This window comes from Blautia sp. 210820-DFI.6.14, from assembly GCF_020558815.1.
Taxonomy (GTDB): domain Bacteria; phylum Bacillota; class Clostridia; order Lachnospirales; family Lachnospiraceae; genus Blautia_A; species Blautia_A obeum.
In genome coordinates this window covers 1-57,671 of record NZ_JAJCKS010000014.1, presented here as the reverse complement: position 1 = coordinate 57,671, position 57,671 = coordinate 1, and the positions used below count along the sequence as shown (strand labels likewise).

The window sequence follows — 57,671 nt, the reverse complement described above, 5'->3', positions numbered from 1 at the left end:
TCCGATGAGATCCTGGAATTTGATGCCACATACCAGGGCCAGGACGTAAAAACGATCAAATTAAAATCCGTGAAGAAAAACCAGCCGACAACGGTAGAAGTAACAAAAGCAGATATCACGACCGGAACAGAACTTGACGGGGCTTCCATGAGTGTACTGGATAAGGACGGCAACGTGATCGATTCCTGGACATCCGTAAAGGATTCCTCACATGTGATCAAGCGACTTCAGGTTGGAAAAACTTACATTCTGCGTGAAGAGCTTGCACCATATGGCTACTTACGTGCAACAGACGTAGAGTTTACGATCTCTGATACTGCAGAAGTACAGAAAGTCAAAATGGAAGATGAAGTCCCGGTAGCAAGACTTCTGGTAAACAAGAAAGGGGAATTCTTAGACAGCGTATCCCTTCTTGACAATGCAAAAGGCATGATCGAGCACCTGTTCAACTATGTGACTGGAAACCTGACTGATGTAACCTTCAATGTTTACGCGGCAGAAGCCATCCGTGCAGCAGACGGGGTAAGTGCAGATTATTATGCGGCAGATGAACTGGTCGGCTCCATTACAACAGATGGAAATGGCATCGCCCAGATGGATAACCTCCCGCTTGGACGCTATTACATCGTGGAAAAAGAGACCTCACATGGCTACGTTCTGGATAATGAACCAAGATATGTGGATCTTACATACCGTGACCAGGATACACCTCTGGTTACTTATAGTGCCGATTGGCAGAATGCGCGCCAGAGGATACAGGTGGAAGTCCTGAAAAAAGAAAAGGACAGTGACAAAGTACTTTCCGGGGCAATCTTTGGCCTCTATGCAGCAGACGACATCGTATCTTCAAAAGGAAAAGTACTCCTTGCGAAAGACACCCTGATCGAACTGAAGACCACAGATGAGGATGGAAAGATCCAGTTTGTTGCAGATCTCCCGGTTGATAGCAGGTACTACATTAAGGAACTTGCCGCCCCGGATGGCTATGTGACAGACCAGGAACCGCAGGAATTCACTTTTGAGTACCAGGGCAGTGGAACCAGTGTTGCAGAGTATGCGTTCACCTTTGAAGATGAACAGACTACGGTAGAACTTTCCAAAGCAGACCTGACGGACAAAAAAGAACTTCCGGGAGCATCCTTAAAGGTAACAGATGAGGATGGAAATACGGTGGATGAATGGGTATCCAAAGAGGAAGCACATATCATCAAGGGTCTTATCGTAGGAAAGAAATACAAGATGACAGAAACAAAGCCGGCAGATGGTTATGTGACTGCGGAAAGTATTGAATTTACCGTCGAAAACACAAAAGAAGTACAGAAACACCAGATGCTTGATGATGTGACCAAAGTGGAAATCAGCAAGAAAGACATTACGGATTCCAGTGAGGTACCGGGAGCAAAACTGATCATCCTGGATAAAGATGGAAAGAAAGTTGAAAGCTGGACGTCCACGGATAAACCGCATATGGTCGAAAAACTTCCGGTAGGCGAATATACCCTTCGTGAAGAGCAGGCCCCGGATGGATACCTCATTGCGGAAGATGTGAAATTTACGGTAAAAGATACCGGAAAAGTCCAGAAAGTCAAAATGAAGGACGCACATCCGTATGGAAAACTGGTCATCAAAAAGACCGATTCCACCAGTAAGGCAGCCCTTTCAGGAGCAGAATTTGAACTGCGGGAAAAGGAAAGCGGAAAAGTCGTAGAAAAACTGGTAACGGATAAGACCGGAACAGCGACAAGCGGCAAACTTCCGATTGCTACTTATAAAAATGGAAAAGTAGAGAAAACCGTGGAATATATCCTGGTAGAGACCAAAGCACCAAATGGTTATGAACTTGGCAGCAAAAAAGAAGAGATCCGCTTTGAATACAAAGACGGAAAAACCAAGGTGATCGAGATCGTAAAAGAGATCAAAAACACCAAATCCCCTTCCGGCAGCACACCGACAGGAAACAGCCCGAAAACAGGGGACAGCACCAACATCTGGCTTCCGATCCTTCTGGCAGTCCTTTCTGCCTGCGGCATTGGCGGCGTGATCTGGTATAAGAAGAAAAAAGGAAATTAAGGAATACGGTTCAGGGCTGCTCGATTTACCGGCAGCCCTTTTTCCAGGAAGAATAATCGGAGGTTTGTATGAGACACATAAAAGAAATCATGATCGTGGCAGTCTGCCTGATGGTACTCAGCTTTTGCGTATGTACTGGTTTTGGCATTTACTTTATGTACCGGGAAGGTGTGCAGGAATATGAAGACCTGCGTACATACGTCAAGGAAACAGATGAGGATGACCCCACAGAAGGAACAGACGGAAGCGATGGGAAACAGACCGTGGTTGATTTTAAGGCATTAAAAAAGATCAATCCGGATATCGTTGCATGGATCCGGATCCCGGATACCAGCATTGATTACCCGGTAGTCCAGGGAAACGATGACTCCTATTACCTGACACATACTTTTAAGAAGACAGAACATGTGGCAGGGGCCATTTTCCTGGATTCCGATAACAATGCCGATTTTTCCGATGACAAGAACATCATTTATGGTCACAATATGAAAGATGGAAGCATGTTCCGTGGACTCCGGAATTTTCTTGACGATGAATTTTTAAAAGAGCACCAGATCCTCTATCTTTATCTTCCGGATGAAGGTGTGTGGATTTTTGTGATCGTAAAATGCGAGTATACACCGGCAGATGGAGATGCTTTCTTACTTGGAACGCAGGAGGAAGTTCCAACGCTTCTGCTTTCTACCTGTGGAACAGATGCCTCCAAACGTCTGGTCATATGGTGTGAAAAACAGGAGGAAAAAGCAGAACAGATTTTTGAAGGGTAAAGCAATTTGAATTTCAGGTCTTTCTAAGACAGAACACTGTCCTGGAAAGGCCTTTTTTTGTTGCAAAAAATGGCATAAAATGGTATTTTTAACGGAATATGACCGCAGAAAAAGAAAAAGATGTTAGTTTGTGCTATCTTTAGAATAGAGTAAAAATGTCGATTTTTCTCGAAACTTGTCTGTAAAAATAAATGACGTTTTGTATTATTTCAAGACAAAATGATTGACAAAATATGGAAAAAAAGTTATTCTATAAGAAAGGTAATATTGTAGGAATTTTATATATGAGTGGTTCGTCAAAGACTCATATATAGGAAGTTCGGTGAGAATCCGACACAGGAACGCTACTGTGATGAGCAAAAGCTACAAGTCAGGTCTATTTCTATAATGTTGTGCATAAGCCCTCGGTTTCAGGGTGGCACGGGTATTTTGTGACTGGGTCGTGCCATGCGTAGGGTACGGCTTATTTTTTTGCAAGAAAAACTGCACGTTACCATCACATCCCAGAACACCAGGATATTCCAAATACGGGAGAGGAGGAGAAAGGCAGGTCCAGACTCGTGATCTGTACGGGACAGAAACCGCTGTCCTAAGGAGAAACTACGAAAAATGAGCATCTGAAAAGAAAAGGAGAGAAAAAGGTATGAGCAAAAAATTCAAAAGATTATCAGCAGTCATTTTAGCAGTTGTTATGATGCTTGGTTCAACAGTAATGGCTTCTGCAGCGACAATGCATGTTTACATCAGAGAATGGGAGCAGGGAACAAGTAGCAACACTTATTTAGGAACTCCGAAACCGATTCCTGGAATCACTAATCCGGTAGTCACTGTAACAGGTGTGGATTCAAATGGAACTTATAAAGATGCACTTTTGTTAGCACAATCTAAAGGACTGTTGGAAACTTCTTGGAACACAAAATATCCAGAATATTTAACGGCATTTGCTGTCGAGGGATATGCTAGAGCTAATGGTGGAGAAAATAAAAACCCACAGTATGATAGTGCAGGAAACATGATTCATGCTACATGGGAAGGCACTTCTTGGATGTGGTATCCGGGTAATGATGTTACATTGAAAAATACTTCTTCCTATCCAGAGACCACTTTAGGTGGAACAAAAGTACCGTCAACAAATGAGTTTTCTATCGTATTAAGTTACGATACTACACGTTTTGATTGGTAATTGTAGATCTTGGAGGAATAAAATCTGTAATGAAAAAAAAATATTTAGTATATTGTTTGTCTTTGTCTATGGTTTTAAGTGTGCCAACTCCTATTTTGGCAGCAGAACAAATAGATATTATTGAAGATACCAATGCTGATTTTGAAAACAGTGATGAATCTGAAAATTTAATAGTTACATCTGATGGTGAAAATTTTGAAATTGTAGATGAATCAGCAGAGCTTGATCTACCTATGGAGAATACTGAGAACTTAAACAGTACGGAAGATGATTCTATAGAACTGTTTGATGACGGTAATAATATTTCGGAATTCGTTGGAAACGAATCGGAAACGAATGACTGGATACAATCCGAACAAGTAGAGGGGTTATCTTTTAAATATGATGTGAATAATCAAACATTATATTTAAAAAGTGAAAAACCTGTGGTATTGCCAGATTATAAGCAATCAGGATGGACCAGTGAGTGGCGCAATAAATATGGATCACAGCTTAATGATGTAAAAACAATAGAGATTCAAGGGGAAATCACTCAAATTGGTGAATTCAATTTTAATAATGGCCGTGCGGGTGCATATGATAATTTGGAAACGGTAAAATTATCTCCTAGTGTCACAAAAATAGCTGCTTCCGCATTTGGAGAAGTTGCGACATTAAAAAATATTAATTTAAATAATGTTAAGGAGATTGGTACTGCTGCCTTTTGGAAAACTGGAGTGGAAAATATTACATTGGATGATGCGGGAACTATAATAGCAGACAATGCTTTTTCAGAATGTACATCATTAACTTCAGTAACTGTAAAAGGTATTAAATCATTAGGCATGAATGCATTCGATGGTTGCACATCATTAATCACATTTAATTGTGAAGGCAATATTGAAAACATTCCGATGAAATGTTTTCAAAAGACAGCAATAAAGGCTTTTGACTTTAAAAATGTATCTAGTGTTGGAAGAAATGCATTTAATAAGTCAAATCTGAAATCAGCTTGTTATACTGGAACAAAAGAACAATGGGATTCTATGATTCCGGCTGCAAATTGGTCAGGATCGACAATTCCAGCGGGAACTATTGTTCATTGCAAAGCAGATGCTATAGAATCAAAAGATGCAACTTGCACAGAAAACGGCTGGAAAGAAGTTGGTGTCTGCGAAGTATGCGGAGAACACTATTCTTATCCGACAGAGGAAAATGCGATTCCTGCTACTGGTCATACATGGTCCGAGGATTATGTGGTAGATAAAGCAGCAACCTGCACAGAAGCTGGTGAAAAGAGCAAACACTGTACAGCCTGTGATGCCAAAGAGGATGTACAGGAGATTCCGGCACTTGGACATGATTTTGTTTCCAAAGTAACCAAGAAAGCAACCTGTACAGCAGATGGTACTCTTACTTATACCTGCAGCAGATGCAACGAAACAAAGACCGAAACTATTAAAGCGACAGGACATAAGTGGAGCAACTGGAAAAGAACAACAGCAGCTACAGTATTTAAACCAGAAGTTCAGACCAGAAAATGCTCTGCATGCAATAAGAGTGAAACCAGAAATATAGGCAAAAAGCTTGCACCGAAAGCAACTCTTAATGCCTCTACTGTAACCTTAAAAGTAAAACAGTCTACTTCCAGACTTAAAGTTACCAGACTTGCAAAAGGTGATTCTGTAAAATCCTGGAAATCCTCCAATAGCAAGATCTTCACAGTAAGAGGCAAGTCTAACGGAACCTGCAAGATTACTGGCAAAAAGAGTGGAACTGCGAAACTGCAGATTACCCTTGCCAGTGGACTGAAGAAGACCGTTAAGGTAAGAGTTCAGACAGCAGCAGTAAAAACCTCAAAAATCACAGTATCCAAAAATGTAACTGTTCGGAAAGGAAAGAGAGTGACACTGAAGCCAGTCGTAACTCCATTCACATCCCGTCAGAAGGTTACTTATACAAGTTCCAACAAAAAGATTGCAACCGTTTCTTCCAAGGGCGTTGTAACTGGAAAGAAAAAAGGTACTGTAAAAATAACAGTAAAATCCGGATCTAAATCCGTTAAAGTGACTGTCAAGGTAAAATAATTAAGAGTTGAAGAGCTCTTCTTCCGTGAGGAAGAGGAGCTTTTTTTTAAGGAGGGACAAAATGAAAAAAACAAAGTTGTGGAAAAGGATAGCTGGATGGCTACTTGTTTTTCTTCTTGCATTACAGCTCCCTGTAAATGCCTTTGCGGGAGAATGGGTGGATAATACGCCATATTTATCTGAAGAAAATTTTACAGATGAGCAGGATATTTCAGAAGAAAGTGATTCATCAGGTGATCAAACCGATGTAGAAGAAGCATCAGATTCGAAAGACCAGATTGATATCGAGGAAGAGATTCCAACGGAAGATTCGTTTGACGTAGGAGAGGAAACTGATACCAGTTCTGATCTTGATATGGAAGAATCTGGCGTAAGTGAATTTACAGATGAAGATGAATTCACGGATGGAAGTACTGCACTTTTCAGTGATGGAACAGACCAGTCCGAAGATGGTACTGCAAAAGAAGAAATACAGGTAACTGTCAGTATCAGCAAAGATGGAAAATTTCTTAATGATAAAGACGGAAATCCAATGGCAGGACGCACCGTGACCTTAACTGGTCAGTCTTCTTATACCATGGACGATGCTTTGAAAGCAGCACATGACTTGTATTACCCAGGTGGAGCAGAAACTGGGTATGATTACCACGCGGATGACGCAGGTATATTTGATGGCGTGATTTATCGGTTATGGGGATATGACAAAAAGAATGTACCATATATTAAGTCTTCGTTAAATCGTAACAGTGCCAATTATGGTTCTGCGCTTGGAAGAACTGTAGAAAATGGTGACGAAATGCATTTTTTTATCCAACAGAAAAATGGCCAGGATAAACTTGCATTTTTTACAGAAGAAGAACAGACAGTTACAGAAGGACAGCCGATCGTTCTCAGACTCAGACAGGAAGATGATGCCGGACGTGCATATTCAAACTGCGAGGGAGCGTCTATCTATATAGATGGAAAAAAGCAGGAAAACATTATAACAGATGCAGAGGGAAAAGTAACACTTCCAGTGCTGGAAGCAAGAGAAACTCCCTACTTTATTACAGCAGAAAAACAAATCAATAATAATGGGACAGAGAGTACTGCGATTTCAGCAGCATATGCAAACGTCACAGTTGTTCCTGATGAGGGTGATAAAGGCGATTATATCAACGGCGTTGAACTTTGCATTAAAAAAAGTGAAACTGAGGTAAAAGAGGAATCAGTCAACACTTTTGATGGGACACAAGCATTTAACTTTCCAACAGGATTCAGTCATGGCGAGTTTTATGTAAATGTAAGTACAATGGAAAGCATTCCAGAGGGTTGTACTTTATATGCAGTTTACACCAGTCCATTGGATGATACAGTAAAAAGAGTGAAATTGTCACAGGATTCCTCAACTCTATTAAAAAATACGAGTGTGAAATATTCTTCAAAAGCAATTCTTTCTATTGGCTTTGAAGTAAGAAAGAATGGAAATATTTTACAATCTGTTGAAGTTCCGATACATTATAAAGCACGTTTAAATGAGCTGACAGTCAGTGATTCCTGGGGACACGAACTTTCTACAGGATTGCAGGATACTACAGAAAGTCAAAACCTCGAGGTGACTGTACCGAAAAATACGGAATATATTGACATTGCCGGAAGTGACAATGACTGCTATGGCTCAATTGCGGAAAATCCGGAATTGATTGCGATGGATGGTGTTGAACTTACTCAAAGACCACTTGGTGGGGCTTTGCGGTTCACGCCTGATTGGAATAGTCATTCGGAGTATACAGCTGTCATAACATTAAAAAAAGATGATGCAAAGTATGTTTCAGAAGATACAGTATATACGCTTACCATAAAGTCGGGGGAAATTGACTATACTCCAATACTTACTGATAACAGGGAGCCAAATGGAGTAGGGATTATGCAAGGCGAGAAAGCTGAGCCGTTTATAGTGCAAGCTTCTGTTTTACAGGAAAATGAAGGAAAACTTTCTTATCAATGGTATGTAAGTTCAAGTGCAAGTTCGGATATTAAAGATTATGATAAAATAGAGAATGCAGTTGAAAATTCATACACAATAAATACAACTCAGCCACAGTATTCTAGATACTATAGATGCCTTGTTTCTTATGAAATAAATACACATCTTTATACTGCGACAAGTAACGTTTTTTCAGCAAGAGTATACCCACATGTAGCAGATAAGCCTGTAATACTCCAACAGCCTAAAGACACAACCTATGTCAAGGGAATCCCTATTACAGAAAAATTGGAAATAGTTGTACAAAAATCTAACGAGTTTGGCGTTAAAACAGAGTATCAGTGGTATCAAAATAGAGTAAATTCAACGCAAGATGGAATATTAATATCTGGAGCGACTGAAAATACATATAGTCCAGAAATAAAAGAAACAGGAATAACTTACTATTACTGTAAAGTAAAAACAAATATTCTAGCATATATAAATGGTGATGGTGTAAAGATATCGAGTGAAGAGATCTGTTCGGATATTGCCTGTGTCACCGTCACAGAAGCTCCTCTCCCATGGGAGGGAAACGGAAGTGAAAGCTCTCCATATCTCCTTAAGACAGCTTCAGATGTAGAAGCACTGCGGGACAAAGTAAATACAGAGGGATTTTCCTTTGAAAATACATACTTCCAGCTTACGGAAGACATCACCCTGCCAACTGGATGGAAGCCTATCGGTGTGACTAAGGATGGAAGGAAAGACCTGAAAAATGGCGAGAACCTTAATGCATTCAGCGGTATTTTTGATGGAAATAACCATACTGTAACAGTACCGGAGGGCGGGCTGCCTCTCTTTGGTTATGTCCGTAATACAAGGATCCGTAACCTGAACATCTATGGAAAGAAGATTGCCGGTTATGGCCTTGTCAATAACTTTGAAGGTGTGGGACTTTCCGGAATGGCAGTTGAGATCGACAATGTTACCCTGAAAAGTGGTTCCAGTACCCTGAAATCCGGCCTTCTGGGTGCGAATAAGACGATGAGCCCTTATGCCGGATGTTCTTCAGCCTTTGAGGCAACGGTACGGAACTGTACGATTGAGAAAGATGTTGTCATCGGATATGACAGAAATGAGAATGAGATCGGGGCCATTGCCGGACGTATGCAGGGTACAGTAGAAAACTGTGTAAGTTATGCGATCGTTTACGGAACCAGTTATGTAGGCGGTATTATCGGAACCAGGGACAATGCCATGGGCAACTGCTCTGTGATCGGCTGTAAATTTTATGGCACCGTAGAGGCTTCCAGTGAAGTGGCTGGTGGTATTGCAGGTGGCGGTTATGACAATTCTACAGCCCCGAACGGATGCAAGATAACTATCAACAGCTGCAGTTCAGAGGGAAGCATCACCGGTTCTGACAAGGTGGGAGGAATCCTTGGTGGAGACCTCTATGTGGCACAGACCTGGAACAACTGCACTTATACCTTTAAGAACAATTCCTTTACAGGAAAGGTACAGGCAACAAAGGCAGACGCAGCATATGTAGGAGGTATCATTGGTTTTTATGACAGCCTGAACCGGATCGATGACATCACCAACAATTATTATGCAAAAGACTGCGGGGCAGATAAAGGGATCGGTTTTGTAAGATACATTGATACCAACTGTCTGACCCATGAGACGGCAAGCGGAGCCACTTATGTCAATACAGAAAAAGAAACCACCAGCTGCCCGAAGGTGGAAGGCTGCGGATGGCAGACCGGATATAACCGGACGGATGATCCACTGGGGGCAGACCAGGAAAAACTGGTCTCTACAGAAGGCCTGCGTGTTTATGTGGATTCCCTGGAGCTGACTGGTGATTACCGGACAGAGTTTTACCTTGGGGAGGACCTGGATCTCAGTGGAATGAAAGTGGTTGCTGTGATCAGCGATGGAACCAGACAGGAACTTTCGCTGACAGATCTTACCATAGAGGGATATAACAAGGATAAACGCGGGGAACAGAAACTGAAAATTTCCTATAAGGAAGCATTCGTGGAACTGACCGTCAGGGTATTGAAAAAAGATGCCGGTACGATCACGGTAAGCTTTACGCTTCTCGGAGACTCTGTTCATGGCAGTGCAAAGGAGAATCAGGAACACACCCTGCGAAAAGGAAATCTGGAGACCTGGATTGCAGCAAAAGATTACACAATCGACGGAAATGCCAATGTCCTGGAACTCTTAAAAGAAGTGCTTGCCAAGAATGGAATGAGCTGCCGTACATTAAGGGATGAAACCTACATTGCGGGAATCACGAAGGATGGTCAGGAGCTTGCAGAATTTTCCAATGGACAGAACTCCGGCTGGATGTATACTTTAAATGGAATCCACCCAGATCTTGGAGTAAAAGAGCAGTACCTGGAAGACGGGGATGAGATCGTATTCCATTATACCGATGATTATACCCTGGAACATGACCATGTATGGGACAGCAAATGGAATTTTGATAAGGATGCCCACTGGCATGAGTGTGTTGCCATGTACGGAAAATGTGACATCACGGATAATACGAAAAAGGGTGGCTACCAGAAACATTCCTATGGAAAAGGAAAGCAGATCAAGGCTGCTACTTATAAGACAACCGGACTGATGAGATATACCTGCCAGGTCTGCGGATACGAAAAGACGGAAACGATTCCTGTAATTGCACATACGCATAAATACACCTGGAAAACTACGGCAAGAGCTACGGTATTCCGTCCGGCGAAGCAGGAAGGAACCTGTTCCCTCTGCGGTAAAAAACAGACACGGAATTATGGAAGCAAATTAAAGGCGGCCATAAAACTGAACGTATCTTCCCTTACCCTGCAGCGGAAACAGACCACTACGAAAGTGAAAGTTTCCATGGCATATGGAGATTCCATAAAGTCCTGGGCTTCCAGCAACAAAAAGATCGTGACCGTTTATAAGAACGGAAAGATCAAAGCCGGAACCAAAACAGGAACGGCAAAGATCACCGTTACCTTAAAGAGTGGAAAGAAAGCGACTCTGAAAGTAAAAGTCCAGACTGCAAAGGTAAAGACTACGAAGATCAGCGGCCTCAAGAAAAAACTGACCATCAAGAAAGGAAAGAGTGTTACTTTAAAACCAGTGGTCAGCCCGATCACTTCCCAGGAGAAAGTGACCTACCGTTCTTCCAACAAGAAGATTGCAACAGTCAGCTCGAAGGGCGTGGTTAAAGGCCGGAGAAAAGGAACCGTTACCATCACAGTTAAATCTGGAAAGGTGACAAAAAAGATAAAAATTACAGTTAAGTAAACAGAGTAAGGGTGTAAAAGGTATCAAAAAGCAAATAGTGTTTTTGGTACCTTTTCATCCGATAGAGGATAATTATGAAGCAACTGAAAAAAATATATTGGAAACGGATCGGGGTAATAGGAATCAGCTGTTTTATGCTTTTGTGGAGCTGTCTCCTTACGGGCTGTGGATTCGGAAAAGGGGATTCCGGAAAACCTGCTGCCTGTACCATTTCGATAGACTGCCAGACGATCCTTGACAATATCGGTGATCTAAAAGAAACCAAAAAAGAATTTGTCCCGGAAGACGGCTGGATACTTCCGGAAGTGGAAGTTAAGTTTACTACGGGCGATACCGTATTTGACATCTTAAAAAAAATCTGTGGGGAAAAGAACATCCAGCTCTCTTCCAAATACACCCCGTTATATAAAAGCTATTATGTGGAAGGCATCAATCAGCTTTATGAATTTGACTGCGGAAAAAATTCTGGCTGGATGTACAGTGTAAATGGAGAGTTCCCGAATTATGGGGCTTCCAGTTATAAGCCCAAAGATGGGGATAAGATTGAATGGAAGTATACCTGCAATCTTGGAAGTGATGTTGGAAACCCATACAAAGATAAGAAGTAAAGAAATTGTGAAAAATAGTTAAACTGGTATGAGATAAAGACCAGAAACATTGGCGAACATTGACAGAAATAAGGCGTATCGTTATAATTAGAATAACAAAAAAATCGAGCGTGGTTCGGCTGATGGCAGCCGATTTAAGGAAATCCGGTGCGATTCCGGAGCTGCTTTTCCCTGTGTGAAATGTATCGAATGAAAAACGCCTTATGAAAACATTTTGAGCCAGTATATCCAACACGTCAGGCAAAGAATACAAACATGTAAAAGATATACAGTTTGTATGATCCGAACGTTGGAAAGGAGATCATATGCGCTCACAAAATGATAAAGCAACATGGAGTATACTACGATTTGATCATCGTACATTTACGGCACAGCTTGCCAGTATGCAAAGAAACAAACAGGTAGCAGCAATTCCTGAAAAATATATTTATATTGATGATTGCTGTTATAAGGGCAACGGGAAAATAAAAGAGATAATCCTGCCATCCGGCTGCAGAATCATAGGAAAGGAAGCTTTTGCAAGCTGCCAGCTCCGTAAGCCCGTTGTATTCCCACAGACCGTTAAAGAAATCAAAGAGAGTGCTTTTTCGGAAAATCATTCTCTCAGAGAAGTAACATTTCCGGCATCTTTGGAAATTTTAGGAGATTATAGTTATAAAGGATGCACAGCCCTTAAAAAGGTAGCATTTGAAACCAGTTCAGAATGCCGCAGGATTCCGGAGTGCTGTTTCCATTCCTGCACGCAGTTAAGTAAAGTGGTATTCCCGGAGCATTTAAAGAGTATAGGAAGAAGAGCTTTTTACCGCTGTAAGGAATTAAAGGAGATCACGCTGCCGGATACACTGGAAGAAATTGGTCTGGAAGCCTTTTACTTCTGTGGCTTTGAAACCATAGTCTTACCAAAAGAAATTAAAAAATTAGATCAGAGGGCCTTTTTCGGATGTAAGAAATTGAAAGAGGTATATATTCCGGAAAATATCATGTATCTTGGAGAGGAAGTCTTTCATGGATGCAACCGGCTGGAATATCTGGAGATACATCATGATCCTGAGCATATTGGCTCAAAGATCGTGAACAAAAACTGCACGATACGTTGCAAAAAGGGAAGCAAAGTGGATTTGTACTGTGAAGAGCAGGGATTAAAGAGGGAGTACATTTAAACGTGTTATCAACAAATAAGACCGAGAAAAGAAACAGACAGCCTGCGGATCAATCCATCATTGATGCTTTTTCCACATGCCATCCATTTTTGAATTTTTTTTATTTTGCTGTAGTACTGTTATTTACTATGTTTAATCAGCATCCCGTCTTTATCTGCATTTCTTATGCGGGTGCTTTGTCTTATTCCGTCTTTCTGCTTGGAGGAAAAAGGACACTTAGGCAAAGCTTTCTCTTTACCCTTCCCAGTCTTTTGATCGTGGCTCTTCTGAATCCACTTTTCAATCATTATGGGGTCACGATGCTATATTATGTAGAAAGCAGTGGAAACTGGATCACTTTGGAGGCCTTAGTCTATGGAGTAGTCCTTGGAGCGGTCATGTTCGTAGTGATCCAGTGGTTTTCCTGTTATAATAAAGTTATGACAAGTGACAAATTTATTTACCTGTTTGGAAGGCTGATACCGGCCCTTTCTCTGATCCTTTCCATGGCACTTCGCTTTGTCCCCAGATTTACGGGGCAGCTTAAAGTGATCCGGAACGGTCAGAAATCTATGGGAAGGGATGTTTCAGAGGGCAGTCTTTTTAACCGTATCCGTGCGGGCTTTAACATGCTGTCGATACTGGTCACATGGGCTTTGGAGAATGCCATAGAAACTTCGGATTCCATGCGGAGCAGGGGATATGGATTAAAAGGCAGGACTGCTTTTTCCATTTACAAATTTACGAAGAAGGATAAAAGCCTTCTGGCAGTGATGGCAGCTTTATTCCTTGTATTTGCCACTGGCTGTATGAATGGGGCTTCTTATGCAAGTTATGATCCCCGTATTTTACTTGCTGGTTTTACCATTCAGGGGCATCAGGCTCCGGTATCTGTTTCTGCATTTGAAGCAATGCTTACATATATCTGTTTCGCATGTTTTTGTTTCCTCCCAGTGATCCTGGATGTGACGGAGACTATCCGTTTTGCCAGAAGCCGGAAACGCTGTGAAACAGATCTGGAAATGACTTACAAAAAAATCTACGAAACACTGGAACAGGAAGGATAACGATCATGAATCTTGTAGAAGTGAAGGAGTTTAGTTTTGCATATCCGGAATGTTCCGGGAAGGTTCTGGAACATGCGAATCTACAAATAGAAGAAGGAACATTAAATGTGATCTGCGGGAGGAGCGGGTGTGGCAAAAGTACACTGCTGCGCCAGTTAAAAACCGTGCTGGCCCCGGTTGGAAAGTCAGAGGGAGAAATCTTTTACCGGGGGATGCCGCTTTCGGGGATTGACCACCGGACACAGAGCCAGGAGATCGGTTTTGTCATGCAGAACCCGGATAATCAGATCGTAACGGATAAAGTCTGGCATGAGCTTTCCTTTGGACTGGAAAGCCTGGGATATGACAATGCGACTATCCGGCTGCGGGTTGCGGAGATGGCCAGCTATTTTGGTATCCATCAGTGGTTTTATAAAAATGTCTCAGAGCTGTCAGGAGGGCAGAAGCAGATCTTAAACCTGGCTGCGATCATGGCAATGCATCCATCCCTTTTAATACTGGATGAGCCTACATCTCAGCTGGACCCCATCGCTGCTTCTGATTTTCTGGAAACCGTAAAAAAGATTAACCGTGATATTGGAACAACGGTGCTCCTTACGGAACACCGGCTTCAGGATATCATCCCTTATGCGGATAGGGTATTTGTCATGGATAAGGGGAATGTTTATCTGGAAGGAACTCCCAGGGAAATCGGGGTAAAATTAAAGGAACAAAAACATGGCATGTTTCTTTCCATGCCGATTCCTATGCAGATCTATGGTGAGACAGACAGTCAGGCAACCTGTCCGCTGACAGTCAGTGAGGGAAGACAGTGGCTCTCCCGTTACTGTAACGAAAAAGGAATTGCTTCGGATAGTCAGCGAAAGAGCGAAATTACTGAAAAAGTCAGATACACAAAAACAGATAGTTCGAAGAAAGAATTGTCCATTCAGGCGAAAGATGTCTGGTTCCGGTATGAAAAGGACACTCCGGATGTTGTCCGGGATCTTTCCCTGGAGGTAAAAAAGGGAGAGTTCTATGCACTGGTAGGTGGAAACGGTACGGGAAAGAGCACTACGCTGTCTCTTTTAAGCCGGGTGCGATGTCCATACCGTGGGAAGATACTTCTGGAAGGGCGGGATATCCGTTCGTATAAAGACCGGGATCTGTATTGTGGGCTTTTGGGAGTCATGCCGCAGAACCCACAGAGCATTTTCTTAAAGAAAACAGTCCTGGAAGATTTGTATTCTGTGATCGGGGGCAGGAGAGAAAAAATGTCTTCGGAATATCAGATTCATATGAAAAAAGAAAAGGCTATAGAAGGGATCGTAAGCCTTACCAGGCTGGAAGGGCTTCTGGAAAGACATCCTTATGATCTGAGTGGCGGGGAACAGCAGAGGCTGGCACTTGCCAAAGTCCTTTTGCTTCGTCCGAGGATTCTCCTGATGGATGAACCTACGAAGGGAATGGATGCAGAATATAAAGAAGAGATCGGAAAGATCTTAACCCGGCTGAAACAGCATGGCCTGACGATCTTTATGATCTCCCATGACGTGGAATTTGTTGCAGAGTATGCGGACAGGGTAGGCCTGTTTTTTGAGGGAAACATCGTTACCAGCCAGAATACCCGGGAGTTTTTTGCCGGAAATAATTTCTATACAACTGCAGCAAACCGGATGGCAAGACATTTGTTTCCGGAAGCTGTGACTGGAAAGGATGTGATTGCATGCTTACGGAACAGCAACTAGACCAGTTTATAGATGAATTCTGGGAAGACATCCCAAATGAAAAGGCAGAAGATGGGCCGGCAGAAGATCTGGAAGAATACACCCTTCCTTCTGATGGGATGATCATCCGGCAGATGGAAAAGAAAGGAAAAGTCAGCCGGAGGACCTGGTTTGCCCTTATCTTGATGCTGTTAGTGGTTCCGCTGCTTTTGTATCTGTCGGTCAGGTTTTTTCATGGAAGGAAATACCTGATATGCAGCCTGATCGTGATCGTGGCTGCGATGCTCCCGTTTTTTATGATGTTTGAAGGGCGCAAACCAAAAGCACGTGAGATCATGGTGATCTCTGTCCTTGCTGCAATCGGTGTTGCAGGCAGGGCTGCCTTTTTTATGGTCCCCAGTTTCAAACCGGTGGCGGCTATTGTGATCCTTACCGGTGTTTCTTTTGGGGGAGAGGCGGGGTTTCTCGTTGGCTGTCTTATCATGATGTTATCCAACATGTTTATGGGACAGGGTCCCTGGACACCATGGCAGATGTTCTCTTTTGGCATCATCGGGTTCCTGGCAGGGATCCTTTACCAGAAAGGAATCTTAAAAGCAAGGAAGAGGGATCTTTGTATCTATGGATTTTTAAGTGTGGTGCTCATCTATGGCGGGATCATGAATCCGGCAAGCATCTTAATGTCTTACGGATACATCACACCGGCCAGCTTGGTTGCCTTTTACATTTCAGGGATTCCGGTGGATTTGGTGCATGCACTGTCAACCGTGATCTTTTTATGGTTTTTGAGCAGGCCGCTTCTTGAAAAACTGGAACGCATTAAGAAAAAATATGGGCTTATTGAGTCCGGGAAAGAGGAAATGCTTTGATCTATGTCAGCCATTTGCTTTGCGATGAAGATATGAAAGAGCTCTGCTGCCAGTATGGGACCGGGGTGGAGAGCATTGAGTTTTCCATTTCCGACAATCTGGACCAGCTGGAAAGAAAAATAGAACTATATCAAAAAAGGCTGGAGCAGATGGGGAATCCACCGCTTACCCTGCATGGGCCTTTCCTGGATTTAAACCCGGCATCTTTTGACAGCCAGATAAGGAAAGTGACCATGGAGCGGTTTGAACAGTGTTACCAGGCAGGGATCCGCCTGGGGGCAGAAAAGATCGTATACCATTCCGGGATGATCCCGATGGTATATTTCCGGGAAGGCTGGGCAGAGCAGACGGGCCGGTTTTTCCGGGAGTTTTTGAAAGACAGGGAAGGTCCCCAGGTCGTCATGGAAAATGTCCTGGATGAAGACTGGCGGCTTCTTTTGGATGTATACAACTTCGTGAATCATCCAAACTTTAAGCTGTGTCTGGATATTGGGCACGCACACTGCTATTCAGAAATCTCTGTCCTCGAATGGGCGAAGGAACTTGCTCCATATGTCGGACATGTCCATATCCATGACAATGCAGGGGACAGGGATTCCCATTTGGGTTTAGGAAAGGGCACGCTTCCCTGGGAAAAAGTATTAGAAGTCCTTCCCCGAACGGAGGAACGGACCTGGACGATAGAATGTTCCAATAAAGAAGACGTGCTTCTCAGCGTAAAACAGATAAACGAAAAAATGAGGGGGAAATTATGAACAGATTAAAAAAACGGACATGCCAGTTTCTGGTGTTAGTTACCACAGTAGGGTTTTTGACAGGCTGTGGGGGCGGGACTCCAAAACTGGAAGATGCACTGAAAAAAACAGCTGCTTATGAACAGAAAACCGTAACATCACCGGCATCAGATACCCTGGGTGGGGAATGGACGGTGATCGCACTTGCCCGTTCGGGAGAAACGGTGGATGAGAACTATTTCGAAAAATATCGTGCCAATCTTGAAAAACGGGTCAAAGACCAGGAAGGCGTGCTCAGTGATAACCGTTATACGGAGTATTCCAGGGCAGTCATGGCATTGAAATCCATAGGAAAGAATCCGACAGATATTGGCGGCTATGATATCGAAAAGCCACTGGAAGATTTTGATGCAGTGGTCTCCCAGGGATTAAACGGTGCCATTTATGCACTGATCGCCTTAAATGCCGATGACCCGGATGCCAATAAAGACGGGGAACTGGAACAGAAATATCTGGATTACATATTGGAACGGGAAAAAGCAGATGGCGGATTTTCCCTGGATGATAACGCCAAAGACGGGGATGTGGATCTGACCGCCATGACACTGCAGAGCCTGGAACCATACCAGGATGAAGAAGATGTAAAGGAAGTCATTGACAAGGGTGTGGAATTTCTGGCAGATATACAGGACGATGATGGCGGTTATACCGCATTTGGTGCAAAGAGCTCAGAATCTATTTCCCAGACCGTGATCGCCCTCAGTGCGGTAGGCGTAGACTGCAATGAGGATGAACGTTTCCAGAAAGATGGAAAAGGCCTGTATGATACCCTGATGACTTTTTATCAGAAGGATGGAAGTTTTAAACATACCCTGGACGGGGAAAGCAACCCCATGGCAACAGACCAGGGATTCTGTGCACTGGTGGCTTACCAGCGCTACCAGGATAAGGAAAACAGCTTTTTTGATATGACAGACCACAGATAAGGATGGAGGAAAGAAAATGCCGCAGAAGATAAAAGAACTCCAGGATCAGCTGGAGCGGATCATTAAAGGAAAAAAAGATATCACAGATAAGATCCTCATGGCAGTGCTCGCAAAGGGGCATGTACTTCTGGAAGATGTGCCTGGTGTTGGTAAGACCACAACCGCACTGGCACTGAGCCGTCTTATGGGAATGGAATTCAACCGTATCCAGTTTACACCGGATGTTGTCCCTTCCGATGTGACCGGATTTACCATGTATGACAAACAGAACGGACAGTTCTCATATCATGAGGGAGCGGTCATGTGCAACCTTTTACTGGCAGATGAGATCAACCGTACTTCCAGTAAGACCCAGTCTGCCCTTCTGGAAGTAATGGAAGAAGGAAAGGTGACGGTAGACGGGGAAACCCATTGTGTGCCATCCCCGTTTGTAGTCATTGCCACAGAAAACCCGGTGGGCTCTTCCGGTACACAGCTCCTTCCGGAATCACAGCTTGACCGTTTTATGATCAGTGTCAGCATGGGATATCCGGATCACCAGAGCCTGGTGGAACTGTTACGGGACAGACAGAAGGAAAATCCCCTGGAAAATGCAAAGACCGTAGTCACCCGGGAGGAGGTGCTGGAACTCCAGAAAGAGGTACAGGAGATCTATGTAGCAGACCAGGTGCTCGACTATGTGGCAGACCTTGCGGAAGCTACAAGGAAACATGTGCTGATTACGCTGGGATTAAGCCCGCGTGGAACCCTGGCACTGGTAAGGATGGCAAAAGCAGCTGCTTACATGAAAGAAAGGGATTATGTCATTCCAAAGGATGTGCAGGAGGTATTCAAGGACGTTGCGGCACACAGGATGATTCTGGATTCCAAGGCGCGGTATCAGGAAAAATCTGCCCGTGAGATCCTTTCTGAGATTCTGGCAGACGTGGCGGAACCGAAGGTGGAAGGATGATAAAGGACAGGATCCTGTGGCTCTTGTGGCTGGTCTGCATGGCAGGAGCAGCAGTAATTACAGGCACATGGCTCTTTGCAGCGGTTCTTTTGCTCACCGTTCTTATTTTGATCTTTTCTGCAGGGAGTGTGGTTTTATCCGGAAAAAAAGCCGTTATCAAACTGCATCTCCCAAAGGCATCAGAGAGAATGGAGTGTTTCCATGGAAAAATGTATTTGGAAAATCAGTCTGCATGGCCGGTATTTGGCGGGGCAGGAGTGCTCAGATGGGAAAATCTTTTTACCGGGGAAAAAGGGGTGATCCCGATTTCTTTTTCCCTGGGAGGAAAGGAAAAGCAGGTCATCGGGTTTGAGGCTGGAAGCAATTGGTGCGGCTGTATCAGATTTTGTTTTTCTGACTGGAAATGCCAGGATTTTTTCCGTGTCTTTTCTTTAAAAAGGAAGGCTGATACATGCGCTTATACCGTTGTAATGCCGGAAAGACAAAAAGGTGAGCTTTCCCTTTTTACAAGGGAAGGATTCGACATGGAAAGTTTCCGCTATTCCGGAAGCCGCCCGGGGGATGATCCGGGAGAAACTTATGACATCCGGGAATATCGTTCCGGTGACAGTATCCGGCAAATCCACTGGAAGTTGTCCGGAAAGCTGGATGACATTATGATCCGGGAAAAAAGCTTCCCGGTGGATGATACGGTACTGATTCTGGCAGAAGCATTTCAGGCAGACCGGGATCCGCAGCGTGCGGAAACGGTGGCAGAAGTCTTTTCAGCAGTCCTTCAGAGCTTTATGGAAAAGAAGATCTCCTGCCAGGCCGGAGTCTATGACCACAGCACTGGGAAGTTTCGGCTGGAGAAGATCCGTACAGAAGAGGACCGCGAAAACATCCTGTACCGCTTCCTGCGTTATGGAAGTGATGCAAAAACACCGGTCACAGTACGGGAATATCTGAAAGATCCGGGGACACAGAATTTTGCTAACTATGTATATATAACCGGCGACCCGCAGGACAAAGAAGCAGAACTCCTGGCAGCAAAAGGAGAAGTGACGATCGTAGGATGCGGCACAGGCGGCAGAGACAGTGGAGGAGAACAGGTATTATGGAAATACGGATCACAGAATCCAAAAGACAGTCAGAAACAGCATATGGAAAACAACTGTCCGGTATCCTGCTGGAAACTGCACTGATCTGGCTGAGTGCAGGCGGAGGGCTCCTGCTCTTTTTAAGAGCTCTTACCGAGCAGGAACGCATGGCACCGATTTTGGGAAGCGTGCTTCTTATGGCAGTGTTCTGTACTGCAACAGAAAGAATGGGAAAATATGGGCTTTATGGACGGCTGGGACTGGGAATGGTTTCCATCGCAGGGATCTTCCTGTTCCATGGACAGCTCTTAGACGGCATGGCATTATACTGGAATGATATGGCAGACATCCTGGGAAGCCGGGCAGGAATTTACCTCAAAAGGTTTGAGACTGCCGGGATACAGGGAGGGGATGCCGCCCGCATGGTATTCCTTATTTATCTTGGAATGGCAGCGGCAGTCTGCGGATTCCTTATCCTGAAATTGAAGTTTTATCTACTGGTGCTTGCCTGGGCTCTGGTACTTCCTGTCCTTTCGGGAATCCTTGGTATGGAGCCGGATGCAGGCACAGGAGTTATTTTTTACATGGGGATCCTTTTGGAACTGAATCTTATCCTTTCCCGTTCTGGAAGGAAACGCCATCGGGCAGAGAGCAGCCGGGCATTTTTGACAGGAAGCATCCTGGCATGTGCGGTAATGCTGGCAGCCGGGATCCTTCTGGAACAGTTTATGCCGTCCGAAGACTATGGTTCCTCGACACTTGTCACAGAAGCTAAAAAAGAGGCCCTGGACGGGATCAGCAGCCTGCGGTACAAAAAAGGAAAGATCAATACCCTTCCGGATGGAAAGCTGAAAGAATGCGGTGCTTGGAGTGCCTCAGACGATACGGCACTTTCCGTTACCATGGAAAATCCGGATTCTCTCTACCTGAGAGGATTTGTGGGAAGCGTGTATGACGGTTCTTCCTGGGAAAGCCTGGATACGGAGGATGCCTATAAACAGAGGACGCTCTTTTACTGGCTCCATCAGGATGGATTTTATGGGGAGACCCAGCTAAGCCGTGCAAGGGCACTTGCAGATGATGATACCCTTTCTGACAAAGTATCCGAAGTGGACATAAAAAATGAAAAGGCAGACAGCCGTTATCTCTATACACCTTATGAGATTACAGAACTGCCTGTCGGATACAGGAAAGAGACACCGTTTGCTGACAGTATGTTAAAAGCAAAAGGACTCTTTGGAGCAAGAAACTATCACTATCAGGCAAATGGAAATCTGGTAAAAGATTTTACGGTGCTGGGGGCAAGGGTCTATCAGGCACTTGCCAGGGATGAAGGGGATTCCTACCGTGATGATGAGAGTTATTACAACGCATTTGTGTACAGCCAGGATACGAAGCTGTCCGGTGCACTGGAAACCCTGTTCCGCAAAGAACTGGGGGACGGTGGAAACCGGGAACAGGGGCATACCGATTACTATACAGCGATCAGCAGGATCCGTTCATATCTGGAAAAGAACCTGACTTACAGCACGGCAACCGATCCGTATACCGGACAGGGGGATTTTGCAGAGGACTTCCTGACAAACACCAGGATCGGCCACAGTGTCCATTATGCCACGGCGGCGGCACTGATGTTCCGCTATTACGGGATCCCATCCCGTTATGTGGAAGGATATCTGGTCACACCGGAAGATATCAAAGATAAAAACCCGGGGGATACGATAGAGATTCCGGGAAAAAACGGACATGCCTGGACCGAGATCTATATGGACGGCCTTGGATGGGTTCCGGTAGAAATGACACCGGAATACTATAATGTCATGGAGGAAGCAGACCTCACGGCAGGCCTGGAGGCAAAAGGAGCCAAAGCAGCCGCCATCCCGGAAGCACAGGACGAACCGCCTGCACAGGAGAACATCCAGACACACTGGAACTTAAAACTGGCACTGTTCGGAATCGAAAAGCTTCTGATCCTCCTGCTTGCGGTATTTGACCTCTTCTGCCTGATATTTATCTTTACGGTCTGTGTGCTCCGCATCCACGCAAACAGAAGACGGAGAAAACTGTTTGAAAGTGAAGATGACCGCCAGGCGGTTCGCGCCATGGCCGGATATGCGCGGCTTCTTTATTATCATGGCCCTGAGCTTTATTCGGAAGATGCTATGAAGTGTTACCGAAAAACAAGCGTTATCGGGGAAAAGGCTGCGTTCAGTCCCCATGCTGTATCAAAAGAAGAACGAAAGGATACCGCTCTGTGCGTGCAGAAGATGAAAAAAGAACTGAAAAAAGCCAGAAGCTGGTATGGAAACTGGATCATGAAATATATAGAAAGGCTGTATTAAGGAGGAAATGACCATGAAAAAGAGAAAAAAGAATAACCGGCTTTCCTTTCTGACAGCTATTGTCTGTCTCCTGCTTTTTGCTGGAGTATTATTTCTGGGAATGAAAAACTATGAACCGGAGAAAAGTGAAAATCCGGTACAGGGGGTGAACAGTGAAAGCTCTTTAAAGGGATATCTTGGAAAGGGATATGCTTATGCCGGAAGCCAGGAAGATGCTTCCACGGGTGAAGAATCTTCCTTTGAAGAACAGGCACAGATCCTGGAAGATGAACCGGAGGAAGAACCGGAAAAGAAAAAGGAAGAGGCACAGGCGACTGTCACCCCGGAGCCGACATCAGAGCCGGAAGCTTCCCAGACACCGGAACCGGACAGCCAGAAGGAAGATACCCAAAAAGGAGATGCCGATCCGGAAGACGGCTCTACAGGAGAGGATAATGACAGCTCCAAAGACAATACCATCCATTATGACAAAAATGGTGACCAGGATGATGACAGCCGGAAAGAAACACCGGACCAGGACGATGACCGGAACCAGGATGGGGCGCAGGTACCGCTCAGTGCAACGCCGACGCCATCTCCGGAGCCGGAACCGACACAGGAACCGGAGGAAGACCATTATCCAACGATCGCCACAGACCTGACTGACGGGGAAACGGTAAATGCCGCGTACCGTACATTTTATGTACAGGCGGTAGACTGGTACGGGAACAGCTTATCCTCTACGGCACTGGAAGTATATGGAAATGGTGAAAGACTTTCTTCAAAAGGGGAGCCTTCGCCGGGTATCCTGGCTTACCGCCTGGATCTGAATGAGGGCAGCAACACTGTGGATATCAAGGCAACGGATGATGAGGGATGGAGTACCACGCTTCCAACGTTTACCATCTATAAAGGGGATGAGAGCCAGGAAGAACCTGCCGGCTCCATCACGGTCAGCATTGAGGCGGGGACTGTCGGACTTGGGACAATCCTGCCGGCAACATCCATCGACTTTTATCAGGGCGAACAGCTTTCCTCCGTGGTCTTAAGGCTTCTGCAGAACAGCGGGTTTGACTGGAGGAATGATGGAAGTGCAACAGGAGGTTTTTACCTGAAAGCTATCGGACGCGGCGGCATCACTTCCGGAGCTTCGATCCCGGATGACCTGATGGCGCATCTGACAGAAGTAAACTGCCAGCTGTCCGGGCATGATGCCAACTGGCTGGGAGAATTTGATTTTACCATGAATTCCGGCTGGATGTATTTTGTAAACGGTGAATATATGAACATTGGAATGTCGGGCTATTTCCCGGCAGACGGTGACGAAGTAAGGCTTCGCTTTACCCTGTATTCCGGAGCAGATCTGGGTGTCGGGGATAACGGCGAAGTATGGGGGGACTGGTAATGAAAAAAAACAATTTAAAGAGACCGATCATTAACAAATTTATTATCGGGACCCTTTCTGCAGGACTTCTGGCAGGAGGGGCTGCACCAGAAACAGATGCGATCTTTGTCAGGGAAGTTTATGCAGCAGACAGCACAGAGGGGGCGGAAGTGGAAACGCCGGCAGAACCATCGGTACCGGCAGAACCTACCGCCGTTCCGGAGCCGACTGCAGAACCGGAGCCGACCCAGATACCGGAACCAACCGCTGTGCCGGAACCGACTGCTGCACCAGAGCCAACTGCCACTCCGGAACCAACCGCTGCGCCGGAACCGACGGCAGCTCCAGAGCCTTCCGTTACGCCGGAGCCTTCTGTTACACCGGAACCGACCATCACTCCGGAAGTTAAAAGCAGCAATGCGGATCTGAAAGAATTATATATATCCAGCTCCGATACCTGGGGAAAAGGGATCTTAAAACTAGATCCCGCATTAAACAAGGACCGTGACAGATACAAGGCGGTTTATGACGGGGAACGCCAGAGCCTGAACATCTGGCTGACAGCGGAAGAAGAACATGCCACGGTCAAGATCTATGCGCTGAGCGGAGTGAAGCATTCTACCGTGGAAAAAGATGAGACCATCAAAGAAAGCAACGATGGAAAGGGGCATGTTTACTGGAAGATCCATTTCGGAGACCAGGAAAAGGAAGCTATGGTCCGGGTGCAGGTAACCGCACAGGACGGCACCCGGAGGGATTATTACCTGACACTTGGGATCACGGACCAGACACCGCCGGAACTGAAAAAGATCAGTGCCAGCAGGATATCCGTGGACCAGGCCTCAGTAGTATATAAGACCAGTGAAAGGGGACAATGCTATTACCGTGTTATAGAGGCCGGTGCGAAAGTACAGACCCCGGATACCTCAAAAGAGGGAAGAGAAGTACTGAAAGGAAGCGATACCCTGACCATTACAGGCCTGTCAGAAGGTGAAAAAGATGTGGTGATCGTGGTGAAAGACCTTGTGGGCAATGTAAGCAGTCCGATGGTGATCCGGATCCCTGATGTCAGAAAGAAGAATAACGGGACAGCGGGAAATGGGGGCAATGGAAATTCCGGTTCGATCGCCCAGAGACCCGGATATGGTGGAAATAAAAGTGAAGCCGGAGTCCCGGGCAAAGGCAATAATGGGGAAGGATCCCTTACAAATCTGAAAACGGTTGGCGGAAAAGGTACGGCATCCGGAAAGAACGGATTGGATAGCACAGACGAAAACAAGGAAAAGAAACTGACGGCTTATGCCGGTACGAAGAAAAAAGGCTCCGGTTCCGGTACATCAGGTGAAAAGAAAAGCAGCAAAAAAGCGGATGCCGTAAAAGACAAAACAAAAGAGAAAACAGAAGAGTCATCCACAGAAGAACTGACTGAAAGCAAAGACAGGGAGACCACATCCGGGACAGCATCCGCTTCCTCCAAAAACGAAGGAAAAAGTATCCCGGAACTGGTAGGAAGTAAAGTAACAGACACCTGGACGCATATGAAACTCTTTACCAGGATTCTATCCTTATTTGCACTGGCAGGAGTTTTGTATCTGCTCTTATGGACAGGAGCGAGACGCAGTTTCAGAAAAATAAAAAACAGGAATCCACTGCTTCAGCAGTAAAAAATCCAAAAGGGAGGTAAACATCAGATGAAAGGAAGACTAGGAAAATGGCTGGCAGTCCTTCTGTCGGTGAGCATGCTGGCAGGGACAGCTCCGGTCTATGGAGCCGACATATCCATGGAAAGTGATTTTTCTTCCGGGGCAACAGAGATGGAAGCACAGCCGGATGTCCAGGAAGGGACCGAGATCACAGAAGAGCCGGGAGACAGTGACGTGGAGATCACAGAAGAACCGGAAACAGAGCAACCAGAAGATGCGGAATTCTCAAAGGGGGAATTTAACGGCGAGGATCAGGAGGAACTGGTCATGGACGGCTCTGACGATGAAGATTCTGCAGAACTTACCTTTGAGGATGCTCCATTTGCCGGGGAGAACAGTACGAAAGAATATCTCAAGGATCTCAGTGTGTATTCCGGCTATGGCGTTAAGGATCCTCTGGAGATCAGCCGCAGGGAAGATTTGGATGAAACTTATGGCGGGAAAACCTATACCGTTGAGATCGGATCCAGTTATAATTCTACCGGATTTTATGTAACGGCAGATCTGGGGGCCGATGCGCCGGAGGGATCAACGATCCGGTTATCTGCCTGCGATCTTGATGGAAAGACGGTTGAGAGTGAGATCATTGCAACCGGATATACCGATGGAAAACGTTATAATTTTTCAAATGTTTTTACAAAGGATAATGGAAAAAGGGCTGTTTACACAGTAACAGCCGGTACAGCCACAGACAGCCAGACTTACAAGATCGTAGTGCTCCGGAGGCTGGATCTTTCCATGATCGGCTGTTACCTTCCCTCGGACACGGACATGGCCAAAAACCTGATCTCAGAATTTGACAGTGCCGGTATCACCAGGGATTATGATGTGACAGTGGGTGAGAATACAGAATCTGTAAAAGTTTCTGCAAAAGCCTTTAATGACAAGTGGTATGGCCTTACCGTAAACGGACAGGTAGTATCCGGCAGCAATGCCATTGAGATTCCTCTTGACGGTTCTGAGACCAGGATCACTTTCCAGATGAAAGAAGACGGGACTTATCAGGATCCGGCTTATCAGGATATCACTTATACTTCCACAGGAACCTATACGATCACCGTACATAAAAAAGCAAAGTCCTCGATCACTTTTGTAACAGATCCATCGGATGCAGTGGTCAGTGTATATGATTCTAAAGGGGAGCGTGTGGAACCTTCCAAAGATGCTTCTGTGTATGATTCTCTTTATTACGGGGATGAGTATACCTGGAATGTGTCACGACATGGATATATCTCCAGAAGAGAGAAGTTTACGGTAGGTGAGGAAACAGAGATCCAGGTAAAACTGGAACAGCAGACGGCAACGCAGCCAGAGATCACGGATAATGACTGGAGCAGTTACCGGAACAGTGAAACAAACAACGGGATCACCAATACCTCCACGCCGACCAGCAAGGATACAACGGTGCAGAAATGGTCCCTGCATCTGGATGCAAAGGGATGGGATGCAGCACTTACCCCTCCACTGATCCTGGGCGGCTATCTTTACGTGGCATCCGGACAGTTCATCTATAAAATAGATAAAAATACCGGGGATATCGTGCAGACCAGTGAACAGATGCACGGAAATATGCAGTATGCCATGATCCCGCTTGCTTATGCGGAAGGAATGCTTTTTGCACAGATCGGCGGCGGACAGATCCAGGCACTGAGTGCCACTTCTTTAAAATCCCTCTGGATCAGTGAGAGCCTGGGAGGCCAGACACTTTCCCCGATCACCTATAAGGATGGATATATTTATACCGGAACCTGGACTTCGGATACAACCCCTGGTTCTTACTTCTGCCTTTCTGTTACAGATGAAGACCCGTCAAAAGGTGATGAGATAAAATACTGTACCTGGAAATATAACCATAAGGGCGGTTTTTACTGGACAGGTGCTTATGCGTCCGAAAATTATCTGGTGTTTGGTTCTGATGACGGGGCCGGTGATGCCTATACTTCTATCCTGTATTCAGTTAATACGCACACCGGACAGCTGATCGACAAGCGCACGGACATGATCGGCGATATCCGATCCACCATTGTTTATAACAACGGATATGTTTATTTTACGACCAAAGGCGGCTATCTCTACCGGGTTGCCATGAATGCAGATGGTACTTTCGGTGCAGTGGCAAGCTATAACCTGGGCGGTGCGGCAACATCCACACCGGTCGTCTATAAAGGAAGAATCTATGTAGGTGTCTGCGGAAACGGCGGACAGTACAATGCGGATGGGGGACACCATTTTGATGTCCTGACAGAATCTGCTTCCGGTCTTTCTCTTGCATATAAAGTTTCTATCCCGGGATATCCACAGGCAGCACCGCTTCTTTCGACCGCTTATGAAAACCAGGACTTTAATGGAGATGGCAAAGCGGATGGACGTGTTTATCTGTATTTTACCTACAATGCAAAACCTGGCGGTATCTATATGCTGACAGATGAGCCGGGCCAGACTTCCGGAAAACCGAAAGAACTCTTCCGTCCGGTACTCGCACAGCAGGAGTACTGCATCAGTCCGATCTGCGTAGACAGGGATGGGACACTTTATTATAAGAATGACTCCTGTTATCTGATGGCACTGGAAACAAATGGAGCTTACCTTGACAGTGTATCAGCAGAAGCAGATACTGGCCGGGTCAGCTGGGAAAAAGCATTCCAGCGTTCGGAAAAAGAGCATACCTTAAGGGTTGCTGAAAATGCTACAAAAGTGACCCTGACATTTAAAGCACCTGCCGGATGTACCCTGACTGTCAACGGAAAAGCTTCCAATGGAACTTATGTGGCAGATGTAAGATCCGGACAGGCAGATGTTACGGTTAAAACAACACTGAACGGAAAGAGCAGGGATTATATCTTCCACCTTACCAGCGGGCTTGGAAATTCCTCCCTGGCAAACCTGGTGGTAAGTACCAGCAATACTTTTACAGATACTTCAAAATATCTTACATTATCACCGGTATTTGACAGCACCAAAACCAGCTATACCGTTTCGTATCTTGCAGACAAAGAGGAAAATAAGGAAAAGTTCCTCCGCCTTTATGTGGAACCTTCAGATGGGGATGCCACGGTAACGGTACAGAAAGTAAAAGGTGTTGAGAAAGTATCCATGCCGGTTGTGGCAAACGGAAAAACGAAACGTGTAAATGTATACTGGGAAACAGATGCAAGCGAAGCACAGGTGAAGATCACGGTAACAGCTGCCGGAAGCGGAAAAACAGACTATCTTCTTACCATACAGCGGAAAGAAAACGTTCCGACACCAACACCTACAGAAGTACCGGAGGTGTTCGGACCATGGAAAACGATCTCTGCAGCCACGGTATTTTCACCGGCTGTACAGATGCGTACCAGCAACAAGGGCCGCAAGGAAAAGAGGACCGTCGGCAAAAAACTGACACCTACGATCAAGGTAACGGCTACCCGCATTAAGCTGAAAGTAAAACAGTCTACTTCCAAAATAAAGGTTTCTAGACTTGCAAAGGGTGATTCCGTTAAAAGCTGGACTTCCAGCAATAAGAAAATCGTTTCTGTAAACAGAAAGGGAACGATGAAAGGCTTGAAAGCCGGAAAAGCCAAAGTGACCATTACACTGGCCAGCGGCAAGAAACAGGTCATTTCCATTACTGTGCAAAAAACAACAGTAAGAACAACAAAGATCACCGGACTGAAATCAAGAGTGACCGTTGCAAGAAATAAAAAACTTACGCTGAAACCGGTCATCAGCCCGATCACTTCCCAGGAGAAAGTTACCTACAGTTCTTCGAATAAGAAGATCGTGACGGTAAATTCCAAGGGTGTGATCACCGGAAAGAAAAAGGGAACAGCCTATATCACAGTGAAATCTGGAAAGATCCGCAAAAAAGTAAAAGTAGTAGTTAAACAAAAATGATTTAAGCAGGGGGCTGCCTTTCATGAATACACATGGAATGGCAGCTCCTTTTTTCATTTTTTGCATGTAGTTTTATTTGCAGAAGTAGATTACGATATTAATAGTTGACCAAGAGAGAAGAATGTTTAGATAATATGTTATAGTGATAATGGAAGCATGGTAACAAAAAAAATTATAAAAATAGAAAAAAAGTGCAACCAAACAGAAAAAAATACGTTCTATATAACAGAAAATATTAATATGGCACACTGCAAATAACCTATCTGCATAAAAACACTAATATACGGGGGAGAAATGTGATATGGAAGATACAAAATATAGAAAAAAGTGCGATTGACGCCAACAATATCTTGTGTTAATATGATTGTGAGATTTGTATTTGTATCTGTAAACACAGATAAGAAACGCTGGTTCCGGATCTGACCGGAAGTAAAACATTAAGGAGCCAAAAGCCTCCTGCCTTTGTAATAAATAAGGTCATTTAGAATGAAAATTTCTAAATGGCCTTTTTTTGTTGCAAAAATATGGCAGACAACAAGTACAGATCAGCAAATAAGGAAAGGAGGATCACAAAAAAACACAAGGAAACTCAGAATGCAAGGAGGGCGTTATGAAACGAAAAAAGATGGAAAAGGAGGTCGTGCACCTTCTTGAATGGATTATCGAATATCCAGGAGTATGGCAGATTGTATGTAATCCAGATGGAAAGGAAACTTCGCCTGAATCTTTTAAGATGGCATATGATATGCTGGTCAAAAAATCTCTGTTTTATCTGATACCGGTATTGTTTGCAACACATCCGGGAGAAGAATCACTGGAGATGGCAAAAAATTTATGTACGGCTGACTCTGCTGCCCGCGAGATCCGAAAAAATGGTATGGGAGCATTAGTCAAATGTATGCGGGAACATCTGGAATGAAACTGGAAAACTTTATAAGGTTATGGGAGGACAATTATGAACAAATCAATCATGATGGGACGAGTAGTAAATGAGCCTGATTTACGCTACACACAGACAGAGAATGGAGAACTTGCCATCGCAAACTTTCGCTTGGCGGTAAACCGGAAATTTGTACGAAGAGGAGATCCGGAAGCAGATTTCTTCAGCTGTACGGCTTTTGGCAGAAAAGCAGAGTTCGCGGAAAAATATCTGTTTAAGGGTATCAAGATTCTGGTAGAAGGTCGTATGCAGAATGACAACTACAAGAATCGGGCTGGTGAAAATGTCTACGGCATGCGGCTTATGATTGAAGAGATTTCTTTTGCAGAAAGTAAGAAAGCTTTAGAATCTGGAAATGACGAGCGGGAAGAGCCGGAAAGAGAAACAAGGGCATCTTCTAATCGAAACCGTTCTGACCGTGCAGAAAACCAGCGTTCAGCTTCCAGAAGCACCAGAAGTGAAAGAGCAGCAGAAATGGATGACCGCGACTATGACAGAGAACGTGAAGGTGGAAGATACAGAAGCAACACCAGGGCAGGTGAATCAGATGACAGACGGAGATCAAATTCTGGCGGGACAAGATCCAGAGGAACTTCGGCAAGAAGCCGGGAGCGTAGTCAGGATATTGATGACCGGTACATGGAAACAGATGATGAAAAACTGGATTTTGACTGAGCAAATCATAGGAGGAAATGCTTATGATGGAGAAAATGAACAAATGGTTGTCTGCACATAAACAGCTGTGCGTGATAACTGGAATTTTTGGTCTGTTAGTATCACCATTTTTATGGCCGGTATTTCTGGCAGTGATCATACAGTCCCTTTCACTGGTCATTCCGGTTGCAGCAGGACTGTTTTTCTATGAAAAATTTATTATGAAAAAGGACAAGGAGGAAACGAATGAGAATGATGATGACAACAAACAGCAAAAGAACCATGCAGATGCCCGTAAAGTACATGCAGATGCTGAAAAGACCGAGGATTTACCGAAAAATCATGAGAAGGGATCGGAAACGGTAAATTTCGATAATCAGGAGAAGCAGGCAAGATGCAGGGCACAGGCTGCCATATGGTACGAAAATGAAGGCTTTGAGCGGATCCAGGCGATTCGGAAAACTCTGGAATCTGAAAATCGAAACCGTTTTTCAGTAAACAGGGAAGGAATCTGCAGTATTTCCATTGGAAAAAGGAAATATCGAAGGGTTGGAATTTTAAAAGGATATCCTTTTGGACAGACAGAGGTGATCCGGGAAAAACTAAAGAAGGATGGTTTCATCACCAGTATGGGATGCAATAATTATCTCTGGATCTCATGGTAGAGAGGAGCTGGAACATGAGCATTTGCTGTAAAGCCATCCGGCAGATCTATTATAATGCAGGAAGTGGATATACGGTAGCTTCCTACATGACCAATGAAGATTTACCGGAGGAAGTAAAAAAACAAAAGAATGGAAATTATGGAATATTTCAGGCATTTGGAACCGAACTTCCGGCGAACGAAGGCCTGGATGTGGAACTGACGGGAGACTGGAAACCCACAAAATATGGAATGCAGTATAGTGTGAGCAATTTTTCAGTAACCATGCCAACCACAAAAGAAGGTATTCGGACTTATTTGTCGTCATCCCTGATCAAAGGGATCGGACCGGCAATGGCAGCCCGCATCGTAGAAACGTTTGGGGAAGATACACTGAATGTTTTTAATGACAGCCCGGAGAAACTTCTTCGGGTAAAAGGAATTACGCAGAAACGCTTAGATGATATTCTGGAAGGATATCAAAAAAGCAGTTCCATCCGGGAACTGATGATGTATTTGTCCCCTTTTGGGGTGACTCCTGCAAAAGTTTCAAAAATACAGGAGAAATTTGGCCCTGCTGCAGTTATGATTGTGAAGGAGGAGCCTTTCCGGCTCTGTGAGGTTCATGGATTTGGATTTCTGACTGTTGACCAGATTGCAGTAAAGGCAAAACATTTCCGTGCAGATGATCCCCTTCGTATTAAGGCTGCTATTTTGCATATTATGTCAGAAGCAGAAGGCGAAGGACATTTGTATTTAAAAAGAGAGGACATTATAGAACGTGTCGAAAAACTTTTAAATCACAACAAAGATGTTTCACCGGTCTCTGAACGGGCAATCCGGGATACAGGCAATGATATGATCCATATAGATGGAAGCCTGGTCTGCCACGATGGAGGGTTTTATACACGCAAAAGCTTCCAAGCCGAACTGGGAGCTGCTGCCGCATTAGTCAGACTCCATATGCAGACGGGAATGGCTGTAAATGTTGACCGTATTTTAAGAAAGATCCAGAAAGAACAGGATATTATTTTGAATGCGAAACAGCAGGTGGCAGTAAAAAATGTCTTTGAAAACCCGGTATCCATCATTACAGGAGGACCCGGCAGAGGAAAGACTACGGTGATCCGTTTCATCATTGCTGTACAGGAAGCATTGGATAAAAATGCGGTGATCCTTTTATGTGCACCTACAGGCATCGCCAGAAGGCGAATGCGGGAATGTACAGAGTATCCAGCACTGACAATCCATAAATCCATAGGGCTTACCGGAGAAGCTGGAGAGGAAGAATGGAAGAACGAGCAGCCAATTCCAGATGACCTGATCATAGCAGATGAGTTCAGCATGGTCGATATGTATCTGGCGGACAAACTGTTTGCCAGTATTAAATCCGGTGCCAGACTGGTTCTGGTGGGTGATAAAGATCAGATCGAATCCGTAGGGCCTGGAAAAGTATTTCAGGAGATCATTGATTCCGGCGTATTTCCGGTAACTGTCTTAGATGAATGTTTCCGACAGGAAGGGAATTCCACCATCAGCCAGAATGCCATTAAGATCAATAAGAATCAGCTGGATCTGGTGTTTGATGATACCTTTCAGTTTATTCCGGCTTCCACACCGGAAGAGGCTTCGCAAAAGATACAGAAGATCTATCGGAAAGAAGTACTGCAGAGAAACGGTTCTCTGGAAGAAGTGCAGGTGATGTCACCGCTACGAAAAGATACGGAAGCGGGTACGGATGCATTGAATCTGGTATTGCGTGACATTGCGAATCCAAAGCGTTTCGGTTATCCGGAAATCACAAATGGCAGGAATACTTACCGGGAAGGTGACCGGGTCATGCAGACAAAAAACAACGATGAAGTAGCAAATGGCGACATTGGAGAAGTCATAGGGATTTTTCGGAAAGATCAAAAAATGGTCATGCGTGTAGATTTTGGGGATGGCCGGGTCATGGAATATCAGGAGGAAGACTATTGGCCGCTGACACTGGCATATGCGATTACGGTACATAAGGCTCAGGGCAGTGAATATCCGATGGCAATCCTTCCAATGCTTCCATGTTTCCGGTGGATGCTTCGCAGAAACATTTTCTATACGGCAGTAACAAGAGCCAGAGAAAGGTTTATAATTGTGGGAAGCAAACGTGCAATCGCACAGGCTATCCGGACGGATTACATCAGCCGGCGAAACACCATGTTTGGGTACCGTATCCGAAAAATATATGAAGCAATCCTGGAACAGGAAAAGAGCGCATAAAGAATGAATGACAGGCAGACGTTGGAAAAACCCAATGCTCTGCCTGTTTCTTTCCTTCGTATGCAGAAAATCACATAATGAAAGAGGAGGGAACAAAATGCCAGATCTTTGTTTTTATGCACCATGGATTATGAAAGAACCCATTCCGGACCCATTTCGGATGATGTTGGAAAAAGCAGGGAAAAAACGGATCAGCTATGATGAAGCGGATTGTTCCATGCGAAATATCAGGAAGCAGGGAAAAGTCTCCCGCCTTCATGGGCCTACGTTACATGCTCTTCTGACACTGATTCAGATCCGGAAAGAAAAAGACTCTGGTGCTGCCGGTATACAAAGGGGCAGGGATGCCATAAATTATTTCTGCATGGAATATCCTGGAAATCAGGGAAAGTATGTAATGACTTATAATTCGAAAAACGGACGTTTCAGTGGGATTTTAAAGACAGAAGAAAAAAACGAGAAGCTTCCGGGAATCCGGGAGGGCAAAAACACAGGCGAGCAGTACCTGGCCCTTTTGGCTTATGCCAATCTGGTCCCGGATAATCCTTTATTTAACGAAGAGTTCCAAAAAAATTTCTACATACTGGAAGAACAGGAAAAAAAGGAATGGGAAGACATGGAAGCTGCACTGAGGGCGGCATTTATCTGTTGCGATGCCATGTACTGCGAAGTAATAGCAAATCCGCAGCAGGCGGTCCCGCTGGAAAAGAGCCAGTTCCGTGCAGAGGAACTGGAGGATGTGCTTCCGGAATATAAAATTGCGGCCGGGGTATATGCACCAAACGATGAAATCTATGGAAAGTTTCATGTGCTTTTGCCTGTAAATGAGAAGACAAAAAGAACACTTTTTGAATTAAAACAGATCTACTCTGGCAGATGGGATGTAAATGAAAGGACAAAAGAAAGGATCCCTTCGCTTCCAGAAGACTATCTGGTAAGTAAGGAAGCTGAAGAAATCCTGCAGATGGTGGATAAGACACCGGCAAGGCTGTTTATGATGACAGGCGATGCCGGTACTGGAAAGACAACGGATGCCAGAATGATCGCCCAGATCTTAGGGCTTCCATATTATGTGTTCACCTGTGGACCCGGAACGGATGAACTGGAACTTTTAGCGACCACCGTACCAAATATGGGAGGAACAGCGCATCTGGAAATGGAATTGCCACGTCTGGAAGACATTGAAATGGATCCGGCTTCAGCTCTTGCAACGGTAAATGGCATTTATGAAGAGGGGATCAGCCGGGAAAAAGCTTTTCAGGAGATCCTGAAAGCAGTTTATGAAAAAGGCTATGAAAAGTCGAAAAATGAAAAAGACTTCCTATTAAAAGAGTCAGAAATCGTAAAGGCATGCAGGGAACCATCTGTGATTGAAATTCAGGAGCCGGCCATGATTGAAAAACCTGGGACACTTACGAGATTAAACTCCCTGTTTGACGATGGAGCTGTAACCGATCTGGTAAATGGAGAACAGATACGGAGAAATCCGGATACGATTGTGATCATGACCACTAATCTGGATTATGTTGGCTGTCAGAACTTCAACCAGTCAGTTCTTTCCCGAATGAACCTGATTCAGCCAAAGGAAGCCCTGACAGAAGAGGAAATGGCAAAAAGGGCAATGAAAAGAACCGGGTTTAAAAACAAAGAACTTCTGTCCTTTATGGCTGCCACGGTCTGCAAGATCCATGAATATTTGATTGAACAGGACATTACGGATGGCGTATGCGGATACCGGGAATTGGAAAACTGGGTGTTAAGTTACATGGTTTCCAATGATCTCAGGAGGTCAGCATGGACAGCACTGCTCAGCAAAGCATCCATGGACAGGGAAGAACAGGGAACTATGGAACGCATCTTTCTTCTTCCTCATTGTGATGTGGATTAAAAACGGATGGAGGAAACGAATGAAAAAGGCTTTATACCGGAAACGGATATGTGCAGAGAAAGAAAAACTGACACCGGAAAAAGTATTTCATACGCCGCAGTATCGTGATCTTTTGACCTCGATCGGGCATGAAATCACGGGTGGAAAGTTGACTACATTACGGTTATACGATGATAAAAATTCGGGGATTGCAGGATGGAATCAGGGAGAAACAGTTGCCGTAAATCTTGGAAACCAGATTACGTCAAGTTTTCTGACACTGGAATTAAAAAGTGACAGCCTGATCGGGATTCTGGGACATGAATGCGGACATTACCGGTATACGGATTCTGCACTTAGAAAAAGGTATGCCGAGCATATGTTAAATGGTAGCTGGTATCCAAAGGAGCCAGTACCGGAAAATGCACAGGAAAAAGAGGCATTGGATGCGATGAATGTCTACTTTGAAAGAAAAGATAAAGCAATCCTTTCTATCTTTCTGCAGACAGCATCTTATCTCAGCAATCTTTTGAATGATATGTACATAGAAGAGAAGATGTGCGCCCTTTTTCCGGGAAGCATCCGCAGGGGAATCCTTATGAATCGTGACCGAAATGTGGAATGGCTTCCAACACTTAGGGAAATGCTGGAAACGGAGAAAGACAGGTTATCTATTCTTATGAACCTGTGTGCACAGTATGCCTTGTCTTCAAGGGTCAATGCCTGGGATGGTGCGGATTACGAGCTTATTGATACACTAAAACTGCTTATGCCGGTCATTGATGAAGCGGGAAAGGCAGCAGATGACATGGAGAGATATCTTGCCACCAACCATATCCTTCTGATGATCTGGAAATATTTTGCGGAAATCATAGATGAAATAGAGAAGAACAGTACAGAAAATGAAGAGCAAAAGCCAGAACAGGAAGAGCGTGAAGGGCAAGAGGAAAACCCGAATGAATCCGAAGAAGAACCGGAGGAAGAAAAGCAGGGTAACACAGGGTCACAGACTGAGCAAAATGAAGATAAGATCAGAAAAGAGGATACGGAACAGGAGTCGGAAACAGAAGACAAAACAGAAAGAAACGGAAAGGATCAGGAAACGGAAGACCCTGAAAACGGGCGCACTGCAGAGCTTCAGAAATTTCTGCAGCAGCTGTGTGAAAATCTTCCGAAATGTGTCAGGGAGTCTGGTGGCTTCGAAGACAAACAGAATGAATGTGGCATCCCTGCCTCAGAAACGGAAGCATCCAGTGATAATGCCTTACAAAAAATCCTTTATGAAATGGCGAAAGAGACGCTTGATGAAAAGATACAGAAAGAAATTTTCGAACATCTTCAAAAGGAATTGATGGAGATACCGTTTGAAGAAGGCCATGACCTGGTACAGAAAAAACTTTGCCGTAAGACCGAGATATCAGATTTTTTAAAATTACTGACAGAAAAGTATGAGGGGCAGCTTGAACAGGTAAAAAAGAGACTTCGCCTGAAACTGCTTCCTATATTGAAAAATCAGAAAGAACGCACGGAACATAAGCTTTTTCTTGGACGTCGGGTAGATCTTCGAAACATAGCTGCACCGTCTGGGGCAGTATTTAAGAAACAACAGCCAGGAAAAAAGATGGATATCTGTGTGGCTGTGCTGGTCGATAATTCTTTTTCCATGTGTGGGGAACGGATGGATCATGCCATTCTTGCAGCACTTTGCCTGTATGATTTTTGTATGGAAGCAGAAATACCGGTTTTGGTGTGCGGACATCATACAGATGGATACCGGCATGAGAACCTGAAAGACGAAACGGTGTATCTGCATTGCTGCGCAGATTTTGAAACGGATGAAAAGGATCGGTTCCGGATCGCTGGTATGCAGCCTTATGGAAGCAACCGGGATGGAACTGCATTGTGGTATGCTGGCAGCCGGCTTTTAGAACGACCGGAAAAGCAGAAACTGCTGTTTGTGATCAGTGATGGTGCACCTAATGCAAACCAGTATGGAGGCACAGGGGCAAAAAGGGACCTTCAGAAGATTCGGAAAAAGCTGCTGCAGCAGGGAGTATTCTTTCAGGCGGCTGCAATCGGAAGCGACAAGGAAGCAATTCAGGAAATTTATGAGGAATCTTTTCTGGATATTACGGATCTTGAACAGCTTCCAGCTCTTCTGACAAAGAAATTGCTGCGTTTTATCAGGAGGTAAGGATGAACAGGAAAAACAGGAAAGAAAAAGAACAGAATACGGATGTATCAAAACAGATCTGTGTTCATAAGACACAGAATACGTTACTGGAATTTAATAGCTTTTTGCGGATGGCAGAGCCAAAGGATTTCTGGCATTTTCACGAAGACTTTGCCAGCGATTATTCCAGGATCCGCGCTGTCATGGTTGACTACAGCAAAGAAGACAGCATCAGCGTTTATGCAAATCTGAGCCCGGAAATCATAAAATACCTGTATTCCCGTATATGGAATAATGTGCAGGAATTTAAATTCTTCCAGCAAAAGATCTTTTGCGAGGATAAAAATTCCAACATGGGAAGAGTTACAGTATTTTCCATACAGAGGAAGGTTCGCAACAACAAAGGAGAAGTTTTAAATTATCCGTGGGTTGTCAGGATACAGAATGGCACCGGTGTAGCGATGCATAATGCCAATGGCGGGCAGTATTGTAAAAAAGACAGCTACCGGAAAGAAAAAGAGGTTACCATACAGCTGAAAGATGAGGAAATCTTCACACTGTTTGCAAGAACTTCTGCTGTGATCCAGTCATTTGAACAGGATTGCATGACACGCCGCAGACAGGCTGGAAATTTCCGGAATTTGTACAGAATGATAGAAAAACTCATTGTGGAAACTGAGGAGGAAAAAGATAATGCTGCGTAAAAGAATAAAGAAGAACACATTGAAATGGAAAAAAATCTATGCGGAACAGTTTCTTGATATGATGGACGAGGAAGAAAATGCTTTACAGAAGATTTATCTGACAGGGTATGTACTTGAACTGAAAAAGAACCGGTATTTTGCCGGATGGTACAAAGACCGGATCGTTTGCCGTTCCCTAGAGTATGCACGTTATTTTCCGAGTGCCGAGGCAGCGGAAGAGTATGTACATAAGTATCTGGGATTTGCAGGCATGACCTGTTATATCTGCCATGTAAACTGGACGCTGGCTTCCTGCGGGAGTGAAAATATGGAAGATAACGAAGAGAACTTGTTAGAGGAAAATGGTAAGATCCTTTCGTTTGCAAATTATGCAGATGTAAAGCAATACCAGAAACAGCGAGGCATGGAACATTCTACAATGGCGATCACTTATGCAAGCCGGAAAAAGAAGATTATCCTGGCAGCATAAGAACAATTTTGGGGGACTGGCGAACAGTCCCCTTTTTATATGGGAAAACAGGAGGAAATTGGATGGAATGGAAGAGTTATGAAGAATGGCTTGATATTACCCTGTACCGGCAGATGACGAACCTGATCTATAAGCTGTCATCTAATGAGGAAAAATATAAAATTTATATGCAATTAAAAGAAAATGACATGTTTCTGGAAAAGCCGAAGGTAGACATGGAAACTGCTTATGGACTGCACTATCCGGGAGAAGTCCTGGAGCGCATTGGAGAACATCTGACCTTGACAAAGCAGACATACCGTGCCCTCGGACTTGCCCTGGCAAGGATGATGCCTTTACAGGAGACCTGTATGTTCAATGGAACTCAAAAGGATCTGTTTTGGAAAAAGATGAAACAGATTCTTGGAGAGAAAGACCTGTTTTTGATCAGTATCAATTATATCTGTGAGGAAAAGGAAAAGAATCGGTGGAAACAGGCCATGCATGCGTATCCATTTGAGCGAGCAGAAGAAATGCTGTTTGCCATGTCCATCCTTCCGGATGATGAAACACTGTGGGAAGGCATAAAACAGAGACTTGCTGACAGCTTTTCAAAGAACCGGAAGATATCCGTATTTACTGAATGGAATCTTTTCGTGTGGATGGTAGGCAAAGTAATGACAAAGCTTAAAGGGTATCGCAAAAAGGATCTGGATATCCTGAAACTGCTGGTAAAGTTAACAGGCACAAATGCTAAAAATGCGGATGCCGTTTTGGAAAAACGTATGCGTATGTTTGGATATTCCGACAAAGAGACCGCTTTTTTAAATTTTGTACTGATGTATTTTGTAGAGAGACCCGATCGGATAAGCCTTTCCGGGTTGACAGCAGAAAAAATTGGTCTGAATGTATTAGAGGCATTTTTGCCCGGAAAAGAGACATATCCAGAAGAAGCTTATGTACTTTGTTCACGGATTTTAAGAACATATGGGAAACTTTCTGTCCGTATAGACGGTAAAGAACGGCTGGAAAAATGTATGAATGAAACGTTCAGGGTGGAAAATGTAAAAACGTTTCTTACGTTGTTTCCATTTAGAAGTAATGAACCGGAAGAGTGGCACTACATTGATCTGACAGAAGAAAAATGGGATCCTCTGGTAAAAGAGCTCTCTTCGGAAGAATTTGAAGCGTGTGTTACAGATACTCTGAAAGGCAAAACATACAGTACGAAAAGTTTGCTGAAGTATCTGGAACGTTATGAAAACCTTACAGGAAAAAGATATCAGGATGTTTTCTGGAAAAAGAGTGAGTGGGAACTTTACGCGGTTTTCAACCGGCTGATCCTGCATGGGATTTTGGATGGAAAAAAGTATCTAGAAGAGTTTGTAAAGGATTACAAAAATGAAGAGCCAGATTTGAAAAAGAAATGGGAATTTATGGCAGGATATTTAAAAAGTGAAATAAAGGGTCTTTGTAATGAGCATTCCTATCTTATGCTGAAATTTCTGATCAATGAGATTGGAATGGATGGATGCGAATTCTTAAGCCCTTGGAGGATTTTAAAGGAAACTTTCTCCTTGGGATACTATGCTATCCAACATAGAGAGTGCGAATTTTTTTCGCCAGTTCTGGGAAAAGAGGAACACCGGGAACTGTTTTCAATGGTAGAAAAGAAATTCTTTTATGAATATCCGGATATTTATCCAGAATACCTGACGGCCTTACTTTTAAAGGAAAGTACAGCACTTTGGCTGGAACAGTCAGAAGCATATGAGCTTTCCAAATTGCTTCTTCCATTTATAAGTGATTCTTATCGAAGAGAAACCCTGTATCAGAAATATATGACAGAAGAGGATCGGAAAAGATATCAGGAACGGAAAGAATGGCTAAAGGAACAGAAAAAACGGATAGATCACTGGAAAACAGAAAAAAACATCAAACAGCAGTTTAATCAGATATTACGGGAAAACAGAAAAACGGATAAGGAGATTCAGTCTATTTATGAGTTTTACAAGAATGGTCGTTATTCATATGGCCATAAAAAGCTCTACTGTAAGATCGTTTCCTCGTATTTAAAAGATAATTTTACAGGAACAGCGAAAAAGCCGATGGCCAAAAAGGAAGCTCTGTATCTTCTTAAACTGGCAGAAAATATGTACCAGGACGAATGCATGGAGTTACCGGAGATTACTGAATTAATAGAAAGGGCAGAGGTAGCGTGATGATCGAAAGAATCTTAAAGCACATGAATATTTACAGGGAAATGAAAAAAGCAGCAATTCCCCTGAACCTGATAGGAAAGAAAGGGGAAGATTCCTGTATGAATGCGGCCAGACTGGTAAATCAGCAGGAACTTTCCAGTCTGATGGAGGGGTTAAATGAGGAGACGATTTCTTCTTTGATGGACGATCCGGAAATACTCAGCTATTTGGGTAAAATGAACAAAAAGGATTTTTCTATTTTAGAACCAGACCGCATCAGAATGGTCATAGAATGTGCGGGAAATGAAAAGCTGTCCGAATTTCCCTATGAAAAGATTGAGAAAGTACTGGCAGATAAAGAAATCCCGGACCGGATCGTATATGTTTATCTGAAATATTATGCTTTTCTGGAACCGAAAGAAGAGTTAAAGAAACAGCTAGTAGCAAGTCTTGAGACCTGCATTGGTGAGTTTGATGTTGCCTGTGCGGGAATAAAGATACGCATGCTTTTGATAAATCCGGCTTTTTCAACGGAGCTTCTTTATGAGCTGCTCAAGGATGAGGAATCATTGGCATTACTTTTGAAGCAGGATCTGATGGAACTTGTAAATTATTTATCCGAGTTTTGTGAAGAAACGGAAAGCTTACATAAGAAGCAGCTGGAAGAATTGAGCCGGCATCCAAAAGAAATCCGGAATGGACTGGAAGTGATTCTCACTCAGATACCAAAAGAATGGCAGGCCTCTTTTCTTCACTTGTGGCTCTGGAACGAATCATTATATGCAGACATTCCAAAGCTGATAAGATTTTTGACAGGTCCGGATGCAGATTTTGAAAAGATTTCAAATGGAAAGGCAGCCTATGTGAACACTCTGTATGGAAATCCGCTTCCAGATATGGATCTTTATGAGCTCACTTTGGAAAAGACAGAGCTTATCCTGTATGCCATTACGAAACGGAAGAAACATTTCCTGGAACTTTTGCGAAAGAATGGAGACTGGCTTATAAACCTTGACAGGAATTCGTTGATTCTGGATGAAGAGGTTTATAAAAGATGCCTGAATCTAAATACTTTAAACGAGCAAAATTTAAGGGATTGTGAATATATGGTAGTTCCCTGGAGAAAGAGTGAAGAATCACTGTTTTCGAAGCCTCGTGTATTTGAAGAATTGAAAGTCCTGTACAATGTGAAAGCAGTCTATATAGACCTGTATGATCGTTTAGCATACTCCAAAAGTGATGATCGTCTTCGGGTGATCCGTGAGTTGATAAAAAGAGACTGCCTGACAGATGCATTAGAGGAAAATCAGGTTGAGCGATTGGCAGAAGCTTTGTCAAAAAAGCCGCTTTCCAGATGGATGCAGGAGGATTTAAAAAACATTCTGGATCTCCGGCATGAAACAGCCATATGGATTTTGATTTTTTTAATGGATTTCCCGGAACTTTTAAAGGATCTTACAAAGGATAATCAGGTTTACTTCCTTTTGCATAATCAGAATCTTTTAAATGGCTGTTCCGGATTACCTGCATTGATGGACAAACTGCTGGCCCAGGATCCTTCCTGGAAGAATTTAAAGACAGAATTGAATATTTCGGATGCTTTTGTCGAGGAAAATAAATCCAATATCCAGAAGTTCATTTATGAAGGCGGCGCAGAGATCATGACTTCCTTTCTGAACAGGCAGCCGAAAAAGAAGGAAGAAATCCGAAGAATCGTAAATGCTGAGTTATTAGGAAAATTCATGGAGCTGAAATACCATGAAGGAGATCTGGGACGGGAAATTGCTTTTCCAATAAAAAGAGATACAGAAGAAATCTGGAAAGAAAAGCTGTTGCGCGTGGATTGTGGATGGGAAATCTGGGAAGAGGACAGCCTGCTTCCGGTTATGCAGATAGGAGAAGTACCGCTGCGCAGCTGCATTTCCTATCGGAATGGTCCAAATTGTGATTGTCTGTTATCCTGTTTTGATGCAAATAAAAAAATCATATTTATCAAACACAATGGTAAAATTGTATTTCGTGCAATTCTCCGTCTGACAAAAGGTTCTTTTGTAGCTGCGGATGAAAGGAAGACGCTTGAGTTTGTTGATGTGACTGCCAAAAGCGAACCACATGAAAATAAAGCAGAAGAACTGGTTTTGTTTTTGGAACGTTATTATCAAAGCGGACTTAGCGAACAGGAAATACGAAAAGCAGTAAATTTAACTGCTATGCTGGTAAAAGAAAAAGCAGAAAAACTTGGAGCAAGGCTTGTACTTAGCAGCAGTTATAAGAATGTTCTGGAAAATAAAAACTATGTTTTGACAAACTTTTATATGTACATTTCTGCATCTAAAAATGGAAGCCAGTATCTGGACAGCCTTGGAGGGGCCGCTGGTGTCAGTGCTTCCGGAAGCTACACCTGCAATACATTTTTGCTGGAAGCAGAAGAGAGGAGAGAAGAGAGCTTATGAATATACGAAGAGCAGGAAGAAAAGTAGTAAAAAACCTACATAAAGAGTATGGCATATATCGGATCGGTTTTGTAAATATTTATGGTGAAGAAGATGAAACAGAATTGGACGCCATGAACATCAATGATCTGGAAAGATTATGGCTGTCTCTTTGTCCGGAATTTGAGTGCAAGGGAAACAGTGTATGCTATGTGGAACGGGTAGGTTAAAAAACACCCGATGCAATTCGGGGAAAAAGTGTCTTGTAAAGGTCATTCATTGATGCTAAGATAAAATAAACAAAAGCTTTTTCGAAAATTTCTTCATAACATAAAAAGAATAAAGAGGGAGGTGACAGCGAACGTGGCAGATGAAAAAATTGTGCCAGAGAACGGATTGGAAGTACGTTACGAAAGATATAAAGGTATTATTAAGAATTTTACACTCATGAGTGACATATTTATGAGAAATGTTTTCAAACAGAGAGAATGCTTGGAATATGTTCTGCAGGTCATTATGGAAAAACAGGATCTGAAAGTAATTGATCAGATCATCCAGAAGGATTATAAGAATCTGCAGGGACGATCCGCAATCATGGACTGTGTTGCCAGAGATTCCGAAGGCAAACAGTTTGATGTGGAGATCCAGCAGGATAATGAAGGTGCATCACCTAAGAGGGCACGTTACCATAGTGGTTTGATGGACATGAACACTCTAAATCCAGGTCAGGATTTTGATGAATTACCGGAAAGCTATGTGATTTTTATTACCAGGGATGACATCCTTGGGTATGGTTTTCCTATTTACCATATTGACAGGCATATCAAAGAAGCCGATGATAGCTTTCAGGACGAAGCACATATTATATATGTGAATTCCAGAAAACAGGAAGACACAGAACTTGGGAGACTTATGCATGATCTGCATTGTAAGAATGCGGATGAAATGCACAGTCCAGTTCTTGCAAAGAGGGTACATGAATTAAAAGACACGCAGAAAGGGGTTGAGCTTATGTGCCATGAAATGGAAAAAATTTATAGCGAAGGAATGGAAAGCGGCGAAAAGCGCGGTGAATTAAAGGCTAAAAAGGAAACAGCCCTTTCACTTGCAGAAATGGGTCTGCCTGTTGAAAAAATTGCAAAAGCTGTAAATCATAATGTGAATGAAGTCCAAAAATGGATTGATGAAAATCTATGTGCAATAAAATAAGGAACGCATTTATAAATGGGCAGGTCTGTTGGGCTTGCCCTGATTTATATAATATCGTGCTTAAGAGTAAATATCCAGTTATAATAGAGCAGTTATTCTGTATCAGAGTTGTAGAGACATCAGCCATAAATATATAGTATTAGAAAAGGAGCCTATCAAATGGAAACATTAGTTATCTATTTTTCGCAGAAAGGAAAGACAAAAGAAGCTGCTGGACGGATCGCACAGCTTTCCGGTGCAGATCTGGCAGAGATTAAGACTCATAAATCTTACCGGATGTCTTATAGAAAAACGGTATTTACCGCATTAAAAGAAATTTTATTAAATGAGCGGCCAGAACTGGATATGGAGATTCCTGATATTTCTGCATACGACAGGATACTGATAGGAAGTCCGATCTGGTGTGGAACATTTCCAAATGCAGTATTCAGTTTTCTGGATAAGGTAAACCTGAATGGAAAAAAAGCAGCAATTTTTACAACCAGCGGAGCTACAGAACCACAAAAAATTGCGGTGAAGATCAAAAAGAAATATTCTGCAAAATGGTGCAGACCATTTAATGCGAACCATGCAACAGATGAAAATATCACAGATTGGTTAAAATAGTATGATCTCACGAACAGGAATGCGGATGAAATGCACAGTCCGGTTCTTGCAAAACGGGTACATGAATTAAAAGACACGCAGAAAGGGGCCACGCTTATGTGCCATGAAATGGAACAAATTTACAGCGAGGGAATGGAAAGCGGCGAACTAAAAAAAGCAAAAGAGACAGCTCTTTCTATGGCAGAAGAGGGGATGGATGTTAAGAAAATTGCCCGTTTGGTTAAAGTAAGCGAAGACGACATCCAGAAATGGATTGATGAAAACATGTGTGTAGCGAAGTAAATAAAAATGATATTATAGTGGGTAAGTCGGTTTTCGACTTACCCATTTATATTAAAAGTTAGAAATTTTTAGCACTATGTTGTCAAAATTCTAAATAGCAATATACAATAAAAGCAGATACATAAGCTGTTCTTTTATTGAAAAATGCAGCAATCCGGGCTGCTCCCATGCTTTTGCCGGATATGCTTTTTCAAAAAAGTCTCCATCTTTCCAATAGAGTCCATAAATCAGAAGACGTTTCCCCTCCCGGATAGCTTCCGGCTCCATAATCAACTCCCAACGAACCTGATCCATAAGGTGAAGATAAAGTGATACACATAGAACCAGGTTACTGGTACGATTGTGTGCAAGAAACTTCTGCTCCAATAATGAGGGCATTTCAAAAGAAATCTTAAAATCATTAAAAATTTTTCTGTATTCTATATAAAACTCCCATAAAGTAGCAGGTGTGATCTTATATCTTGCAGTGCGTGCAGATAAAAGAAATTGCCTCGGGCCAGAGGCCGCTGTTTGGTTAAGAAGAGCTTGTTTTACGGCAGATTTCACGGATTTTCCAATCAGTTCACCAAGTTTGGAATGTCCAGAAGCATCCGTAAGAGTTCTGGTACCATCAAGATTAGAAGCGATTACAATTCCGTCAGTTCCAGAACCTGTTGCGATCTCTTCGGAATAGCAGCTTCCCAGTAATAACTGAGAAACAGCAGCAGCTTTCGATTCTCCACAAAGCATCAGTGCTCTGGACATTGCTGCATCAGTCAAATTCTGATTAATGAACAGAAAAATATTGATTGTTCCAGGAGAAAGCATTTCATAATTTCCATCCTCTTCGTAGTAAGAAGCGGGATCGCCGGGATGCATGCCATTGGAGTCAATTCCACCGGTCACAACAGCAGTTACCGTAAGATCCCGGAAGCATACTTCTTCTATAGCACGTAATTCAGTCCAGGCTGCGGTACTTAAGGCAGTAGTGCAGGAGGGGGAAAGACCAAGGGCGTGGACATGTGCAGCTAGATCTTTTTCATAAGTATCTCCAAGCATTTTACATTCATAAGAACCATTCATACAATTGATATTTACAGCATGAGAAAGGTGCCTTGTAAGGCCTCCGTTTAAAGGACTTGTGCTAAGAACTTTTGCTTTTTGTGAAAAAGTGAAGATGGTATTCCCCAATTTTTGCTCGCAGGTAAAAAAAGCTTTCATTACATTTCCTTCTTTTATTTTTATTTATTTATTTTATTAATATCTTTTGATCACGTCAAGTGACATATTTTCACCGCTTAAATTCTATAATTTTCACAGATTCTTAAAATTTATACCATAGTATCGTCATAAATATACTGTATATTAATAACTGCAGATGCTAATTAAGGTATCTCATTTTTAAATATTTTTCTTTTTCATATGCCGGTACGAAAGTATCGGTCTCCTTCCTTTTTAGGACGTATTATTATAATTTGCACAAATCTTAGCCCATAAGAGAGTGACGCTCTGCATATCCTCGGCAGAGCGTCCTTGTGCATTTATGGGATCTTATTTTTCATAATATATTCCAACATATGCTTCCTTGAAAATTTTCCTGATGGACGTAGAAAGAGCAGAGAAGTAAAAATGGTAAGCGTACTTGAAAATGATAAAATAGCAAGATACAGTATTCTGTTCGCGGTATTTTGTTGACGAACACAATATATTGTGTTACCATATAAATGGATTATTTTTATGCATGGTTTGCCACGCAGCAAAGTTTTTTGTTCCGGATATGCTGTTCCGGGAGCAACATTTAGGCGAAGGCCTTTTATCAATAGGAAGACATCAAAAATCAAAAGAAGATTTTTGGTGTCTTTTTTTGTTGTCCAAAAACGAAATGTGAAGTGTGCAAAAAAACAGGAAGGGAGGAAATGTAAAATAATCCACAAAAGATGAACAGGAAAATCAAAAAAGGAGGCAGAATATGGGACAGGATATATGCATTCGAAAAGATGAAAAACCATTGGGATATGACTGGGAATGTGGACATGAGGAATTATATGTCAGAGTAAATATGTACTACAACGGATCCCTGTATGTCGGATTATGGCAAAAGCAAAAGGAATGTGAGAAAAAGCTGGAATTATTCGGAGACCTTACAATTGGAGTTATGGGATTCCTAAGACCGGGGCAGGCAATAATCTCGGATTGCGGAGCAAAAGCAAAGGTTGCGTTTATTGAGAAGTATAAACTCGGAAAAGTTGTAGGTAAGAGGAAAATCAATTATGGCAGCTATTATGTTGCAGAGTTTAATCTTGCACGACTTGCACAGCTCGATCCAGAAGGTACGGAAAGATATCTGCTCGAAAATGGTCTTGATCAAAAAGAACTTAAAGCAGATTAGAGTAAAGATGTACATTTAAAAACCAGGCAATAAAGGTGGTGCGGCATGAAAGACGACGAATATAAGGGATATTACTGTCTGCTGATTGCAATTTTGTGTGATTTGAATGTAGCGGAAGCCAGCACAATGTACGAATACGGACCAGATCATCCGCTTTGTCGGAAAATCCTGAAAAAGAAAGTTCGGAAACCGTCCATAAAAAAGCTAAAGGAAACAGAACAGGCAGCGGTTATGAAAGCTCTTCTTGATCAGGGATACAGCCAGGATGCAGTATCGGAAGCATTTCAGTGTTTTCCATCTACGGTCAGGCGCAGAGTAAGAAAATTAACAGAAAGGAAGGAAACGAATGACAGATCAGAAATTGATTGCAGGAATATTTAATGATTTTTTGGGACTTTATACGGGCAAAATTCAGACCGGTATCCGTCCTTTGATTGAAAAATATAAAAGCCATCCCATGCTGATGGGGCTCCTTTCCAATTTGGATGAAGCGGCAAAGATTCAGGCACCGAAAGCCATGAAAGAAATCTATTCTTTCTATAAGGAATATCGTGGCAGGGATCTGGAAGATGCTGACTGGAAGGAACTGACAGAAAAAGCCCGTCAGATCAGTGCAGGATGGGAGGAAAATGAATGGGTTCGCCGTGTTGTGTTGGAAATGATCAGTCTTTTGGATTCTGATGATGCAGAGAGACGCAGGATTGCATTGGAAGTAGAAAAAGAAATGGAAGCGGCTGAACAGAAAATGAATGCGGCATAAAAAGCAGGCAGGGGCAGGAGATTTTTTCTTCTGCCTCATGTTTTTATCAGGAAAGAAGGGACCGATTATGTTAAATGAGATCATAAAAACTGCAGAAGAATTAAATACAGCAGCATTGCATTACCGCCAGAGTGGGAATATGGATGGTGTGCGGGAACTTGCCAAAGCATATGCAGTTTCCCAAAAACAGACAGAGAAATTTATTCAAGGCAGCCGCTACCGGCTGGTTGATATACCGATTGAGGAAAGAAAGTTTGCGAATGCGTCTGAAAAACTGCGTGCAGAAATGTTTGCCTTAAAGGATGCAGGCTTTGCGGACATCATAGGACAGTATCTTGTAAATCTTGCCAAAACGGATTCAGCTTTAAATGCACAGGTGTTAAAAAAACATAAGATGCTTCAGAGATGTTTGGATTACGTGACGCAAAAAGCCTACAACATTGCACTGGAGGGAGCGAAAAAAAAGGGAGAGAACGGCATTCGGGCCAATACAGGCCTGGCACTCTCCGGCGACCAGGTTTTTCCCTGGGTACTTGAATATTATGCGAAAGATGATGAAAAAGAAATAGCAGAAAAAGAGCAGGAAGAAAAGAAAAAGATTCAAAAGGAATGGGATTCGGTAAATAAGAGAACGAAAACAATACCGAAAAACCAGGGGACAAAGAAAGATTCCGAGGTGCATCCCAAAGAAGCAGCGGAACAGGAAGAAAAGCATATCAGCAGTAAAAAATCAAAAGATTCCGGGCAGATGTCCTTGTTTGACATGATGCAGCCGAAAGAGAGTTAAAGGAGAAGGATATGATCGCATATAAAGGATTTCAAAAGGATTTGAAATGTCGGGGCTTTCAGTTTCAGGAGTATGGCATAAATGAAACGGAAAAAGCAAACTGTAGACAAAATGGATTTCATTGTGCAGAAAACCCACTGGATTGTCTCTGCTATTATCCGAATTGGAAAAATTCCGTGTATTACATAGTAGATGCATCAGGGGATTTGGATGAAGATGGAGAAGATTCAAAAATCTCCTGCACAAAGATGCGCCTGTTAAAGAAAATTGAATTGAGAAGCCTGTTATTACACGGAGCTGCTTACATGTCGAAATATCCAAACCGGAAATGGAACTCCCATGTTGCAAAAGAAAGCGGGACCAGCTGCAACGGATTTTGCATTGTACGTGGAAAAGACCCCAAAGCCAAAGGACAAAAGGGCGATTTACTGTTACTTTTAAAGGAGCAGCCTGGCAACAGCCAGATACTGGAAATTGGGGTCATCTGTATCGATGGTCAGAAATATCCGGAGGAAGCATGGATTGATGTGACTGGAAAGCTGGTGGAGTTATGAGAAAAAAGAGGTTGATGGAGTTAAAACCATTAAAAGTGATGAACAGACATATCGCCGATGCAAAGAAAACGGAAATATCTTTGAGTACACTGGAGAAACAAAGGGGTGAACCCGGAAAATATCGGATGTATTGTCGGGCAGCAGTAGAAAAAGGAATTTTAAAAGTGTATCTATTTGCCGTAACAGATATTGAGGAGAATATAAACTTTCCAAGGTACCGTCTGTTTATCAGCAGAAAAGAGAGACGGTTTATAACTTATGATGAAAAATTAAAAAAATGGAGAAAGGCACTTCTTGAAAGTATCTTATGGGATGCAAGGATTGATTTTGGCAACATCTATGTAAATGACTGTGATACCAAGGTCATCCAAAAATATTTAAAGACAATGCAGCCTGCAATCCGGGCACTGGAAGAGTTTCAGGCGAATATCCGTAAAGAACAAAGGATACGTCATGATAAAAAACTTACAGATTCATGGGACCAAGTGATGAAAACTGTATCTGGACTGCCTAAGAACTGGATCGGATGGGTTTCAAAATATGGAATTACGGAACACTATATCTTCTACAAGTATCAGAAAAATGGTGCTACAGAAGGATACTGTACATATTGCAAAAAACATGTTCCAATCCGCTCACCCAAATATAACCAGAAAGGACATTGTAACGTGTGTGGACAACCGATTACTTTTCGTTCCGTGGGAAAGTCTGGAAGATTTTGTACAAAGTGGTACAGAGTCTATCTTATCCAGAGGAGACGCAAGACTTCTGGTTTTGTGCTCCGGATCTTTCATGCCAGAACGTGGTATAAAAAGGGCGGCTATACAGATTGCGAAACTACCTGCCATGAAGAGCAGAGAAGAATCTTCTCTGCAAATGGAGAGGAAATTTCCAATTTCGTTTATGACCTGTTCAAACAACGGGAAATGCGTTGGATTTCGTGTAGAAGTTTTTGGTATTATACTTGCTGTGACAGTCAATATAAAGGAATGGTTTATCCATATACCCTGTCAGATCTGTCCAGGCATGAATTAAAAGAAACCGGTCTGTATGAGTATGCCCTGGGACAGAAAAAGATAGATCCTGGAAAATATCTTTACCTGTGGAAGACATACCCGGTACTGGAACAAATTGTAAAAGCGGGGCTTTTCCAGTTAGTTGATGATGTACTGGACCACAGGGCAACAGATGCAATAAAAAGAAAAGGCAGAAAACCAACAGAATTCCTGTCCGTGAATAAGAAAGAGTTTCGAAGGCTCCGAGATATGAATGGCGGGGTAAAAGAACTTAAATGGCTGCAACTTGAAAAGAGTACAGGAAAAACAATCAGGGATGAAGAAATATGCTGGATGGTAAAAGAAGGATTTGAACCAAACGACCTGAAGTTTGTTCTGGACCAGATGAGCATCTGCCAGATTCGACATTATCTTGTGAAACAATCAGAAAAATCCGGGGATGATATCAGCCATGTGCTGCAGGTGTGGAACGATTATCTTTCTATGGCAAAAAGACTGGGAATGGATATACATGATTCCATTATTTACCGTACCAGAGATCTTCAACTGCGCCATAAAGAGGCGGTTTTGAAGATAGAAGAAATGAAACGCGGAATCCGACGCAGGGAGCTGGAAGAAAAGTATGTCGGATTTCAGAAACATCTCATTGATTTGAAAGAAAAATATGAGTTCAGTGACGGTGAATATCAGGTCATTGCACCAAAGAGTATCGATGACATCCTATATGAAGGTGATACGCTTCATCACTGTGTAAATAAGACGGATATTTATTTTGACCGGATCGTTTCAAAGGAAAGCTATATCCTGTTTTTACGGGAAAAAGAGAATCCGAAAGTACCGTTTTATACACTGGAAGTTGAACCAGATGGAACCATCCGGCAAAAACGTGCGGAATTCAACCGTCAAAATAAGGACATTGATAAGGTGACTTCTTTTTTAACATTGTGGCAGAAGGAAATTCAGAAACGATTAACCAAAAAAGATCGTAAGAACACAGAAGAAAGCAGGAAGCTCAGGCAGCAGAACTATCAGGAGATACGTGATAAGCATGTAGTTGTCCATGGCGGAGCATTTGCCGGGGAACTTCTGGCTGATCTTTTAGAGAAAGACTTAATGGATCTACCAGTGGAATCGGCAGAAAACGAAGAAAGCCCTACTGAAATAGCGGCGTAAATAAAAGGATAAAGTGGATGCGGCAGGGAGTTCCCCTGCTGCATTTGAGCAGAAAAGATAAAATGACATTATATGCAGCAGAAAATGGAGGAGAGGACGGAAATGAATAAAAAAGAATTGCGTAATATGAAATTGCTGGAAGCTACGGACGAACTGATAAAACTTGCAAAAGAAGATGTGCCAGTAAGAGATGAAGGATACTATACGGAGCAGCTGATTTATCAGAGGGGGCTATATTTACGTGCAGAAGTAGAAAACAATATTTTAAAAGTAGCATTTTATCTGGCAGAATATCTTTCCAGGGACTGTCGGAAACCTGTATATACATTATATATTGATAAAAAGAACGATGTTTTTAAAGGGTATGATTACCGGACAAAGAAATGGTCAGATAGTATGCTGGATAAGACCATTTTCTCAAAATGGTTATATCAGGAAAATTCTTATATGAAAGAGGCGGATACAGCGTTGATCCAAAAGTATCTTGAAAGTGAATATGACGATGCTTTTTATGCACTGTATGTATATCAACGTGAGCAAAGACACCGGAGGCTGGGCATGAAATATGAAAAAATTCTGACAAGCTGGGATCAGTGTATGGATAGACTTCCCAAAATTCCGAAAGACTGGCTGAGATGGCAGAAAAAAGTTGGAATTACCCAGAATTTTATCTTTTATCATTACAGCCGCAGGAAAGATCAGACAGGATATTGTAGTTGGTGTGAAAGCGAAGTTCCAATCAGCCATCCTCACCATAATGCAGTGGGGCATTGCCCAAAATGCAGACATCAGATTCAATATAAAGCATTAGGCCGGGCCAAAAATATAGAAACCCAAAAAGAGACTGCATACCTGCTTCAGACCTGTGGAAATAATGTATTTGTTTTGAGAGAATTCCAGCTTCAGATGCTCATAGTAAGCAGCTCATATAAAAAACCAGTATATTCTTTCTTTGAGCGCCGGAGAATCCTGTATGATGAAAAATTAAATACGAAAGAATATTATTTCGGCCGTCATCATTGGACAAAAGAAAGCCGATGGATCCAGGGTAAATTACAGGTTCCACTGTATCCAGGTTACGGTGGCTATATGACATATGAAAAATATAATATGGGAAATATTTATGGAAAATCACTGTATGGCATTAAAAACAGGACATTCCGTAGGACAGGATTCTACGAATATGCAAAAGTCAAAAGGTTTTTAGATCCGGTAAGTTTTTTTGAAATGGTTAGAGAAAGGCCCTACCTGGAACGGCTCATTAAAGCAGGACTTTATCATCTGGCAGAGGACATTATGGATAATAAAGCACAGATCTATTGTGAAGATTCCGGAGACCTTGGAAAAGCACTGGGAATTGACAGGTTCCGCTTAAAAAGGCTGCGTACAAACAATGGGGGAGAGATTTTTCTTCAATGGCTATTACTTGAAAAAGCCCAAAACAAGCTGATCCGTGACGATGTGATTTCGTGGATGTGCCGGGAAAAGCTTAAACCAGCGGATCTTATGTTCATTATGGATCGTATGGCCCCTTTACAGATCAAAAATTATCTGGAAAAGCAGGCAGCAGAAAGTGGGGAATCCGTGAAAGACCTGATCAAAACATGGAAGGATTATCTTAATATGGCAATTCGGGTCGGAGTGAATGTGCAGGATTCTGTTATCTACCGTGCACGAAAGCTCATGCAGAGACATAATGAAATGATAAAAGAGATAGAAGCAAAAGATTTGATTTTAAGAGCCGGAGAGCTGGAAAAGAAGTATCCGGGTCTGAATCGTATATGCAGGGATTTGAAAAAATATGAATATGCGGACAAAGAGTATCAGATCGTTGTGCCGGAAAAAGTGGATGACATTTTGTATGAAGCAAAACTGATGCATCACTGCGTAAATAATACAGAAACCTATTATGAACGAATGAGCCAGCAGGAATCCTATATCCTGTTTTTGAGAAAGGCAGAACAACCAACGGAGGCGTACTATACGCTTGAAGTGGAACCGGATGGGACCATAAGGCAGACACGTACTTTTTATAACCAGCAGAATGAAGATATTGAGCTTGCAAGGGATTTTCTTGTAAAATGGCAGAAACAATTAAAAAAGAAACTGGCAAAAGAAGATTATAAACTGGCTGTAAAAAGTCAGAGTCTCAGGAAAAAAGAGATTGACGAGCTCCGCAGCAAAGGCGTTCGTGTAAACGGTGTTGGGTATTGCAACAAATTGCTTGCTGAAATTCTGGAGGAAGATTTAATGGAGGCTGGGAATCGAGAACTGGAAGAACAGGCCGCATAATAGCAGATTGATATATCACAAAAGTAACTTTAACAGTAAAATGAAATTCCTGTGAAAATTTGGGGATATTTACAGAAACAGCTCTGAAATTCTCTTTTATTTAAGTATAAGGGATTTTATGGAATTCCTTAAATATACTCGAAACGGAGGATGAGATTTGGAGGAAAAATTAAAGTTGCTTTGGCTGATATTGATCTTTGTTGATTTTGGGCTTATGTTTGTTTCATTTCCAATCTTGATTTATGTGATTTTTTGTATGACATGAATACAAAAAGCCTTCTGTAAGTGCCCTTTTCCGGTGAAAAGACCGGAGGGGCATTTGCATGTATGCAACAGTTTATGCATGTATTCGCAGGAATACGAGTAAAATACTACCCAGCTGCTACTGTTTAAAGCCTGTAGTGAAATTGACATTAAGTATCTGGAATGATACGATAAAATTGAACATTTTGCAAGGCAGATCGCACAAATTTTATTCTGATACGAGGTCAGAATTTTATACTTTATACCGCGTCTGCGGATCAACCGATAAAGACACAAAAAGAGTAAAATGAACTCTTGGAGTGTCTTTTTTTGTTTGGCAAAATGTTTTGACATGTATCAGATCCAATCACGATAAAAGGAGGAAAGAAGTTTTTATGCCACGTAAAATCAGATCAAATTACATGGAGAAATTCAAATTTGTGTACAATGGCAGAACTTTTGAAAGTAAGCATAAATGCTGTAATTTTTATGGAATATGTTACCGTAGTGTAATGGCATATCAGAATCAATATAAATGTAGAACTGAAGAAGCGATTACACATTTTATTGAATTGAAAAAAAGTAAAGAGATCATATTCCGAAATCGAAAATGGGCCAGCATTAAGACCTGCTGCGAATTTTATGATTTAAACGAAGATTCTGTCAAGACCGATATGTGGAATCGAAAATGCACACCACAGGAAGCGATTGAACGGGCAATAGAATGGAAAAAGGCACATGAAATCACATATCATGGTGTGAAATACCCATCACTGCCTCAATGTTGTGAAGACCTGGAGATAAATCCTATATCAGTACGTTTGTATATGGAAAAAAATGGGGTTTCTTCTACACGTGCGATTACACATTATATCAAATCTAAAGAGAAAAGAGCCTTTGAATTCCGTGGAAAAGAATACAAAAATTTTACGGAATGTTGTCTTGCGTATGGATTAAAGCCAAAGTCAGTAAGTTCAGCAGTATTTAAAGCGAAACGTCCTCACGCGGATGTTATGGAAGAAATTATCTCTCATATGGAAGGTTGTATGCCAAAAGAAGTAACGAAAAAAGAAGAAATTCCTGAAAATCAGGTGATGTCTAAAGAAAGGCATCGTGCGAAAGAGGCTTTTTTTTATGAGGGAAATAAATATATCTCACTTGGACAATGTTGTGAATTCTATGGAATTAATGAATCTAGTGTACGCAGTAGAGCTTGGCGAAAAAAGTGTACATGGGAAGAAGCTGTGAAATATTATATTCAAAAAAAGGAAACAGAAACACCGAAAATGCAATTCTTTTATAAAGGGAAAAGGTATAAAAGTGTTTCAGCATGTTGTGCTGAATACGGCGTTAATGCTTCCAGTGTGCGTAACCGTGCCAAAACAACAGAATGCAGCATTGAAGAATCTTTGGATCATTTCATAAAAAAAGCCAGAATGGAAACACAGCCGTCGGTATTTATTTTTAGAGACAAAACCTATAGGTCTTTGGAAGAATGCTGTCTGGAATATGGAGTCAACGCTGACAGTGTATCTTCAAGAAAATATAGATTGAATTGTACTATGGAAGAATCATTGGAGCATTTTATTGAAAATAAAGATATGATTGCCGAAAGAATACAAAAATTTACATTTAAAGGAATAGAATATCGAAGTCTCCGGGCATGTTGTCAAAAATATGGTATTGATGATATATGTGTGAGACAAAGAGCACGAGATAAGAATTGTTCTCTTGAAGAATCGTTTACACATTTTATGACGAGAAAAAGGAAAAAAATGTTAAGTAACCCGGAATTTGAATATCATGGAACTGTTTATCCATCGCTTAAAGTATGCTGTGAGAAATTAGGAATAAATAAAAGCAGTGTAATAAGTCGAAGCCATAGGGCCGGATGCAGTTTACAGGAAGCAGTGGAGTATTATGTCAGCCAACAGGAACGTAGAACATTGGATTAATCTATAAGGCCAGCAGGCAGCCTTTTTTAGAATTTATATAATAGAGAGGAGGAACGGTCAATATCATCTGCCTGCAGATATTGACCGGTTATATATGTTGCGAAAAAAAACACAGCCGGAAGCAAACAACGATAAAATTCTTATATCCGTTAAAGAAGCCTGTGAGCTTACAGGACTTTCTGAGAAAACAATGAGATCATTGATGAATGAAAACTGTTTCATGGTACGGATTGGGCGCAGAACACTGATTGATAAGAAAAAATTTCAAAAATGGATAGATCGGCTGTAGGTTTGTCAAACATATGTTACACCCCGATCAATAAATTCCCTCAGAACAG

Annotated in this window: 42 protein-coding genes and 2 riboswitches (1 of these 44 running past the window's edge); of the genes, 41 read left to right on the top strand and 1 reads right to left on the bottom strand. The window is 42.8% G+C overall.

Annotated features, from left to right (window positions below; genetic code table 11):
• The 32 genes from LI112_RS11160 to LI112_RS11005 all read left to right on the top strand — a co-directional run.
• Positions 1 to 2,070, top strand: the 3' end of a protein-coding gene (locus LI112_RS11160) for a SpaA isopeptide-forming pilin-related protein (protein WP_227190732.1). 4,449 nt of this gene lie to the left of the window's left edge; only the last 2,070 of its 6,519 coding nucleotides appear in the window; its start codon lies beyond the left edge, outside the window; its stop codon occupies positions 2,068 to 2,070.
• 68 nt (positions 2,071 to 2,138) lie between these two features.
• Complete coding sequence (gene srtB / locus LI112_RS11155; RefSeq protein ID WP_161284350.1) at positions 2,139 to 2,837, top strand: class B sortase; 699 nt, start codon at positions 2,139 to 2,141, stop codon at positions 2,835 to 2,837.
• 298 nt (positions 2,838 to 3,135) lie between these two features.
• A riboswitch (adenosylcobalamin (AdoCbl) riboswitch) is annotated at positions 3,136 to 3,263 on the top strand.
• Positions 3,264 to 3,480: 217 nt separating this feature from the next.
• On the top strand, positions 3,481 to 4,020 hold the full coding sequence (locus LI112_RS11150; protein ID WP_161284348.1) for a hypothetical protein: 540 nt from the start codon (positions 3,481 to 3,483) through the stop codon (positions 4,018 to 4,020).
• Between the two features lie 29 nt (positions 4,021 to 4,049).
• Positions 4,050 to 6,086 carry a leucine-rich repeat protein gene (locus LI112_RS11145; protein ID WP_195967885.1) on the top strand — a complete coding sequence of 679 codons (2,037 nt, stop codon included), beginning with the start codon at positions 4,050 to 4,052 and terminating at the stop codon, positions 6,084 to 6,086.
• Positions 6,087 to 6,147: 61 nt separating this feature from the next.
• Entirely contained in the window at positions 6,148 to 11,343 is a 5,196-nt protein-coding gene (locus LI112_RS11140; RefSeq protein WP_227190731.1) for an Ig-like domain-containing protein, read from the top strand.
• A gap of 74 nt (positions 11,344 to 11,417) precedes the next feature.
• Complete coding sequence (locus LI112_RS11135) at positions 11,418 to 11,951, top strand: DUF4430 domain-containing protein (protein WP_227190730.1); 534 nt, start codon at positions 11,418 to 11,420, stop codon at positions 11,949 to 11,951.
• A gap of 94 nt (positions 11,952 to 12,045) precedes the next feature.
• Positions 12,046 to 12,202, top strand: a riboswitch (cobalamin riboswitch).
• A 54-nt stretch (positions 12,203 to 12,256) separates the two neighbouring features.
• Positions 12,257 to 13,111: a leucine-rich repeat domain-containing protein gene (locus tag LI112_RS11130; protein WP_117739306.1), complete on the top strand. Its 855-nt coding sequence runs from the start codon at positions 12,257 to 12,259 to the stop codon at positions 13,109 to 13,111.
• Between the two features lie 299 nt (positions 13,112 to 13,410).
• Positions 13,411 to 14,157 (top strand): energy-coupling factor transporter transmembrane component T, encoded by a 747-nt coding sequence (locus LI112_RS11125; protein ID WP_330686686.1) that lies wholly within the window; start codon positions 13,411 to 13,413, stop codon positions 14,155 to 14,157.
• 5 nt (positions 14,158 to 14,162) lie between these two features.
• Positions 14,163 to 15,884, top strand: a complete 1,722-nt coding sequence (locus LI112_RS11120; protein ID WP_227190728.1) for an ABC transporter ATP-binding protein — start codon at positions 14,163 to 14,165, stop codon at positions 15,882 to 15,884.
• Positions 15,863 to 16,732: an ECF transporter S component gene (locus tag LI112_RS11115; protein ID WP_227190727.1), complete on the top strand. Its 870-nt coding sequence runs from the start codon at positions 15,863 to 15,865 to the stop codon at positions 16,730 to 16,732. The genes LI112_RS11120 and LI112_RS11115 overlap by 22 nt, the downstream gene beginning before the upstream one ends.
• On the top strand, positions 16,729 to 17,487 hold the full coding sequence (locus LI112_RS11110) for a sugar phosphate isomerase/epimerase (protein WP_227190726.1): 759 nt from the start codon (positions 16,729 to 16,731) through the stop codon (positions 17,485 to 17,487). Before LI112_RS11115 ends, LI112_RS11110 begins: the two co-directional genes overlap by 4 nt.
• Positions 17,484 to 18,452, top strand: a complete 969-nt coding sequence (locus tag LI112_RS11105; RefSeq protein ID WP_227190725.1) for a prenyltransferase/squalene oxidase repeat-containing protein — start codon at positions 17,484 to 17,486, stop codon at positions 18,450 to 18,452. Before LI112_RS11110 ends, LI112_RS11105 begins: the two co-directional genes overlap by 4 nt.
• A 16-nt stretch (positions 18,453 to 18,468) precedes the next feature.
• The gene (locus LI112_RS11100; protein WP_227190724.1) at positions 18,469 to 19,404 is read left to right on the top strand and encodes a MoxR family ATPase; all 936 of its coding nucleotides are present in this window, start codon (positions 18,469 to 18,471) and stop codon (positions 19,402 to 19,404) included.
• Positions 19,401 to 20,588 (top strand): DUF58 domain-containing protein, encoded by a 1,188-nt coding sequence (locus LI112_RS11095; RefSeq protein ID WP_227190723.1) that lies wholly within the window; start codon positions 19,401 to 19,403, stop codon positions 20,586 to 20,588. Before LI112_RS11100 ends, LI112_RS11095 begins: the two co-directional genes overlap by 4 nt.
• Positions 20,501 to 22,825, top strand: coding sequence for a transglutaminase domain-containing protein (locus LI112_RS11090; protein ID WP_227190722.1), 2,325 nt, complete (start codon positions 20,501 to 20,503; stop codon positions 22,823 to 22,825). The genes LI112_RS11095 and LI112_RS11090 overlap by 88 nt, the downstream gene beginning before the upstream one ends.
• Before the next feature lie 13 nt (positions 22,826 to 22,838).
• Entirely contained in the window at positions 22,839 to 24,209 is a 1,371-nt protein-coding gene (locus LI112_RS11085) for a DUF4430 domain-containing protein (RefSeq protein WP_227190721.1), read from the top strand.
• Complete coding sequence (locus tag LI112_RS11080; protein WP_227190720.1) at positions 24,209 to 25,852, top strand: hypothetical protein; 1,644 nt, start codon at positions 24,209 to 24,211, stop codon at positions 25,850 to 25,852. Before LI112_RS11085 ends, LI112_RS11080 begins: the two co-directional genes overlap by 1 nt.
• 27 nt (positions 25,853 to 25,879) lie before the next feature.
• Entirely contained in the window at positions 25,880 to 29,767 is a 3,888-nt protein-coding gene (locus LI112_RS11075; protein ID WP_227190719.1) for a cadherin-like beta sandwich domain-containing protein, read from the top strand.
• A 610-nt stretch (positions 29,768 to 30,377) separates the two neighbouring features.
• Complete coding sequence (locus tag LI112_RS11070) at positions 30,378 to 30,686, top strand: hypothetical protein (RefSeq protein ID WP_015525087.1); 309 nt, start codon at positions 30,378 to 30,380, stop codon at positions 30,684 to 30,686.
• A gap of 36 nt (positions 30,687 to 30,722) precedes the next feature.
• The gene (gene ssb / locus LI112_RS11065) at positions 30,723 to 31,382 is read left to right on the top strand and encodes a single-stranded DNA-binding protein (protein ID WP_173907078.1); all 660 of its coding nucleotides are present in this window, start codon (positions 30,723 to 30,725) and stop codon (positions 31,380 to 31,382) included.
• 23 nt (positions 31,383 to 31,405) lie between these two features.
• The gene (locus tag LI112_RS11060) at positions 31,406 to 32,026 is read left to right on the top strand and encodes a hypothetical protein (protein WP_227190718.1); all 621 of its coding nucleotides are present in this window, start codon (positions 31,406 to 31,408) and stop codon (positions 32,024 to 32,026) included.
• A gap of 14 nt (positions 32,027 to 32,040) precedes the next feature.
• Positions 32,041 to 34,263, top strand: coding sequence for an ATP-dependent RecD-like DNA helicase (locus LI112_RS11055; RefSeq protein ID WP_227190717.1), 2,223 nt, complete (start codon positions 32,041 to 32,043; stop codon positions 34,261 to 34,263).
• Between the two features lie 97 nt (positions 34,264 to 34,360).
• Entirely contained in the window at positions 34,361 to 36,151 is a 1,791-nt protein-coding gene (locus tag LI112_RS11050; RefSeq protein ID WP_227190716.1) for a hypothetical protein, read from the top strand.
• Positions 36,152 to 36,170: 19 nt separating this feature from the next.
• Positions 36,171 to 38,324, top strand: coding sequence for a nitric oxide reductase activation protein (locus tag LI112_RS11045; protein ID WP_227190715.1), 2,154 nt, complete (start codon positions 36,171 to 36,173; stop codon positions 38,322 to 38,324).
• 2 nt (positions 38,325 to 38,326) lie between these two features.
• On the top strand, positions 38,327 to 39,007 hold the full coding sequence (locus LI112_RS11040) for a hypothetical protein (RefSeq protein ID WP_055056803.1): 681 nt from the start codon (positions 38,327 to 38,329) through the stop codon (positions 39,005 to 39,007).
• A complete protein-coding gene (locus tag LI112_RS11035) occupies positions 38,997 to 39,476 on the top strand; it encodes a hypothetical protein (protein ID WP_118037276.1) in 480 nt (159 codons plus the stop codon). The genes LI112_RS11040 and LI112_RS11035 overlap by 11 nt, the downstream gene beginning before the upstream one ends.
• 62 nt (positions 39,477 to 39,538) lie before the next feature.
• Entirely contained in the window at positions 39,539 to 41,677 is a 2,139-nt protein-coding gene (locus LI112_RS11030) for a hypothetical protein (protein ID WP_227190714.1), read from the top strand.
• Positions 41,677 to 44,109 (top strand): hypothetical protein, encoded by a 2,433-nt coding sequence (locus tag LI112_RS11025; protein ID WP_055056800.1) that lies wholly within the window; start codon positions 41,677 to 41,679, stop codon positions 44,107 to 44,109. The genes LI112_RS11030 and LI112_RS11025 overlap by 1 nt, the downstream gene beginning before the upstream one ends.
• Positions 44,106 to 44,318, top strand: a complete 213-nt coding sequence (locus LI112_RS11020; RefSeq protein ID WP_005422985.1) for a hypothetical protein — start codon at positions 44,106 to 44,108, stop codon at positions 44,316 to 44,318. Before LI112_RS11025 ends, LI112_RS11020 begins: the two co-directional genes overlap by 4 nt.
• 217 nt (positions 44,319 to 44,535) lie before the next feature.
• A complete protein-coding gene (locus LI112_RS11015) occupies positions 44,536 to 45,297 on the top strand; it encodes an Rpn family recombination-promoting nuclease/putative transposase (RefSeq protein ID WP_255646977.1) in 762 nt (253 codons plus the stop codon).
• Positions 45,298 to 45,456: 159 nt separating this feature from the next.
• The gene (locus LI112_RS11010; protein WP_227190712.1) at positions 45,457 to 45,903 is read left to right on the top strand and encodes a flavodoxin; all 447 of its coding nucleotides are present in this window, start codon (positions 45,457 to 45,459) and stop codon (positions 45,901 to 45,903) included.
• 30 nt (positions 45,904 to 45,933) lie between these two features.
• Complete coding sequence (locus LI112_RS11005) at positions 45,934 to 46,185, top strand: hypothetical protein (RefSeq protein ID WP_227190711.1); 252 nt, start codon at positions 45,934 to 45,936, stop codon at positions 46,183 to 46,185.
• Positions 46,186 to 46,275: 90 nt separating this feature from the next.
• Here the strand turns inward: LI112_RS11005 and LI112_RS11000 are convergent, their stop codons facing one another.
• Positions 46,276 to 47,385: an adenosylcobinamide amidohydrolase gene (locus LI112_RS11000; protein ID WP_227190710.1), complete on the bottom strand. Its 1,110-nt coding sequence runs from the start codon at positions 47,383 to 47,385 to the stop codon at positions 46,276 to 46,278.
• A 748-nt stretch (positions 47,386 to 48,133) separates the two neighbouring features.
• Between LI112_RS11000 and LI112_RS10995 the strand changes: the two genes are divergently transcribed.
• The 9 genes from LI112_RS10995 to LI112_RS10955 all read left to right on the top strand — a co-directional run bounded on the left by LI112_RS10995 (position 48,134) and on the right by LI112_RS10955 (position 57,622).
• On the top strand, positions 48,134 to 48,553 hold the full coding sequence (locus tag LI112_RS10995; protein ID WP_227190709.1) for a DUF4313 domain-containing protein: 420 nt from the start codon (positions 48,134 to 48,136) through the stop codon (positions 48,551 to 48,553).
• Positions 48,554 to 48,598: 45 nt separating this feature from the next.
• The gene (locus LI112_RS10990; protein WP_227190708.1) at positions 48,599 to 48,934 is read left to right on the top strand and encodes a hypothetical protein; all 336 of its coding nucleotides are present in this window, start codon (positions 48,599 to 48,601) and stop codon (positions 48,932 to 48,934) included.
• A complete protein-coding gene (locus tag LI112_RS10985) occupies positions 48,900 to 49,313 on the top strand; it encodes a hypothetical protein (protein ID WP_118037271.1) in 414 nt (137 codons plus the stop codon). The genes LI112_RS10990 and LI112_RS10985 overlap by 35 nt, the downstream gene beginning before the upstream one ends.
• Positions 49,314 to 49,380: 67 nt before the next feature.
• Positions 49,381 to 50,100 (top strand): Cas9 inhibitor AcrIIA9 family protein, encoded by a 720-nt coding sequence (locus LI112_RS10980; protein ID WP_181998563.1) that lies wholly within the window; start codon positions 49,381 to 49,383, stop codon positions 50,098 to 50,100.
• An 11-nt stretch (positions 50,101 to 50,111) separates the two neighbouring features.
• Complete coding sequence (locus tag LI112_RS10975; protein WP_117593468.1) at positions 50,112 to 50,654, top strand: hypothetical protein; 543 nt, start codon at positions 50,112 to 50,114, stop codon at positions 50,652 to 50,654.
• Complete coding sequence (locus LI112_RS10970) at positions 50,651 to 52,843, top strand: PcfJ domain-containing protein (protein WP_118037269.1); 2,193 nt, start codon at positions 50,651 to 50,653, stop codon at positions 52,841 to 52,843. Before LI112_RS10975 ends, LI112_RS10970 begins: the two co-directional genes overlap by 4 nt.
• A gap of 102 nt (positions 52,844 to 52,945) precedes the next feature.
• Positions 52,946 to 55,135, top strand: coding sequence for a PcfJ domain-containing protein (locus tag LI112_RS10965; protein WP_227190707.1), 2,190 nt, complete (start codon positions 52,946 to 52,948; stop codon positions 55,133 to 55,135).
• 638 nt (positions 55,136 to 55,773) lie between these two features.
• Positions 55,774 to 57,333, top strand: coding sequence for a hypothetical protein (locus LI112_RS10960; protein WP_173902128.1), 1,560 nt, complete (start codon positions 55,774 to 55,776; stop codon positions 57,331 to 57,333).
• A gap of 94 nt (positions 57,334 to 57,427) precedes the next feature.
• On the top strand, positions 57,428 to 57,622 hold the full coding sequence (locus LI112_RS10955; RefSeq protein ID WP_227190706.1) for a helix-turn-helix domain-containing protein: 195 nt from the start codon (positions 57,428 to 57,430) through the stop codon (positions 57,620 to 57,622).
• Positions 57,623 to 57,671: the final 49 nt, after the last annotated feature.

Bases quoted from the DNA above. Each gene is read 5' to 3' on its own strand.
- srtB (WP_161284350.1), top strand. From the start codon at position 2,139: ATGAGACACATAAAAGAAATCATGATCGTGGCAGTCTGCCTGATGGTA.
- LI112_RS11150 (WP_161284348.1), top strand. From the start codon at position 3,481: ATGAGCAAAAAATTCAAAAGATTATCAGCAGTCATTTTAGCAGTTGTT.
- LI112_RS11145 (WP_195967885.1), top strand. From the start codon at position 4,050: ATGAAAAAAAAATATTTAGTATATTGTTTGTCTTTGTCTATGGTTTTA.
- LI112_RS11140 (WP_227190731.1), top strand. From the start codon at position 6,148: ATGAAAAAAACAAAGTTGTGGAAAAGGATAGCTGGATGGCTACTTGTT.
- LI112_RS11135 (WP_227190730.1), top strand. From the start codon at position 11,418: ATGAAGCAACTGAAAAAAATATATTGGAAACGGATCGGGGTAATAGGA.
- LI112_RS11130 (WP_117739306.1), top strand. From the start codon at position 12,257: ATGCGCTCACAAAATGATAAAGCAACATGGAGTATACTACGATTTGAT.
- LI112_RS11125 (WP_330686686.1), top strand. From the start codon at position 13,411: ATGCTATATTATGTAGAAAGCAGTGGAAACTGGATCACTTTGGAGGCC.
- LI112_RS11120 (WP_227190728.1), top strand. From the start codon at position 14,163: ATGAATCTTGTAGAAGTGAAGGAGTTTAGTTTTGCATATCCGGAATGT.
- LI112_RS11115 (WP_227190727.1), top strand. From the start codon at position 15,863: ATGCTTACGGAACAGCAACTAGACCAGTTTATAGATGAATTCTGGGAA.
- LI112_RS11105 (WP_227190725.1), top strand. From the start codon at position 17,484: ATGAACAGATTAAAAAAACGGACATGCCAGTTTCTGGTGTTAGTTACC.
- LI112_RS11100 (WP_227190724.1), top strand. From the start codon at position 18,469: ATGCCGCAGAAGATAAAAGAACTCCAGGATCAGCTGGAGCGGATCATT.
- LI112_RS11095 (WP_227190723.1), top strand. From the start codon at position 19,401: ATGATAAAGGACAGGATCCTGTGGCTCTTGTGGCTGGTCTGCATGGCA.
- LI112_RS11090 (WP_227190722.1), top strand. From the start codon at position 20,501: ATGGAAATACGGATCACAGAATCCAAAAGACAGTCAGAAACAGCATAT.
- LI112_RS11085 (WP_227190721.1), top strand. From the start codon at position 22,839: ATGAAAAAGAGAAAAAAGAATAACCGGCTTTCCTTTCTGACAGCTATT.
- LI112_RS11080 (WP_227190720.1), top strand. From the start codon at position 24,209: ATGAAAAAAAACAATTTAAAGAGACCGATCATTAACAAATTTATTATC.
- LI112_RS11075 (WP_227190719.1), top strand. From the start codon at position 25,880: ATGAAAGGAAGACTAGGAAAATGGCTGGCAGTCCTTCTGTCGGTGAGC.
- LI112_RS11070 (WP_015525087.1), top strand. From the start codon at position 30,378: ATGAAACGAAAAAAGATGGAAAAGGAGGTCGTGCACCTTCTTGAATGG.
- ssb (WP_173907078.1), top strand. From the start codon at position 30,723: ATGAACAAATCAATCATGATGGGACGAGTAGTAAATGAGCCTGATTTA.
- LI112_RS11060 (WP_227190718.1), top strand. From the start codon at position 31,406: ATGATGGAGAAAATGAACAAATGGTTGTCTGCACATAAACAGCTGTGC.
- LI112_RS11055 (WP_227190717.1), top strand. From the start codon at position 32,041: ATGAGCATTTGCTGTAAAGCCATCCGGCAGATCTATTATAATGCAGGA.
- LI112_RS11050 (WP_227190716.1), top strand. From the start codon at position 34,361: ATGCCAGATCTTTGTTTTTATGCACCATGGATTATGAAAGAACCCATT.
- LI112_RS11045 (WP_227190715.1), top strand. From the start codon at position 36,171: ATGAAAAAGGCTTTATACCGGAAACGGATATGTGCAGAGAAAGAAAAA.
- LI112_RS11040 (WP_055056803.1), top strand. From the start codon at position 38,327: ATGAACAGGAAAAACAGGAAAGAAAAAGAACAGAATACGGATGTATCA.
- LI112_RS11035 (WP_118037276.1), top strand. From the start codon at position 38,997: ATGCTGCGTAAAAGAATAAAGAAGAACACATTGAAATGGAAAAAAATC.
- LI112_RS11030 (WP_227190714.1), top strand. From the start codon at position 39,539: ATGGAATGGAAGAGTTATGAAGAATGGCTTGATATTACCCTGTACCGG.
- LI112_RS11025 (WP_055056800.1), top strand. From the start codon at position 41,677: ATGATCGAAAGAATCTTAAAGCACATGAATATTTACAGGGAAATGAAA.
- LI112_RS11020 (WP_005422985.1), top strand. From the start codon at position 44,106: ATGAATATACGAAGAGCAGGAAGAAAAGTAGTAAAAAACCTACATAAA.
- LI112_RS11015 (WP_255646977.1), top strand. From the start codon at position 44,536: ATGAGTGACATATTTATGAGAAATGTTTTCAAACAGAGAGAATGCTTG.
- LI112_RS11010 (WP_227190712.1), top strand. From the start codon at position 45,457: ATGGAAACATTAGTTATCTATTTTTCGCAGAAAGGAAAGACAAAAGAA.
- LI112_RS11005 (WP_227190711.1), top strand. From the start codon at position 45,934: ATGCACAGTCCGGTTCTTGCAAAACGGGTACATGAATTAAAAGACACG.
- LI112_RS11000 (WP_227190710.1), bottom strand. From the start codon at position 47,385: ATGAAAGCTTTTTTTACCTGCGAGCAAAAATTGGGGAATACCATCTTC.
- LI112_RS10995 (WP_227190709.1), top strand. From the start codon at position 48,134: ATGGGACAGGATATATGCATTCGAAAAGATGAAAAACCATTGGGATAT.
- LI112_RS10990 (WP_227190708.1), top strand. From the start codon at position 48,599: ATGAAAGACGACGAATATAAGGGATATTACTGTCTGCTGATTGCAATT.
- LI112_RS10985 (WP_118037271.1), top strand. From the start codon at position 48,900: ATGACAGATCAGAAATTGATTGCAGGAATATTTAATGATTTTTTGGGA.
- LI112_RS10980 (WP_181998563.1), top strand. From the start codon at position 49,381: ATGTTAAATGAGATCATAAAAACTGCAGAAGAATTAAATACAGCAGCA.
- LI112_RS10975 (WP_117593468.1), top strand. From the start codon at position 50,112: ATGATCGCATATAAAGGATTTCAAAAGGATTTGAAATGTCGGGGCTTT.
- LI112_RS10970 (WP_118037269.1), top strand. From the start codon at position 50,651: ATGAGAAAAAAGAGGTTGATGGAGTTAAAACCATTAAAAGTGATGAAC.
- LI112_RS10965 (WP_227190707.1), top strand. From the start codon at position 52,946: ATGAATAAAAAAGAATTGCGTAATATGAAATTGCTGGAAGCTACGGAC.
- LI112_RS10960 (WP_173902128.1), top strand. From the start codon at position 55,774: ATGCCACGTAAAATCAGATCAAATTACATGGAGAAATTCAAATTTGTG.
- LI112_RS10955 (WP_227190706.1), top strand. From the start codon at position 57,428: ATGTTGCGAAAAAAAACACAGCCGGAAGCAAACAACGATAAAATTCTT.